This is a genomic window from Amycolatopsis sp. NPDC051716 (assembly GCF_040681595.1).
In the GTDB taxonomy this organism is placed as follows: domain Bacteria; phylum Actinomycetota; class Actinomycetes; order Mycobacteriales; family Pseudonocardiaceae; genus Amycolatopsis.
In genome coordinates, this window is the sequence record NZ_JBFAZA010000055.1 from 1 (window position 1) to 51933 (window position 51933).

The 51933-nt window shown below is 67.4% G+C and carries 46 protein-coding genes and 1 tRNA gene; 24 read left to right on the forward strand and 23 right to left on the reverse strand.

What is annotated here, in order from left to right; all coding sequences use genetic code 11:
• Positions 1-397 precede the first annotated feature (397 nt).
• Positions 398-473 (forward strand) — tRNA-OTHER (locus tag AB0M30_RS43945).
• Between the two features lie 731 nt (positions 474-1204).
• On the opposite strand, the gene AB0M30_RS43950 is transcribed toward AB0M30_RS43945, so the two are convergent.
• The 3 genes from AB0M30_RS43950 to AB0M30_RS43960 all read right to left on the reverse strand — a co-directional run bounded on the left by AB0M30_RS43950 (position 1205) and on the right by AB0M30_RS43960 (position 5753).
• Entirely contained in the window at positions 1205-2056 is an 852-nt protein-coding gene (locus tag AB0M30_RS43950) for a hypothetical protein (RefSeq protein ID WP_364597527.1), read from the reverse strand.
• An 864-nt stretch (positions 2057-2920) separates the two neighbouring features.
• Positions 2921-3706, reverse strand: coding sequence for a hypothetical protein (locus AB0M30_RS43955; protein ID WP_364597530.1), 786 nt, complete (start codon positions 3704-3706; stop codon positions 2921-2923).
• Positions 3675-5753 (reverse strand): LuxR C-terminal-related transcriptional regulator, encoded by a 2079-nt coding sequence (locus AB0M30_RS43960; protein WP_364597533.1) that lies wholly within the window; start codon positions 5751-5753, stop codon positions 3675-3677. Before AB0M30_RS43960 ends, AB0M30_RS43955 begins: the two co-directional genes overlap by 32 nt.
• Before the next feature lie 155 nt (positions 5754-5908).
• On the opposite strand from AB0M30_RS43960, the gene AB0M30_RS43965 reads away from it, so the two are divergent.
• On the forward strand, positions 5909-7084 hold the full coding sequence (locus AB0M30_RS43965) for a S1 family peptidase (RefSeq protein ID WP_364597536.1): 1176 nt from the start codon (positions 5909-5911) through the stop codon (positions 7082-7084).
• A gap of 44 nt (positions 7085-7128) precedes the next feature.
• Here the strand turns inward: AB0M30_RS43965 and AB0M30_RS43970 are convergent, their stop codons facing one another.
• Together AB0M30_RS43970 and AB0M30_RS43975 are read right to left on the reverse strand one after the other, a co-directional pair.
• On the reverse strand, positions 7129-7308 hold the full coding sequence (locus AB0M30_RS43970; protein WP_364597539.1) for a transposase: 180 nt from the start codon (positions 7306-7308) through the stop codon (positions 7129-7131).
• Positions 7268-7927, reverse strand: a complete 660-nt coding sequence (locus AB0M30_RS43975) for a transposase (RefSeq protein WP_364597542.1) — start codon at positions 7925-7927, stop codon at positions 7268-7270. The genes AB0M30_RS43970 and AB0M30_RS43975 overlap by 41 nt, the downstream gene beginning before the upstream one ends.
• Positions 7928-9231: 1304 nt before the next feature.
• Here AB0M30_RS43975 and AB0M30_RS43980 point away from each other — a divergent pair.
• Positions 9232-10101, forward strand: coding sequence for a hypothetical protein (locus tag AB0M30_RS43980; protein WP_364597545.1), 870 nt, complete (start codon positions 9232-9234; stop codon positions 10099-10101).
• Positions 10102-10935: 834 nt separating this feature from the next.
• Complete coding sequence (locus AB0M30_RS43985) at positions 10936-11091, forward strand: hypothetical protein (protein WP_143268673.1); 156 nt, start codon at positions 10936-10938, stop codon at positions 11089-11091.
• 618 nt (positions 11092-11709) lie between these two features.
• Here the strand turns inward: AB0M30_RS43985 and AB0M30_RS43990 are convergent.
• A complete protein-coding gene (locus AB0M30_RS43990; RefSeq protein WP_364597548.1) occupies positions 11710-12069 on the reverse strand; it encodes an HPF/RaiA family ribosome-associated protein in 360 nt (119 codons plus the stop codon).
• 345 nt (positions 12070-12414) lie between these two features.
• The gene (locus AB0M30_RS43995) at positions 12415-12606 is read right to left on the reverse strand and encodes a hypothetical protein (RefSeq protein ID WP_364597551.1); all 192 of its coding nucleotides are present in this window, start codon (positions 12604-12606) and stop codon (positions 12415-12417) included.
• Positions 12607-12878: 272 nt separating this feature from the next.
• Between AB0M30_RS43995 and AB0M30_RS44000 the strand changes: the two genes are divergently transcribed.
• A complete protein-coding gene (locus AB0M30_RS44000; RefSeq protein WP_364597554.1) occupies positions 12879-13976 on the forward strand; it encodes an AI-2E family transporter in 1098 nt (365 codons plus the stop codon).
• Between the two features lie 48 nt (positions 13977-14024).
• Here the strand turns inward: AB0M30_RS44000 and AB0M30_RS44005 are convergent, their stop codons facing one another.
• Entirely contained in the window at positions 14025-14360 is a 336-nt protein-coding gene (locus AB0M30_RS44005; protein ID WP_364597557.1) for a helix-turn-helix domain-containing protein, read from the reverse strand.
• A gap of 950 nt (positions 14361-15310) precedes the next feature.
• On the opposite strand from AB0M30_RS44005, the gene AB0M30_RS44010 reads away from it, so the two are divergent.
• The 4 genes from AB0M30_RS44010 to AB0M30_RS44025 all read left to right on the forward strand — a co-directional run bounded on the left by AB0M30_RS44010 (position 15311) and on the right by AB0M30_RS44025 (position 18141).
• Positions 15311-15646, forward strand: coding sequence for an STAS domain-containing protein (locus tag AB0M30_RS44010; protein ID WP_364597560.1), 336 nt, complete (start codon positions 15311-15313; stop codon positions 15644-15646).
• Complete coding sequence (locus AB0M30_RS44015) at positions 15643-16584, forward strand: sensor histidine kinase (RefSeq protein ID WP_364597563.1); 942 nt, start codon at positions 15643-15645, stop codon at positions 16582-16584. Before AB0M30_RS44010 ends, AB0M30_RS44015 begins: the two co-directional genes overlap by 4 nt.
• Before the next feature lie 343 nt (positions 16585-16927).
• The gene (locus tag AB0M30_RS44020; RefSeq protein WP_364597565.1) at positions 16928-17233 is read left to right on the forward strand and encodes a hypothetical protein; all 306 of its coding nucleotides are present in this window, start codon (positions 16928-16930) and stop codon (positions 17231-17233) included.
• Positions 17161-18141, forward strand: coding sequence for a hypothetical protein (locus AB0M30_RS44025; protein WP_364597568.1), 981 nt, complete (start codon positions 17161-17163; stop codon positions 18139-18141). Before AB0M30_RS44020 ends, AB0M30_RS44025 begins: the two co-directional genes overlap by 73 nt.
• 416 nt (positions 18142-18557) lie before the next feature.
• Here AB0M30_RS44025 and AB0M30_RS44030 read toward each other — a convergent pair whose 3' ends face one another.
• Both AB0M30_RS44030 and AB0M30_RS44035 read right to left on the reverse strand, forming a co-directional pair.
• Positions 18558-19523 carry an acyltransferase domain-containing protein gene (locus tag AB0M30_RS44030; protein ID WP_364597570.1) on the reverse strand — a complete coding sequence of 322 codons (966 nt, stop codon included), beginning with the start codon at positions 19521-19523 and terminating at the stop codon, positions 18558-18560.
• On the reverse strand, positions 19520-20107 hold the full coding sequence (locus AB0M30_RS44035) for a response regulator transcription factor (protein ID WP_364597573.1): 588 nt from the start codon (positions 20105-20107) through the stop codon (positions 19520-19522). Before AB0M30_RS44035 ends, AB0M30_RS44030 begins: the two co-directional genes overlap by 4 nt.
• A gap of 584 nt (positions 20108-20691) precedes the next feature.
• Between AB0M30_RS44035 and AB0M30_RS44040 the strand changes: the two genes are divergently transcribed.
• Positions 20692-21039: a response regulator transcription factor gene (locus AB0M30_RS44040; protein WP_364597576.1), complete on the forward strand. Its 348-nt coding sequence runs from the start codon at positions 20692-20694 to the stop codon at positions 21037-21039.
• 50 nt (positions 21040-21089) lie between these two features.
• Here AB0M30_RS44040 and AB0M30_RS44045 read toward each other — a convergent pair whose 3' ends face one another.
• From AB0M30_RS44045 to AB0M30_RS44065, 5 genes are read right to left on the reverse strand one after another with little or no spacing between them, the layout of a single operon-like run.
• Positions 21090-26747: an SDR family oxidoreductase gene (locus tag AB0M30_RS44045; protein ID WP_364597579.1), complete on the reverse strand. Its 5658-nt coding sequence runs from the start codon at positions 26745-26747 to the stop codon at positions 21090-21092.
• Positions 26744-28156 carry an acyltransferase domain-containing protein gene (locus AB0M30_RS44050; RefSeq protein WP_364597582.1) on the reverse strand — a complete coding sequence of 471 codons (1413 nt, stop codon included), beginning with the start codon at positions 28154-28156 and terminating at the stop codon, positions 26744-26746. Before AB0M30_RS44050 ends, AB0M30_RS44045 begins: the two co-directional genes overlap by 4 nt.
• Before the next feature lie 14 nt (positions 28157-28170).
• Positions 28171-29103: an alpha/beta fold hydrolase gene (locus AB0M30_RS44055; protein ID WP_364597585.1), complete on the reverse strand. Its 933-nt coding sequence runs from the start codon at positions 29101-29103 to the stop codon at positions 28171-28173.
• A gap of 9 nt (positions 29104-29112) precedes the next feature.
• Entirely contained in the window at positions 29113-30816 is a 1704-nt protein-coding gene (locus AB0M30_RS44060; RefSeq protein ID WP_364597588.1) for an alpha/beta fold hydrolase, read from the reverse strand.
• Between the two features lie 44 nt (positions 30817-30860).
• On the reverse strand, positions 30861-31670 hold the full coding sequence (locus AB0M30_RS44065) for a 3-oxoacyl-ACP reductase family protein (protein ID WP_364597591.1): 810 nt from the start codon (positions 31668-31670) through the stop codon (positions 30861-30863).
• Between the two features lie 303 nt (positions 31671-31973).
• Here AB0M30_RS44065 and AB0M30_RS44070 point away from each other — a divergent pair, with 303 nt between their 5' ends.
• Positions 31974-32180 (forward strand): DUF5988 family protein, encoded by a 207-nt coding sequence (locus AB0M30_RS44070; protein WP_364597654.1) that lies wholly within the window; start codon positions 31974-31976, stop codon positions 32178-32180.
• A gap of 291 nt (positions 32181-32471) precedes the next feature.
• Here AB0M30_RS44070 and AB0M30_RS44075 read toward each other — a convergent pair whose 3' ends face one another.
• Positions 32472-32828: a hypothetical protein gene (locus tag AB0M30_RS44075; RefSeq protein WP_364597593.1), complete on the reverse strand. Its 357-nt coding sequence runs from the start codon at positions 32826-32828 to the stop codon at positions 32472-32474.
• A 179-nt stretch (positions 32829-33007) separates the two neighbouring features.
• Here AB0M30_RS44075 and AB0M30_RS44080 point away from each other — a divergent pair, with 179 nt between their 5' ends.
• Both AB0M30_RS44080 and AB0M30_RS44085 read left to right on the forward strand, forming a co-directional pair.
• Positions 33008-33412, forward strand: a complete 405-nt coding sequence (locus AB0M30_RS44080; RefSeq protein WP_364597595.1) for an amidohydrolase family protein — start codon at positions 33008-33010, stop codon at positions 33410-33412.
• Positions 33413-33772: 360 nt separating this feature from the next.
• A complete protein-coding gene (locus AB0M30_RS44085) occupies positions 33773-35437 on the forward strand; it encodes a recombinase family protein (RefSeq protein ID WP_364597598.1) in 1665 nt (554 codons plus the stop codon).
• 184 nt (positions 35438-35621) lie between these two features.
• Here the strand turns inward: AB0M30_RS44085 and AB0M30_RS44090 are convergent, their stop codons facing one another.
• Positions 35622-35954: a hypothetical protein gene (locus tag AB0M30_RS44090; RefSeq protein ID WP_364597601.1), complete on the reverse strand. Its 333-nt coding sequence runs from the start codon at positions 35952-35954 to the stop codon at positions 35622-35624.
• Between the two features lie 873 nt (positions 35955-36827).
• On the opposite strand from AB0M30_RS44090, the gene AB0M30_RS44095 reads away from it, so the two are divergent.
• Genes AB0M30_RS44095 through AB0M30_RS44105 form a run of 3 tightly spaced genes read left to right on the forward strand, consistent with a single transcriptional unit; the run spans position 36828 to position 39738 of the window.
• The gene (locus AB0M30_RS44095) at positions 36828-37469 is read left to right on the forward strand and encodes a hypothetical protein (RefSeq protein ID WP_364597603.1); all 642 of its coding nucleotides are present in this window, start codon (positions 36828-36830) and stop codon (positions 37467-37469) included.
• A gap of 17 nt (positions 37470-37486) precedes the next feature.
• A complete protein-coding gene (locus AB0M30_RS44100; RefSeq protein ID WP_364597606.1) occupies positions 37487-39451 on the forward strand; it encodes a UvrD-helicase domain-containing protein in 1965 nt (654 codons plus the stop codon).
• A 23-nt stretch (positions 39452-39474) separates the two neighbouring features.
• Positions 39475-39738, forward strand: coding sequence for a hypothetical protein (locus AB0M30_RS44105; protein ID WP_364597609.1), 264 nt, complete (start codon positions 39475-39477; stop codon positions 39736-39738).
• A gap of 688 nt (positions 39739-40426) precedes the next feature.
• On the opposite strand, the gene AB0M30_RS44110 is transcribed toward AB0M30_RS44105, so the two are convergent.
• The 3 genes from AB0M30_RS44110 to AB0M30_RS44120 form a co-directional block, all read right to left on the reverse strand.
• Positions 40427-41254 (reverse strand): Scr1 family TA system antitoxin-like transcriptional regulator, encoded by an 828-nt coding sequence (locus AB0M30_RS44110; protein WP_364597612.1) that lies wholly within the window; start codon positions 41252-41254, stop codon positions 40427-40429.
• An 82-nt stretch (positions 41255-41336) separates the two neighbouring features.
• A complete protein-coding gene (locus AB0M30_RS44115) occupies positions 41337-41678 on the reverse strand; it encodes a MarR family transcriptional regulator (RefSeq protein WP_364597615.1) in 342 nt (113 codons plus the stop codon).
• Complete coding sequence (locus AB0M30_RS44120) at positions 41675-41929, reverse strand: hypothetical protein (protein WP_364597618.1); 255 nt, start codon at positions 41927-41929, stop codon at positions 41675-41677. Before AB0M30_RS44120 ends, AB0M30_RS44115 begins: the two co-directional genes overlap by 4 nt.
• Before the next feature lie 169 nt (positions 41930-42098).
• On the opposite strand from AB0M30_RS44120, the gene AB0M30_RS44125 reads away from it, so the two are divergent.
• Positions 42099-43580, forward strand: coding sequence for a helix-turn-helix transcriptional regulator (locus AB0M30_RS44125; RefSeq protein WP_364597621.1), 1482 nt, complete (start codon positions 42099-42101; stop codon positions 43578-43580).
• Here AB0M30_RS44125 and AB0M30_RS44130 read toward each other — a convergent pair.
• The 3 genes from AB0M30_RS44130 to AB0M30_RS44140 all read right to left on the reverse strand — a co-directional run bounded on the left by AB0M30_RS44130 (position 43569) and on the right by AB0M30_RS44140 (position 46003).
• The gene (locus AB0M30_RS44130; RefSeq protein WP_364597624.1) at positions 43569-43919 is read right to left on the reverse strand and encodes a signal peptidase I; all 351 of its coding nucleotides are present in this window, start codon (positions 43917-43919) and stop codon (positions 43569-43571) included. The genes AB0M30_RS44125 and AB0M30_RS44130 overlap by 12 nt on opposite strands.
• Positions 43916-45478: a transcriptional regulator gene (locus AB0M30_RS44135; protein ID WP_364597627.1), complete on the reverse strand. Its 1563-nt coding sequence runs from the start codon at positions 45476-45478 to the stop codon at positions 43916-43918. The genes AB0M30_RS44130 and AB0M30_RS44135 overlap by 4 nt, the downstream gene beginning before the upstream one ends.
• Positions 45479-45622: 144 nt before the next feature.
• Positions 45623-46003: an XRE family transcriptional regulator gene (locus AB0M30_RS44140; protein ID WP_364597630.1), complete on the reverse strand. Its 381-nt coding sequence runs from the start codon at positions 46001-46003 to the stop codon at positions 45623-45625.
• A 155-nt stretch (positions 46004-46158) separates the two neighbouring features.
• Between AB0M30_RS44140 and AB0M30_RS44145 the strand changes: the two genes are divergently transcribed.
• The 7 genes from AB0M30_RS44145 to AB0M30_RS44175 are packed head-to-tail and all read left to right on the forward strand — an operon-like array spanning position 46159 to position 51715.
• Positions 46159-46347, forward strand: a complete 189-nt coding sequence (locus AB0M30_RS44145) for an excisionase family DNA-binding protein (RefSeq protein ID WP_364597633.1) — start codon at positions 46159-46161, stop codon at positions 46345-46347.
• Complete coding sequence (locus AB0M30_RS44150) at positions 46344-46679, forward strand: WhiB family transcriptional regulator (RefSeq protein WP_364597636.1); 336 nt, start codon at positions 46344-46346, stop codon at positions 46677-46679. The genes AB0M30_RS44145 and AB0M30_RS44150 overlap by 4 nt, the downstream gene beginning before the upstream one ends.
• Positions 46676-47005, forward strand: a complete 330-nt coding sequence (locus tag AB0M30_RS44155) for a hypothetical protein (RefSeq protein ID WP_364597639.1) — start codon at positions 46676-46678, stop codon at positions 47003-47005. Before AB0M30_RS44150 ends, AB0M30_RS44155 begins: the two co-directional genes overlap by 4 nt.
• A complete protein-coding gene (locus AB0M30_RS44160) occupies positions 47002-47691 on the forward strand; it encodes a hypothetical protein (RefSeq protein WP_364597642.1) in 690 nt (229 codons plus the stop codon). The genes AB0M30_RS44155 and AB0M30_RS44160 overlap by 4 nt, the downstream gene beginning before the upstream one ends.
• A complete protein-coding gene (locus AB0M30_RS44165; protein ID WP_364597645.1) occupies positions 47684-49810 on the forward strand; it encodes a cell division protein FtsK in 2127 nt (708 codons plus the stop codon). Before AB0M30_RS44160 ends, AB0M30_RS44165 begins: the two co-directional genes overlap by 8 nt.
• Positions 49807-49971 (forward strand): hypothetical protein, encoded by a 165-nt coding sequence (locus AB0M30_RS44170; RefSeq protein ID WP_364597648.1) that lies wholly within the window; start codon positions 49807-49809, stop codon positions 49969-49971. The genes AB0M30_RS44165 and AB0M30_RS44170 overlap by 4 nt, the downstream gene beginning before the upstream one ends.
• Entirely contained in the window at positions 49961-51715 is a 1755-nt protein-coding gene (locus AB0M30_RS44175; protein ID WP_364597651.1) for a recombinase family protein, read from the forward strand. The genes AB0M30_RS44170 and AB0M30_RS44175 overlap by 11 nt, the downstream gene beginning before the upstream one ends.
• Positions 51716-51933: the final 218 nt, after the last annotated feature.

Genomic DNA, 51933 nt, shown 5'->3' on the forward strand with positions numbered 1-51933 from the left:
CGCAAAAACGGCCTGCATATCATTACCGCGCTGCGTGACGCCATCACCGGAAACCCTTGGCTGCCAACGAACACCGAAATGGCCTGAACAGTTACTCCCTGCGCGGGATGCGTGTTCATGTGACAGACCATAGCGCTGCACTGTGGCCGTACGCCAGTCGGCTCACGTCGGCGTCCGCCGAGGGCCACAAGTTCCTAGACCGCGCCCGAATTTGATGCCTTAACCGCCTGACTACCTATCACTGGCGGATGACGACCAACGCTAAGCTGCGACCACGCCCAAGTTATCCTCCGGCTCGTCGCCCGCGATGCCCGCCCTTCGCCTTCATACTCCCGCGAGGTCCGCTCGCAGTGCTTGAGCAACAAACTCCAAGATCCCGTAGAGTCACGAACTTCGCGCCCCTGTAGCCCAACTGGCAGAGGCAACGAATTCAAAACCCGCGTAGTGAGAGTTCGAATCTCTCCAGGGCACCACCTCTGACCTGCGAAATCAGCTCTCTGGGCTGGCTTGACTGGAACGTCGATCCAGTCTGGCATGTCCGGTTGTGTACGGCTGAAACCGGGTGGCGTGCGACCAATCGCGGTCTATTCGCGGTCTACTTTTTGGCGGATCGGACGCCCAGGACGGGACTGGCAGACGGCCGCAGGGGTGCCGGAGACGGTAGCGGGCGGCGGTGTCCTGGCCGGGGCGGAGGTGACTCTGGTCCGCTGGCGGCGCCGACGCCGGCGACCCGATGCCCGGCGTGGGCGGCGTCCCGCGCGCGGACCCAGGGAGCCGCGATGACGAGCGCGGCGCGTTCGACCGGCCGACATCGCGCTGCTGCTGGAGCGCCACGAGGGGACCGAGGACACGCCGTGGTCCTGCCCGGCGCCCAACTACAACCAACGGCTCGCCCTGATGCGGATGTGCCAGGTCAACGTGGCCTCCTGCAACGCCGTGCATGGTCGAGTCGCCCGACAGTAACGCCCGCGTGTCTACCCATCGACCAGTCGGGACAGGTCCAGTATAGGAATTTGAGCGAGGGCGGGAGTTGGTGTCCACTCCCGCCCTCAGATGAACAGGCGGCGCGTATGGCGCGAGGCGATCGCAAGCAAGTCGGCCGCGAAGTGGCGCGCGTGCAGCGGCACTGCATCGAGGCCGCTTCGACGCTACTACCGCTGCGGTCTCGGTGAGGATGCCAGAGGTCTCGCTCACCACCATTACTTTATTTTGCGGGACTATTCATCGGGGTCGGCAGATTGCCACCTCGCGTCCGACTTGAGCACGAGCTGTCACCGACGTTTTTGCGCTTGACCTGCACTGAGTGCACCATACGCACGCCGTCATTATCGAGCGCCTGCTCACTGTGCGGCGCACCCTTGAAACTATTATCGTCATACTGAGCGAGGCGACTGTCAGGAACTTCATAAACACGAATTGTGAACTGTTCTCCAAAGTCATCGTCGTCGCCGACATACACCGGCCACGCATACCAGTCGTAACCCGGGTCAGTAGCCGACACAGTCTGCCGAATTACCCAAATTCTCTCAGGATCCGCGAAAACACCGATTCGAAATCGGTATCCTGCCGCAGGCTTGCCCACACCTTCAATCCGAACACATTTACCGACGAGCGCATTTTCGGTCGGACTGGTGATATGACCACCGCGCTCGCCAGGCGTCGACATCGAAGAGGGCAGCGACGACTGGATCGACGATTGAAACCCCGCCGATCCGGTGGAACTCTCAGAAACTATGCCCAAACAGATCAAACCCAGACCGAGACCGAGCGCCGTCGTGCCAAGCCAGTAGATCCGCTTTTCCGTTGCGATCAGATACGCGAGTGAGACAAGTACGCCGACCACTCCCAACCCGATCAGAGCCTTGGGCTTGTCGCCCAGCGACGTTACACCGAGCACATAGAAGACAGCTGCCCCAGTATCGGCCAAGATCGCAATGACCGGAGGTAACGTGTGCAGAGACGACTTGATCTTGTTCGTCTTCTTGGACTCCAGTCCAAGATCGGTGTCTGGGTCGCGTGACGCAGCATCAGAGCTGGGCGATGGGGATTGAGTCATGATACTTGCAAGAGTAGAAGATACCAGGGTTCCTTCATTTACGGGTGAACTGCCAGGAGTTGATTAAAAAATGCGTCCAAGAAGCCAGTCCAGAATGAGTCGGCGTGTCGTCTTGCGCGAGCAGCGGGCCTTTCCAGAATCTCGGTATGCACGACGAGGTGCTGACCGACCAGCTGCGGGAGTCGCTCGAGCCGCTCTTCCCGGAGCACCCGCGGCATTCCGCTAACCGCAAGTGAGCCGACGACCGCGCCGACTGGAACCGCCTGCCCACCGCGTTGTTCGACGCCATCCGCGGGCGGCGGCTCGCGAATGGCACGAGACCAGCGTCTGGCAGCAGCCGCACGAACGCCTCCTCGCCCATAGCCAGCCCCAGGGAACCCCGGTGAAAGACTCCCCGTCACCGTTGTTGCCGATCAACAGGTGCCAACGTACTCGACTTACCTTCCGAGGCCGGAGTCCTGGGAGAAGGTTCTAGCCGATCGTGTGGTTTCGCAGCGAATGGGTCTCGCGGCGGATGGCTGTCCAAGCGCACGAACAAACCCCGTCCGCCAAGACATTCACGCTGCCGGCGCAGCGAGGTCGTGTGCACACGACCGGCGCCCGCGCCGCCATCCGCATGGCAACACGCCGTCGACACCGAACGGCGCCAAGTCCGCTGGCAGTTCACCACCGACGACGCATACGTCAAACTCCACCACCTATACCCCAAGAGTTGACAGCGACGATCTACAAGGTGAGCTTGGACGGCCTCGTCAGGGTCAACGGCCTTATACCCCATGGTGACGTCGATGTCGCGGTGGGTGTCAGACTCACCCGAAGCAGTTCGTCACCTTATTGGCTACGGCGAGGATGTGGATGAAGCCGTCAAGCGGGACGGTGCAGAGGTGGCGGCCAGACGGTCGGCGTGGCACCCATGCTTGCCAGCACGGCTTCGCCGCGTACTCGCTGTTCCCCACCGATGAGGACGAGCGTCCGGGCCCACTGGTAGCGGCAGCCCGCGTGTTGCAGGGCGGCGGCCGCGGCGCTCAGCCCGTCGTGGTCGCCGGCATGCAGAGCCGCCGCGCGGTCGACGATGGCGACCGCGATCGGATTACCGGCCGTCGCCGAGCGTGCGCGCTGAATCCGGCCAGCGACGTCCTCATGCCCGGACAGCACGGCCGCCTCGGCCCACAGCGCGGCGTACCACGGACGCCACAGGCCGCTGTACCACTCCTTCAGCTGATCCGGCGGCGTGTCCAGCACCTGCGCCGCAGGCCGGGCCAGGCCGCGGTGTAGCAGGAGCAAGGCGTCGAGGTACTCGCCGAAGTGCAGTTCCGACGGTGCCCGACCGGGTACCTCGACGGTGCCGACGATGTCCAGCCAGGCTGCGCGGCCGTCGTCGTTTCCACGCAGTCCGTGCACCGTCGCGACCGCATGCGGGGCCCGGCGGAGGTTGCCGGCCCGGGGCCGACCGGCCCGCTCCCATCCCTCACGGAATCGCTCGGCCAGCGTGATCGTCTCGTCCCAGTCGCCCGCGAGCGTCGTGACGACGAGCATCAGCCTGGTCGCGAGGTGCCCCTGCTCACGATAGAACGGCAGGTCCCGCAGACGTTCGGCCTGTCTTCTGGCGGCCGGCAGGTCACCGGCTGCGATGGCGCAGTTGGCGGCCATGCCCAATCCATCGAAGAGCTCCATCGCAGATGCAGCCGTCACCGGGATCGGCACCAGCAATTCGCTGCGCCGCAACGCGCCGGCCGCGGCGGCGCGGACCTGTCCCCGAGTCAGCTGCACGGCGATGAGCTGGTCCAGTGCGGCGCTCTCGATCAGCGGGTCGCCGACACGCCGGGCCAGCGTGAGAGCGCTCGACAAGTCCGACGGTGGCCGGATCGTCAGTGGCGCCGTTGAACGCCTCGGCGGTGAGCAGCCGCGCCTGCGCGACCAGGTCGTCGCCTGCCAGTGCCCAACCCTCGGCGATCAGCGCCTCCACTTCGCCGACCGCAGGCGCGGTAGCCATGAGTCCGGAGCCGCGATTGATCAACTCGGCATTCCGAGCGAGGTCACCGGCCGCACCAGCACGATCACCGCCGCGTAGCGCCGCGTCGGCTGCGGTCCGGCGCAACAGCAAAGCAGCGTTGCCGGCATGCCGCGCCTCCGCGGCACCCGCCGCACTGCGCAAAGAGTCAGCGGCGGCCAGGTCATCAGCGGCAAGTCCGGCCGCCTGCTCGTAGCGCCGCTGCGACTCGCCGGGCAGGCCCCGTGTGAAACTCAGTCCGGCCAAACCGATCGCCAACCGGTAAGCCTCCGGGCGGTATCGCGCGGTTCCCCACGCCCAGGCCAGCGCACCCCGCAGCTCGTCGGCGATCTCATCGAATGCCGCCCGCCAAGCATCGACCGGTTCTCGGGACGCCAGAGCAGCACTCTCATCCAGGCACCAACTCAGATGATGGGAGAACGCCTCGACCGACTCGCCCGCCTCCTCGAGCCGATCGACACCATATTGGCGGACGGTTTCCAGTACGCGGTAGCGAGTCTCGCCCAACCCCACGATCGCGACCAGCAAACTCTGCTCGGCCAGCCCGGCCAATATGGTCGGAACGGCGCCGGCCGGCACTGACGGCCAACCGGCCACGGTGGCCGCCGCGGCCGCGGTGAACGGGCCGGCGAAAACCGAGACCCGACGCAGCACCGCCTGAGCGGGCTCGGCCAGCAGCCCGTAACTCCAGTCCAGTGTCGAACGCAACGAACGGTGCCGGTCATCGAGGCGCGAGCCACCGGTCAGCAGGCGCAGCCGGTCGGCCAGCCCTGCTTCGAGCCCATCGAGCCCCAGCGACGGGAACCGGGCGGCGGCCAGCTCGATCGCCAACGCCATGCCGTCGAGTGCGCGACAGACAGTGGCGATACGTTTCGTGTCCTCGGACATCGGCGGGCTCCCGCCGGCCGCAGCTCGCCCGGCGAACAGCTCGACCGCGTCCCCTAGTCCGCTGTCGTCGGCCTCGACGGACAGTCCGGGCACCGCGAACACCCGTTCGAAGGGCACCAGCAACCTGGCCCGGCTGGTGGCGAGCACCACCAGCCGGGGACTGCCGGCGAGGAGCTGTTCCAGCAGGACCGCCACACCGTCCGCCAAATGCTCGCAGTTGTCCAGCACGAGCAGCGTTTCCCGCTCAGCCAGCCAGCCAAGGACATTGGACGTCGCCGAGCGGCCTTGGCTCTCCCCGAGGCCGAGCGCGTCGGCAATCGCCGGTGCGATCATCGACGCATCGGTCACCGGGACCAGGTCGACGTACCAGACGCCGTCGGCGAACCGGTCGGTCACCTGACCGGCGACGCTCAAGGCCAGCCGGGTTTTGCCGACCCCACCCGGGCCGACGGCCGTGACCATGCGGTGCGCACCGAGCGCCTCGGCCAGTGCCGCCCGTTCAGCCACGCGCCCCACGAAGGGTGTCAGCCGCGAGCGCAGCACTGCGGCGACTGTCGTGGACCTGACCGGCTGAGTCCCCAGCGCGGGCTGCGTGGTCGTTGCGACAGCCGCCAGGGCGCGGCGATCGGCCACCCGGAGCTTCCGCAGCAGAGAGGAGACATGACTCTCCACGGTGCGGGTGGAGATGAACAGCCGGGCGCCGATCTCGGCATTGGTCAGATGTTCACCGAGCGCAGCGAGTACCTCGGCCTCCCGCGCGGAGATGCCCACCTCGGCCCTTATCTCCTGATTGGCCACGTTCGGAGTGTCCCTCGTCGGCCCGGCTTCTGTCAGCCGAACGCGCGTCTCCGCACGTCAGTGGTGTTTCCGATGGTATCCGTGGCCGCCACGGAATCCCCCGGTCCGTGGCCGGCACGGATGCCCACCGGCCTGATCTGGCTCAAGGTTGGCGCTTGGCTTACTCGACGTCGAAACTGAAGGGATATTCCATGAACGTTCGAAGATGGGCAGCGGTATTCGCCGCGGCCGCGGGGGTATCGGCCGTGATGGCGGGACCGGCGAACGCGGCTGACACGCCAGGGGGTGCGATGCCCAGCATGATTGGCGCCGAACCGGCCGGGGCGGCCAGCCGTCAGGATCTGGCGAAGCTGGCGGCGACACTGGAAGAGCACTTGGGCGACCGCAGCGCCGGCTCCTATGTCGACACGGCGACGGGCAAACTCACCGTCACCGTCACCAACAGCTCCGCCGCCCAGACCGTGCGTGCGGCCGGGGCGACCGCACGCACGGTGGTTCGCAGTCGCGCGGATCTCCGGAGAGCGACCGAAGAACTTGACCGCTCTGCCCGGATCCCAGGCACCGCATGGGGGGTCGACCCGGCCGGCAACCAGGTTGTGATCTCAGTGGACGATTCCGTTAAGGGGGCCGACCTGGCCAAGCTCAAGTCCGTCGCCGCGAAGCTGGGTGCGGCGGTCAGGGTCGAACCCGTCAGCGGACAGCTCAGGCCCCTTGCCGGCCCCGACATGAAGGACGGCACAGCCATCTATACCGGCCAGGGCCGCTGCTCGCTTGGCTTCAATGTGCTCGATGCCAATGGCGGACACCACTTTCTCACCGCCGGACATTGCACCCACGCCGGCTTGACCTGGTTCGGCGATCAAGCCTTGATTAACTTTCTCGGCAGCAACAACTCGGGTAGCTCGTGGGTGTTCGGCGCCGGCGGCGACTTCGGTCTCGTGGACTACCAGGGCGTGGGTATCCGGGCTCTGGACGGAATAGCCGGCACCAACCTGAGAGTCACCGGCTGGGGAGACCCCGTCGTCGGCCAGTCAGTGCAGCGCAGTGGCAGCACATCCGGTGTGCACAGCGGCAAGGTCACGGCACTCGATGCGACCGTGAACTACCCTGAAGCGACAGTCAAAGGCCTGACCAGAACGACGGTGTGCGCCGAGCAGGGCGACAGCGGTGGTCCCTTCTACAAACTCAGTACTCCTCAGGGGGCAGCCGAGGGATTCGGGCTCACCTCCGGCGGCTCTGGTAACTGCTCCGGCGGCGGCATCACGTTCTTCCAGCCGGTCGGTCCGATCATGCAGGGATACGCCTTGCAAATGTGGGTGACCGGGCCCTAGTAGTGCTTTGTTAAGTCATGGGGCTGTTGTGCCCGGATAACGGGTCAGGCCGGCGCAAGGGCTTTTGGGTCGTAGCGCAGCTGGGTGCAGAACGCCTGAGCCAGCGCAGCGACGGTGACGTGGCGGTGCCAGCCGATCCAGCTGCGGCCTTCGAAGTGGTCGAGGCCGAGGCCGTCTTTGAGCTCACGGTAGTCGTGTTCGATGCGCCAGCGGATCTTCGCCATCCGCACCAGGTCTCGCAAACGAGTGTCGGCGGGCAGGGTGAAGAGCCAGTAATCGGTGAGTGCGGGGGCCGACGCCGGGGGTGTAAGACAAGGTCTGCGGGACCGCGTCGGCAAGAAAGGCGGTGGTGGTCGCTGTCACCGCTACAACGTAGGACAGGCCTCGTTCGGTCAGCCCGAGCCGGAATTCGGTGGCGTCGCCGTAGCCGGCGTCGGCGACCACCCGCCGATCCGGCAACCCCCATCCACCGTCGCCGGTGATCTCGTCGAGCATGTCCAGCGCCAGCCGCCACTTCTCTCGGTGCCGCACGTCATCGGGGATCTTGGACCTGCTGCGGCGGCCTCGGATCTCGGCGGCGGCCTCGGGGTCGGTGACGGTGGTGTCGTCCCAGGACTGCGGCAGGAACAGCCGCCAGTCGATCGCCGCGGACGCCCAGCCGGTCACCGCGTGCACGCTGACCCTGACCTGACAGTTCCCCGTCTTGCCCAGGGCGCCGCAATACATCCGCGCGACGCCGGGTGAATCGGCACCGTCTTCGGGAATCCGGTGCCGTCGATGACGTAGGCCTCGGGCCCGATACCCATCGGCCCAAGTAGGCGATCTGCCGACGCACGTCGACATAATCCCGATTGGAGAAGGCAACGAACTGCTGAAGCTGCTGATGATCCACCCCGAGCCGCTGCGCCATCAGCTGCATCGACTTGCGCTTACCATCCAGCTCAGCCCACGCAGATACAACTCACCCTCCGCCCGCTGATCCGCACGCGCCAACCCACCCAGCATCTCAGCGGCGAACGCCGCCAGCCGCGGACGGACCTTCTCCAACTCCTCCGGTTTCACTCCGACAGCAGATCCATCAACGCCCTGACCAGCCGCAACGACACACCTAACAAAGCACTACTGGTCATCCGTGCGCCCGCTGTCCGGGTTGCCCGCACCCATCGGTGCCGATCACGTCGCCTGACGCCTTGCCTCGGCCCGGCGAGCCCCTCATTCGGGGGATTCTTTCTGGTAGGTAGCGCAAAGCGCCTAGGCTGTCCGGACCGCCCCGGACCTCGGCGCTTCCGTCGTTCCCACGCCTCGCGTGGAGAGCACCCACGTCGAGGGAAGACGATGATTGCCGGGAATCCGAACCGCATCGCGCCGGCGACCCCCTCCGCCCACCCTGCACCGCGACGGCAAATCGCGTTCAGCGCCGGCAGCTGGCAAATCACCTACACCGGAACGGATCCACGCTCGCCACGGACCGCCCTCCTCGCCGGATCGCCCACATTCGGCCCCGAAGGCGTCCGCATTCCCATCATCACCGACGACAGCCCCTCGTCCGCGGTGCGCTGGATCGACGAAAAGGACGTCATCGCCGTCACCGCACCGCCGGTCGCGCGACCCGCCAGGTCCGCCGCACCCCCAACAGGCGAGGGACGACATCGTGCCTCGTAGCGCCGAAAGCAGCACCTTCCGGTCGGCACAAGCCGGCTCGCGCCACCAGCCGTGTCGTAGCCGCCGACGCGCTCCCACGGCACGCGCGGTTCGGCGCACTAACCCGGAATTCCCGTCACACTGCGACAAGGCAGATCAAAAGCGCGAGAGCGGATCGAATGGGACGACACTGCCCTCCCATGATCGTTCACCTCGCTCGTTTGACAGAAAATCCAAGAACGATATTTTCGCGTCGGCCTCATCCTTTTCGCACGGATACGCCCATACGGGGGCCTGAGCTATCGCCCACTTGCACGAAGGTGTAGATTGACGACTGTTGCCCCAGACCTCGGCACCGCGAAAGTTCGCCATTACGTGCGCAGACCGCGAATTCGAGGTCTTTTTGCGTGAATAATCGCGCGCCGGCTGCGCTTCTTTCCGATGATCACCGTCGACGCACCGCACCGGCGGCTCATTCCTAGTCGGTACCAGGAAAAGAGATTGTCATGCGACGCATCCGCACCGCTGCCCGGGTCCTGTTCGGGGCCACCATCGCGACCGGAGGCATGATCGCGCTGGCTCCGGTGGCGCAGGCCATCACCATCCCGGTGGCCTGCAGCGAGAACGCCCTGGTCGCGGCGGTGAACCTGGCCAACTCCACCCCCACCGCCGACACCCTCGTCCTGGCGGGTGGCTGCACCTACGGCATGACCACCAGCCACGGCGGCGCCGCGAACGCACTTCCGGTGATCACCACCCCGATCGAGATGATCGGCCCCGCCACGGTCACCAACGCCTCCCTGCTGGGCCTCGGAATGTTCCGGATCGCCGAAGTCGGCCCGACCGGCAACCTCACCCTCACCACCGGCGTCGCCTTCACCCACGGCAACGTCCTCGGCGACGGCGGCGGCATCCTCAACCGCGGCGCGGTCACCCTCACCGGAAGCACCCTGACCGGCAACACCGCCTCCGGCAACGGCGGCGGCCTCGCCAACGCCGACACCCCCACCGGCACCGCACCTGCCGCGACCTTCACCAACAGCCCGCTCTCGGGCAACACCACCCTGCTCGGCGACGGCGGCGCCATCTACAACGGACTCCGCGCCACCCTGACCGTCACCGGCGTATCCGGCAGTCCGCTGTTCATCACCGGCAACAGCGCCGGCCGGGGCGGCGGGATCTCCGCAGTCGGCTCCACCGCGACCACCCTCACCCAGACCGCCGTCACCAACAACCACGCGCTGCTGCTCCTGGGCTCGGCCGGCGGCGTCTACCGCCAAGGTGGCACCATGACCACCACCAACTCCCCCATCACCGCCAACACCCCCAACAACTGCGTCGGCAGCGTCCCCGCCGTCCCCAACTGCACCGGGTGACCACCACGCCGGCCAACCAGGTCGGCCCACCAGAAGCCCCACCGGCCCTGACCGGCCGGCGGGGCTTCCGCGACAGAGCGGCGCTCCGTCCTTTGAGGATATGAACGCACCGCTCACCCGACCCAGGTCCAGTTGGTCAACGAGGTGGGTGCCCGTTGGTCAGCAAGGCCGGAAGATCGGATTCGGCGACGTATCCGGGGAGGCGCCACAGATGCCATCGATACATGCCGATCACCGAATCGGCGCGCACGGGGCGAAGGTGCGGCAGCACGTCAGCGAGGTCAAGGTGGTCGGGCCACATTTCGGAGGACTGTCCCGACAAGTACTTCGCTGTCATCGTCGGCGTCGGTTCTAGAAGCGAACGAGGCCGGCGGACTCCATAGCCGCGGAGCCGCCATCGCCGGATTGGTCGCCATCGACACCTTGATCGCGCGATTCCGCAGTGCTGGAGCGAGTTTCGGCGCCTCGCAAACCTTCAAGATCAGTTCGGAGACCTCGCCGGACATCGCCGCAAGCGATCCCGACCGGCATGCGCTGCGCGATCGTCGGCCACCCGAATGCGGTGACGTAGCAGACCGCGATCCACCGCTCCTTCCTTCCGCGAGCCCTGCTCCGCTCTGGACAGAGCTGGAACGTCGCCGGATCCCGGTGTTCCTCCATCCGACGTCGCCGCCGCGTGCCGAGGCGATCGCTACTGGCCGAATGCCTGGAACCGTTGCGCCAGGTCGCGATGGGTCGTGTTTGGACGGCCGCGGAAGTGGGCATCAGCCAGGCCGGACAGTCCCCACCGTGACGGCCGGCTCGCTCCGGCCGCACCAGACAGAAAGAGCTGCCGTGATCATCCTCGGTGTCATCCTGCTCGTGATCGGCGTCATCGTCGGCATCCCGGTGCTGACCACGATCGGCGCGGTCTTGGCCGTCGCGGGTGTCGTGCTCGCGATCCTGGGTGGGACGGGGCGCCGCATCGGCGGCCGCGCCCACTGGTTCTGAGTCCGTGCCACTCGTGAGCGGGCGATCTCGTTCCCCGGGGAACGAGATCGCCTGCTTTCTGCTGTGCCTTCCAGCAGCCGACGTTGTCGATGGACGTCGCCGTGGCGGGGCACCAGGCGAAACTCCCCGAGTCATGCCGTAGCGGCGTACCGGCTTGCTTGACAGGCCACGGGGTGGGACGGGCCGCCCCAAGCGTCGCGCAGCGACTCGGCTCGCATCAAGGCTTCGGACCTTTTCCGCAGTGTCTCGGCGTCTTGGGCTGCGCCGCGGACGTCGGGCCGTGACGGCCGGGCTCGCCGGCACGACCACGCGAGCCGAACCACATGCTTCTCGACGAGCGCCTTGGCTCGGGTGAGCTGCCAGTTGCGAGACGCTTCGGGGTCTTGTTGGTCTTCGGTGGAGGCCCGGCCGTAGAACGCGAACTGCATGGGGTCAGGCCGCCGTGTCCGCGCCGAGCAGCAACCGCAGCAGAGCGCCGGCAGTGCCGTGTGACACTGCGGCGGGGGACGATGGCCGGAGCGTTGCCGGCGCGGCGACGTTGGGCGCAACATCATTCGGATGAGTGTCCATGGTCGAACTCAGAGCACCACGAAGATCCCGGCCGGGAACCGGCACGCCTCAGCTCGGGCCGTCCTCCGTCATGTGCCGGATGGACTCTCCGCCCTTGCGGTGGTCCGCCCGTCCGGACTGGGTTTCGAGCACGCTTTCGAGCTTGCGGAGCGCGCCGTGGCAGGCCTCGTCCACCGAGCCCGCGTGGTGGGTGACCGCGACCGTCGGCTTGCCTTCCGGCCGCGCCTCGATGACGCACCGCCGGTCCACGCTCGCCGCACCCGTCGAGACTTCGTCACTCAGGTGGACTTCCAGGCGGGTGATGTGGTCACTGAACCGCGACAGGGTCGACTGGATTTCGGCCTCGAGCCGCTGGATCAGTTCTTCGCTGCCGTGGACGTTCTTGTCCGTGCTGATCTGGATCTGCACGCGTTGTTCCCTTCGAAGGCCGGTCCGGTTCGCCGCCGAAGTTCAGCGGTCCGGTGGCGTGACTACGCTGGCCAGGACGACGGGATGGGTTTCGGTCGGCGAGGATGCGCGGGCGACGTCACTCAACCGGCGTTGTTGCGGTGAGCCTACTTGCCCGGGGCCGGGAGCGTCGGACGACACGCTGCTGCAGCCTGACACGCTCCTCGGCCGGCGCCGGATGTGCGATCCGCGCGGGCGAAGCCGCGGTGGCCGACACCGACGAACTCGCCTGCCTGCCGAGCCGGTTCGCTGGTGCATACACCGATTTGTTCCGCGGGGCAGCTGTGTTGCTTCGATGTCGCGGCGTCAGACCGTCGTGACCTTGCTCTTGTCGTAGAACTTCACTTCCCCGGTGGCCGGGAAATGGATGCCGACGCAGTAAACATGAGCGTTGCCGGAGCCGAAGCTTTTGCCTTCGTCGACAACCAAGCCGATATCTTCACGGTCGGGGACCTTCACTTGCCGCGGCGCCTGTCGTTCTTCGTTTGCGAACTGCATGTCGTCTCCTGTTCGAGGAGGCCGTGCGTGGGCGGTAGCACACTACGTGACCCTCACGCCCCGGCGGAATACGGAGGAGACCGACGCTGGTTGGCCGGGCTGCGGTGGCCCGGTTCGCGGGCCGGGTCTTGCCAGGCGTCCGTCGCGAGAACCGGTTAGCCGTGACGCCGGCCGGGAATACCCGCCCGGCGGCGGCGTGCCGTCCCGGGCACCCTGGAGCAGGCCACGTCCTTGCCGGGACGAGTAGCGACATCATGGAAAGGCCGACGCGCATGACAGCCGATCAGCCGGTGAGCCGGGAGAGGGAACCCTCCGAGGAGGTCCTGTCCGCGGTTCCCTACGGCCTCCGGGTCGCGGCCGCCGTTTGCTGGCGCGCGCTGGTCGTCGCCGGCGCCCTGACCGTCGTGGGCTTCCTGGCCGTCAAGCTGGCCTCCGTGGTGGTCCCGGTCGCCGTCGCCCTGCTGCTGGCCGGGCTGTTCTCGCCGGCCGTTTCGTGGCTGGCGGCCAGGAAAGTCCCGCGCGGCCTGGCGACCGCGATCGTGCTGGTCGTGGGCATCGCACTGGCCGGCGGCGTGGTGACGTTCGTGGTCATCACTGTCACCGTAGGCATGCCGGGACTGATCGATCAGGTCACCGCGAGCGTGACGGACCTGCACACCTGGCTGCGCACCGGGCCGTTGCACCTGAGCCAGGGCCAGCTCGACGAGATGCTCGGCAACCTGACCGCCATGCTCGGCCGGAACAAGTCGGTGATCGCCTCCGGGGCGCTCACCACGGCGGTGACCGTGGGCGAGCTGCTCGCCGAGTTCGTACTGGTGGTGTTCTGCCTGATCTTCTTCCTCGCCCAGGGGCGGGTGATCTGGGTGTTCGTGCTGCGGGCCGTGCCGGCACGCCTGCGCGATCGTGTCGACGTGGCCGGGCGCAACGGGTTCACCACCCTGGCGCACTACATCCGCGGCACGGCGGCCGTCGCGTTCGTCGACGCCGCCGGTATCGGCATCGGGCTGGTGATCATCGGGGTCCCGCTGGCGGCTCCGTTGAGCACCTTGGTCTTCCTCGGCGCGTTCGTCCCGGTCATCGGCTCGGTGATCGCCGGCGGGGTCGCCGTCCTCGTGGCGCTCGTGACCAAGGGCGCGTTGTCGGCTGTCATCGTGCTCGCCATCGTGGTCGGCGTGATGCAGGTCGAAAGCCACGTCCTGCAACCGCTGCTGCTCGGGCGGGCGGTGCGGCTGCATCCGCTGGCCGTCGTCCTCGCCCTCACCACCGGGCTCATCGTCGCGGGCATTGTCGGCGCCCTGCTCGCGGTGCCCCTGCTCGCCGTCTTCAGTTCCGGCGTGCGGAGCTTGACCGCTCGGCCGGATCCGGATTGAGCGATCGAGGTGCACCACCCACTGGGCTTCGGCGGCACACCTCGCGGCTCAGCTGTCGGCGGGTTGGGGGCTGGTGTTGCGTCGTCGGGCTTCGTGGAGCTGGTCTTCGAGGGAGATGATGCGGCAGGCGGCGTCGATGGCGGTGCCGTCGTCGACGAGATGTCGCACCCGTGCGGCGATGCGCAGCTGGTGGCGGGAGTAGCGGCGGTGCCCGCCGGCGGAGCGCTGCGGCTCGATCAGGCCGGCTTCATCGAGGCTGCGCAAGAAGTTCTGGGTGGTGCCGAGCATTTCGACGGCCCGGCCCATGGTGTAGCCGGGGTAGTGCTCGTCGTCGAACTTGTCGGCCGTTCTCGGTGTGGCCGGGTCGTATTGGTCAGGGATCATGCCACCTCCACATCACAAGGGACCCCGGGCGCCGCGCACGGCACCCGGGGTCCCAGGGGGTTGGGTTTCACCATTGTCAACCGGCGCGACCGCCGGCTTCCTGTACTCGCGTCCGGCTGGAAGGCCGATGACGCGGGGATCGCTGACTCGTAACCGAGAACCACCTGCCAATCCGATGGGACTGCGGTACCCGCGCGGCGCTACTGCCCAGCCGCTGCGGGCGATCCAATGATGTGCCCTTTCCCTTCTCTTCTGTGTTTCCTTCTTGCTGCGTACTGCTGTCGCGGTCATCACCGGCCGGAACCCTTCCGCTGATCGGCCCCAGCACGCGTAACACCGCGGGCCACTGCCCGGAACCCCTTGCCTTGATCGGTCCCGGCCACCTGGCTGGCACTGCATACTGCGATCTATCCGACTGCAGGTACTGCCTACTACCTTGCTGCGCGGACACTCGAACTCGCCCACGTCCTGCACTAGCTCATCGGGACCGTTACCTCTGACTTCGACTTCACAACCCGGTCCCGGGCCTTGCTGTCGGTCACCAGCCGAGACCTGTTCCTTGATTGGCCCCGTCCTGCCTGACCCTTGTCTCACCTCGCGGGTAGTTACGTCCTCTCCCGCGCCTGCTTGACGTTGTCTCTCTCGGTACGAGAAGAACTCTACACACACCCAAGGCCGAATGTCTAACCCGGCCACCATAGATTTACTACGCGACCCCAATGGGGGTACTCCACCTCGCGGAGTTCGCAGGTCAACGTTCGGATGGACCTTGGAGCCGACGCACTCACGCGGCTGATCGACCGGGGGATGGCCGGCCGGATCCACAGCCGCCTCGGCGCTCGACCGCAGGCCGCTCCCTCGTCCCTCGCCACGCGGGACGACCGACGGGTCGCCGCCGGCCTGTCGCGCCATCGCCGGACGGCCGTCACCGCCGCGGGTACGCTGTGTGGGTGAGCGACTCGCACATCAGTCGATTGCGGGTGGTCCCGTTACCCGATGGGCGAGGCCTGCGGGTGGTCGGCGCGGTCGACCTCAGCACGCGGGAGATCTGGGGCGACGTCCTGGAATCGGCGACAGCGAACGGCTCGCCCATCCGGCTGGATCTGTCCGAATTGTCATTCATCGACACCCGCGGCACGTCCATGTTGGTCACCGCCGCCCAAAGCCGGCCCGGCACGGCACCTCTCACGATCACCCGTCCGCCGACGGTCCTGCGCAGAGTGCTGACGGTGCTGTGCCCGGACGAGCCGATGAAGATCGTGATCGAAGAACAGGAAGCGTCATGAGCACGCCCGTCGACACTTCGGCCGAGCCGTTCATCCACCCCGCCCTGTTCTACCGGGGTGCCGACGAGTACCTCGCCGGCACCGTCCCGTTCATCCGGTCCGGACTCGCCGCGGGAGAGCCGGTCGCCGTGGCCGTGCCCGGCCCCAACCTGGCACTGCTGCGTGCCGAACTGGGCGCCGACGCCGAACACGTCCGGCTCCTGGACATGACAGCCGCCGGCCGCAACCCCGGCCGGATCATCCCCGGTGTGCTGCGTGCCTTCGCCGACACCCATGCCGAGCAGGCCGTCCGCATCATCGGCGAACCGATCTGGCCGACCCGCACCGACGACGAATACCCCGCCTGCGTCCAGCACGAGGCCCTGATCAACCACGCCTTCACCGGCCGGCACGTCACCATCCTCTGCCCTTACGACACCCAGAACCTGGCACCGGCCGTGCTGGCCGACGCCGAAGCGACCCACCCGCTGCTGATCGACGGCACCGGCCGGCGCACCAGCACCGCCTACGACCCCGAGCGGATCATCGCCGGCTACAACCGGCCGCTGCCCGAACCGGCCGACGCCGTCGAGCTCGTCGTCGACGCCACCAATCTGGCCCAGGCCCGGTTGCTCGCGAGCACCCACGCTGTGCGGGCGGGCCTGACCGACGACCGGACCGCCGACGTCGAACTGGTCGTCACCGAATTGGTGACCAACAGCATCGACCACGGCGGCGGCACCGGCCGGCTCCGGATCTGGATCGCCGACGGCCACCTCGTCTACGAGGTCCACGACCAGGGCACCATGACCGACCCGCTGGCCGGCCGGCACCCGGTCTCCCCCGGCCAGCACCGGCAGCGCGGCCTGTTGCTCGTCAACCACATGTCCGACCTGGTGCGGCTGCACACCGGCACCGGCAGCACCACCACGCGCGTCCACTTCCAGCTGTTCGGGTGATCGGTCCACGGGTGCGCGCAGCTGGTGAGCGATGTCAGCTCGCCGGCACCGTGCGCCGGAGGTCACGTCGCCGTCTCGCGTAAGGACACCCCCGGCGGGTAATCCGACGTGGCGACCTTTCGGCTGCCGGCACTACGGGTACAAGATCTCTGGGCCGGTTCGGTCCTCGAGTCGGCCGCCGGGCACCACGTCGCCGGTGTCGCCGCCCGGATGTTCGGCGCGCGGCTGCCGGCGGCCGGGCGGCGGACCGGTGAGGGGATGACCGTCCGGGCCGGACGGCGGCCGGTCGGGCTCGACCACCGAGCACTCGCCGCGGCCTTTCCCGGGCGCGACGGGCAGCGTGGTGGTCTTCCTGCACGGGCTCGTCGAGACCGAGCGCAGCTGGTTCCGCGGGAGCACCTCGGCCGGCGACTTCGGTGCGCGCCTGGCCACCGACCTGGGCGCCAGCCCCGTGTACGTGCGGTACAACTCAGTTCGCCACGTGTCCGACAACGGCGATGACCTCGTCGCCCTGCTGTCCCGGCTGGTGGCCGCCTGGCCGTCCCCGTCACCGGCTTCGTCCTCATCGGACACTCGATGGGCGGTCTCGTCGCGAGGAGCGCGATTTACCGCGCTCAAGAACAAAACCTGGCGGGGCTTCCCCGCGTGACGCGGCTGGTGTGCCTGGGCACCCCGCACAGCGGTGCACCGCTGGAACGGCGCGTCGCCCAGCTCGCGAGTCTGCTCCGCAATCGCCGCCGGCTCCCATGGCCCGATTGCTCGCGCTGCGCAGCGACGGCATCCAAGACCTCGCCCACGGATACGTTGATCTATAACCCCACCCTGAAGTTGCCGCCGACCTGCAGCTGCTGTGACCGTCGATCAAGCGAGCCGGCCGACGGGACGGGACCGGTGTGGAACAGTCGTCCGGTCCACCGGCACAGGCACGTGCGACATCGTTCACCTGGCGGGTGCCCGGCACATCACATGAACGCGCGATCCTCGGAACGGTCGGCGGCCCGTGCTTCAGTTCCGCCGCTCGGGTGGCACGTACTCGAACGTCGGGCCCGCGGTCGTCTTCCCGTCTCCGGTGGGCATCTTCATCAGAGCCAGCGCCTGTTTGCGCAGCCCGAACATCGTGCCGACCGCGCCCGCCATCCCGCCCGGGTTGCCGGTGAAGGCCTCTTCCAGCTGGAAGAGCAGCAGACAATACGTCTGGTTGAACTCCTCCTGCGCGACCCGGATCGGGCTGCCTTCCGGGTAGTCGGCGGTCCGCGGGTTGTGCCGCATCGGCAGCACGCCGCCGAGGTCGACCGCGATCTCCTCGCCGGTCGGGCCGGACTGCGGGGTGTCGCCCGTCCGGTAGCGGCGGCCCACCTTCAGCTCCTGGAACGAAACCGCAGCCGGGACGGACACGGGACACCGTCAACGCGGCAAGAACGTGCGACGGCGCCGCCCGAGGGTGCCCGCGGCGCGGCCCAGTGGCGCGAGGTCACCATCGACGTCCTCGAGCAGGTCATCGGCCGCCGCGGCCCGACGGCGTCACCAGTGCTTGCGCGCCCGTGGGTTCCGGCGTAACCCCGGAACCCGGGATCCCAGCGTCATACCACTTGCCGGCGACCACACCGCCGATGGTCGGTCGTCGCGCTCTCGACCTGCCGCGACAAGCTCCTGCCCGCCCAACTGCCGGATCTCCCTAGAGAATCTGCTCAACGGCCGCTTCCCGCTCACTTTCCTGGCGCTCGTCGCGCGAGGTCGACTGCGTCGCCGTGGCCGCATCGCTGACCGGGAAAAGAACCCGCCGAAACTCACGCCGAACCCGAGCCCCGCGGTACCGGCGTGTCACCCGTCGCGGTAAAGACGGGCCGCAGACGTGGTCGCGGCCATCGCGTGCCCCTCGTCCGGCGCCGACGTAAGCGGTCCGGCACGCCCTCGACCGGCTCGATCATCGACAGGCCGGCTTGGCGACGCGACGCCGCCGGAACGGAGACGAGTCATCCCCGGATGCGCCGCAGGTTGGCCGACCAGGTTGCCCAGTCCGTCCGATGCGGAAGTGGCGCGGTGACCGTCACGCCGGCCAGAGCGCCGGAGACCAAGTTCGTCAAGGTGGCCTTCGGTCCGCACTCCACGAACTTGCCGACTCCGTCAGCGTTCACCCGCCGTACCGCGGCGAGGAAGCTCACCGGCATGGTCAGGTGACCGGTGACGATCCGGTCGACGTCGGCGCTGTCGGTCACGTACCGGCCGATGAGCGACGAGTAGACCCGCAGCCGCGGTGCGCGACGCGGGATCGCCGTGATGCCCTTCGCGAACTCCTTCGCCGCTCCAGTGAGGATGGTGTTGTGGAAGGGGTGGGGCACCCGCAGCCGGGTGGCCGACACGCCGAAGGCCGCGGCCGCTCGGAGCAAGTGGGCCAGTTGGACGTCCGGACCGGAGACCACCACCTGCCCAGGACCGTTGTCGGCGGCCACGCCGAGGTGGCGCTCGCCCAAGGCGTCCAGCAGGGCGCGCGCACGGCGGGCGCAGCAGTCCAAGGCGACCATGCCACCCACGGGTGTCGCCGGCCGGCGCAGGGCTTCGTCACCCGTGACCACCAGGCGGACCCCGTCGTCGAGAGACCACACCCCGGCGACGGTCAGGGCGATCAGGTCGCCGAAGCTGTGCCCCAGCAGGACGTCCGGGCGAACGCCGCACCGGATCAGCAGCCGGAAGGTCACTACGGAGGCCGCGAAGAGGGCCAGATGCAAGGTCGTCGGTTCGGAATCCGCGAGCTGCTGCAACGACGGCGCGTCCGGATCCAGGAGCGTGGACGAGACCGGGGACTGCCCCCACCGGGCAGCTGACCTGTCGACCGCCGACAAGGTGTCCCCCACCACCGGGCACCGCTCGGCGAGCCGGCCGAACAGCCCGGGCACATAGCTGCCCTGACCGGGGAAAAGGAAAGCCAGGTGGGTGGTCATCGGTGGGCACCCCGTCGCCGCGCGGCCCCGTCGAGCACGGCGGCCGACCGGGCCGACGGCCGCACCGCCGTCCCACCGCCATCGTGCCCCCGGAGGGTGGCCGGACCGGCTCGCCCCCCGGTTTCCGCCCTGACCCGCCCGCACTCGGCGGGGTTGACCAGCCCCTCGGACAGCGCGGTGAACGCAGCCCGCGTCCTGCTGGTCACCCCGAGTTTCAGAAACAGGGCGTGGACGTAGTTCTTGGCTGTCTTGTCGGAGATATCCATCACCCTGGCGATCTCCCGGTTCGACAAACCTCCGGCCATCAGCGTCAGCACTCGCTGCTCCCGCGCGGTGAGCGATCGGCCGGCAGCCCGCCGCCGGGCAGCCACGGCCTCGAAGTCGTCCTCGTGACCGCCGGCGGAGAGCGCTTTCGTCAGCTCGGACAGGACGTCCTGCACTTGGGTGAGGCAGTCCACAGCCCACCCGAGCAGTTCGGGCAAGTTCTGGGCGACCGGTGCCGTCGGTTCCGGGCCGGAGCTCGTCGGTGCGATTGTCACAGTGGTCACACCCTTGACGTCGAGGTTTTCCGATGTCGCCACCATTCAATTCAAATTTCGACCGAGCCGCCATGGGAAATCTGGACGAGGCCGTTCGTGGCCGCACCCCGGCTTGAATTCACTCTCGGCCCCCTCGCACGCTCCGGACAGCACCGGAAGCAGTCCGTCAATTCGCGTCACCCTGCTTCGCGCCGCACCACCGAGATCAACTCACGTGCCGATTCACGTGCTGGTTCCCGTGCATGATTGCCAGCAGGACGATGGGTAGTCCGTACGCACTAGACCGAAGGGCCGACGCGAGATCGGTTCGTTCGGCACACGGCCGGCACGTTCACCCGGTCGACGGCCGGAAAACTACGGGAACAGTCGCCCCATCACCCTTTCGGGGCAGAATCGAGAGGCACCTTATGTGTCGGACCGCAGGTGAGCAGACTGACCAGTAGCCTCAGCCGGTGGGCCGAACGGCCCAGTCCGATCGCGACGAGGAGGAATGGGGCCTGCCGGACGACTGCGCCGGGCCGAGGTGCGGATTCTTTTCCACCACCGAACCGATGAGGGGCGACCAGTCGCCGTCTACCGGGTCACCGGTGGATTCCGGAGGAGGTTCAGGGTTCGAGGAGGGCGGGTCTGTGCACTACAAGGTTTCTGACGAAAATGAAGTTTCCCCGGGGGAATTATTCCGGCTGATACGCGTCCACCAAGAGATCACGCAGACCCTGCTGAGCCGTCTGGAAAAACTCTGCCACTCCCCTTCGGATCCCGAGTCCGCGGACGAACCGGTCCGAACCGAATGGAATTTCACCGATCGTGAGCGGCACGTGGCCGAACTGCTGGCCAAAGGGCTGACCAACCGGCAGATCGCCCGTACGCTGGGTATCTCGGAACGCACGGTGAAGAACCACTTGCACGCCATCTTCCACAAGCTCGCGGTGGGCGACCGCACCCACGCTGTGATCAAGCTGCTGCGCGGCACGTGACAAAGCCAAGAGCTTCGCGGTCCGGTCGTGCGTGACCGGACCGCGAAGCATCACTCCGGCACCCCGGCGCCGTGCATGTCGACCCGGCCCATGGCCACGCATAGCGCGTGTTCGATGCGCGCGAGCGGCGTCCCGTCGGCAGCGGTCGCGGAGAACACCCCGGTCCCGGCATCCCACCGCAGTTCGATGCCTTCCGGGTAGCGCCGGGCCAGTTCGGCGTCGCCGGCGTCGACGAACCACTCGACGAGGCCGATGTGCTGCGGCACTTCGACTTCTTGCCGGTTCTCGCCGTCGTCCACCGGACGCAGCGCACGGGTGCGCAGCAGCCCGTCCAGCAGCAGGCTCGGCATCGCCGGCCCGGCGAGCGCTTCCGGCACGCGGCCGGGGCGCCACACCGCCGCGGCACCCCGCGGCCCGGCGCGCCAGTCGTGCGTCGTGCGGAACATCCCGGACAACAGCACCCTGGATTCCGGGTGGTAGTAGGGCGATCCGACCGACCGTCCGCCTTCGGGGGCCGGCGGCGGGGGGCCCGGAGACCTCGGCGGTCCGGTGAGCACGGTCGCGCGGAAGTGTTCTCGGCCGCGGGAAAGCACCTGGCCGCCCGGCGCGATGACGTCGGAGGTCAGTCGCACCAGGACGGACGGCTGCGCCGCCGCGGACCCGGCGGGCTCCACGGCGGCGGAGACCCGGTACTCGACGGTCCGGCCGGCGCCCGCCCGGACCCAGTTCGAGAAGACGACGTCGCGCAGCGCGTGGACGGCCGAGCCGGGCAGCAGCGACTTGGCCGCCTCCACCGCGATCCCGGCGAGCACTGTGCCCGCCACCGTCACCTTGCCGTCCACGAGGTGCTCGTCCAGGTACCGCTCCCGCCGGCTGTCGAACACCACTTTCCACGAAGCCGCCCCCCGCTCCAGCGTGTCGGGTTCGCCCAGGAAGCGGGCGGAGCCCGGCACGCCGGGGACGTCGTCGGCGTAGCCGGGGAACTTCCGGGCCAGCAGTTGCCGTTCCGCGGTGCCGATGAACGACACCACGGGATCGCGTGGCCCGGGCTGCCCCAGTTCGGCGAGGAAGTGCGCAACCCCTTCGGCCCGGCTCATCGAGCTGAGCTGCCGGCTGCGTTTCAGCGCGGCGCCGGTGGCCGGATCGCCGCTGATCCCGGCGCCGTCCCACACCGTCCAGGCCACCGTGAACTCCTCGAGACCGGCCTGGTGGCCCGCGGCGCGCGCCAGGAAGTCGTTGGCGGCGGAGTAGTCGGCCTCGCCCGGCAAGCCCATGAGCCCGGCCAACGAGCCGAAGTTGCACCACAGCCGGGGCGGCGAGCCCGCGAACGCCTCCTTGAGGTGGTGGTAGCCGCGCAGCTTGACGTCCCGGACGTGGCGGAACTGCGTGAGCCGCTTGCGGGTCAGGTCGCCGGGATGGTGGGCTCCGGCCCCGTTGACCAGCAGGTCGACCCGGCCCTCGGTGTCCAGGATGGTGCGCACGGCGCGCCGCACCGCCACGGGGTCGGTGACGTCGCAGGTGAGGTGGTGCACGGCGGTCGCACGCCGTCGCATGCGTTCGAGGGTCAGCCGGCTTTCCCGGGCCCGCAGCAGCCGCTGGAACCGGCGGTTGTGCTCGCCGACGGTGACTGTGTCACCGGAGCGCCGCCCCGCGGCGATGAACTCCGCGCGCAGGCGGGGCAGGTTCTCGTCCGCCGCGGCGAGCAGGTCGGCCGGAACGTCCTGCGGGGACGACGAACCGAGCAGCCACACCCGCAGGGGCAGCCGGTCGAGCAAGCCCTCCACCGCCGCGGCGGTGATGCCGCGCGCCCCGCCCGTCGCCACCACCACGTCACCCGGCGCGAGTGGCAGATCGCCGGCTCGCGACGGGGCGGGGCGCAGCCGCGGCCCGTACCGGCCGCCGGCTTGGTGGACCACCACCGGCAAGCCACCGGGCCGGGCCAATTCCGCCTCCAGCAGGCGCCAAGTGGCGGCGGCGGGTCCGTCGGAGAGCACGACCCGGCAGGCGCAGGCGGGCAGCTCCCAGGAGACGCTGTTGACCAAGCCGGTGAACAGGCCGGTGTGAGGATCAGGAGTCCCCTGCGCCCGTTGGCCGGCCACGAGCACGCCCACCGAGCCCTCGGCGGCCAGCGCGTCCCGGTAACGGCGCACGGTCAGGAACAGCGCCTCGTGCAGGCTCGTCGCCTCGCCCGGCCGGGAAGTGTAGACGCGCACATGCCGGTACTCACGGGCCGGATCGAGCGCGGCCGCCAGCACGGCCTCCGGATCGTCGTCCGGCCGCACGACCACGGTGGTGGCGGCCGCCGCGGCCGCGGGCGCCCCGGCGGCCTCGTCGGTCAGCACGAGACAGTCCGCCGGCAGGGCGGCGGGGAGGTTCCCCAGTGGCGGCAGCGGTTCGAGCCGGGGTATGCACCGCGTGGTGACAGGTTCGAGGGTTCGCTCGGGAACGACCGGGGTCGCCGGCTCCGTCACGTCGGCGAGGTCGGTGGCGTCGGCGGGGCCGGGCGCGGGGTGCAGGGTGACGGTGGGGCCGGGGAACGGCCCGGTCACGGTGACCGGGCTCGCCGGGCGTCCGGCGAGAGCGGTCAGCAGGTCGACCGCACCGTCCGCGCCGAGGTAGGTCCGGTCGCGGACCGGTCGTCCGGTCTCGTCCCCGCCAGCGGGCCGCGGTTCGGTGGTCAGCGTGCCCAGCACCGGCCAGCCGTTCGCCCGCGCACAACGCTTGCGCGCCAGTGCGAGCAGGAAAGCCCCCTCGGCCAGTCTCCCGGCCGGCTCGCCGAGCAGCGCGGCCCACTCCGGGGTGCTGTTGCCGTTGAGCGCCAGCACGAACGCCAGGTCGACTTCGCCCGTGGCCAGGTACCGCGACGCGGTGTGCACCGCGGTCAGGGCCGAGGAGGCGCCGGTGTCGACGGTCAGCGTGGGACCGTGCAGGTCCAGGCGGTTGGCCAGCCGCGCCGGGATGATGTTGGGCCCCAGCCCGGGCAAGGTGTCCTCGTTGGTGGCCGGCCGTTCCCGGCGCACCTCGTCCAGACAGCCGCGCAACGCTTCCTTCAGCGCCGTGGGCGACACCTCGTCACCGGGGCGCGGCCGCAGGGACCCGAGGTCGTGCGCGTAACAGCGGAACGCGGTCAGCCCGGCCGCGCTGGTCGGCCCGGTGTGGGCGGCCACGACACCCGTGCGGTCCCGGACGGCCTCCCACAGCGGTCCGTGTTCCTCGGCGAACTGTGCGGTCACGGCCAGGGCCATCAGCTGGGTGCGGTCCAGGGTCTGCGCCGTGCGAGGCGCCATCCGCAGCTCGCGGGAGCCGGGCACCGGATACGGCGTGGGAAACGACGGCTCCGGGGCGGGCGCAGTGCCCGCGGCCAGTCTTGCCCGGATCTCGTCCGGTGCGGGGTTCCCGGGGAGGTGGGCGGTCCACGCGACCAGCACGATCTCGTCGGGGTCGCTCGGCGGCACCGAGCGGGGAACCGGTTGTCCGGGCCGCGGAGGGTCCTGCACCAGCAAGTGGGCGTCGGTGCCGCCGAAGCCGAACGCCGAGACCCCGACCACCCGGGGCCGGTCCTCCCGCGGGGGCAACGGCAGATCGGTCGCCGGGATGCGCACGTGCTCCCCCGGCGCGTCCGGTGCCGCCTCCGACGGCGGGCGCTGCGCCGGAACCAGCCCATGACGCAGGCCGAGCAGGGCGTGGACCAGGGAAACCGCGCCCGCGGGCCAGCCGGTGTGCCCGACCAGGGACTTATTGGAGGTGCACGCATAGCCGGTCTCGGGAGCGAGCGCCGCCAGCGTGTCCAGCTCCACCCGGTCGCCGACCGGGGTTCCGGTGCCGTGGGCGACGACCCAGTCCACCTCCTCGGCCGCGATCCCGTTGACCGCCCTGGCCCGCCGCACCGCGCGTTCCTGGCCGGCGGGGTTCGGCGCGTACACCGCCTTGCCCCGGCCGTCGGACGCCACCCCCGAGCCGCCCAGCACGGCCAGCACCTCGTCGCCGTCGCGCCGGGCCCGCCCCAGGGGCTTGAGCACCACCGCCGCCGCGCCGTCGGAGAACAGCGTGCCGTCGGCGTCCCGGTCGAACGCGTGCAGGCCGCCGCTGCGGCTCAGCCCGCGCAACGCGCTGAACATGACGGAGAACCGCGGTGTGTTGGTGAACACGCCACCGCACACCGCGATGTCACACGTGCCCGCGGCCAGTGCCTTGGCCCCGAGGTCGACGGCGTACAGGCTGGACGAGCAGGCGGTGTCCACCGTGGTGTAGGGCGAGCCCGGGGGCAGCAGCTCCGTGATGGCCGCCCGTACCACGTGGTCGGGCAGGTGTTGCCGCCCTTCGCCGGTGACGAGGGGGTAGTGCCGGCGCAGCAGCGCACGCAGGCGTTCGGAAAGCCCGGAGCGGCCGGCCCCGGCCTCCGGCCAGTGCGCGACCAACCGCCGGACGGCGACCTCGACGAAGAGGGACTCGTCGAGCTGCTGGTTGCCCTCGACAGTGTTGGCCACGAAGCACTCGACCCGGTCCTCCGGCCGGTGGCCGACCGGGCCGTAGGCCTGCGCGATGCTGTGGCGCAGCCACTGAGCCGCGAGGTTGCGGGTGCACGACTGCGCCTTGGCCTCCTCGTGCAGCCGCGGTTCGTGGATGAAGCCGCCGCGAAACGTGTACCCCCGGTCCTCCGTGTCCGTTCCGGCCGCCAGGAACGCCTCCTGGCGGAACCGTCCCCGGGGCTCGCCGAACACCGGCTTCCCGCGGCGCAGCAGGTCCCAGAACTCCTCGGGGTCGTCGGCGCCCGGCAGCACCAGTCCCATTCCCACCACCGCCACCGCCTCCGCATCCGGTCCGGCGTCCCGTGCCTCCCGAGGGGTGACGCGCGTGAGCGGCCGCGCCGGCGCGGGCTCGGCCGGCGCAGGCGAGGGGGCGTGAGGGCCGGGGCGAAGCATCGCGTGCCCGAGCGACAGGCCACCGTCGGCGAGCACGCTCTGCCCGGTGACCCAGGACGTCCGCGGGGACGCCAGCACCGTCACCAGGCGGGCCAGCTCCTCCTCGGTGCCCAGCCGGCCCAGGGGGGCGTTCGCGCCGCAGATGTCGCGCAAGGCGGCGCCGCCGGGGAACAAATCCGCCGTCGGATTGTCCAGCAGACCGGCGGAAGCCACGTTCACCCGCACCCCGTGCGGGGCGAACTCCACCGCCAGGTACCGGCTCAGTGCCTCCAGTGCCGCTTTGCTGACGCCGACCGTCGCGTAGTTGTCGACCACCATCCCGGCTCCGATGGAGGACACGTTCACCACCACCCCGCCGGTCTCCGCCAGCAGCGGCAGCGCGGCCCACGCGCAGCGGCGGGCACCGTGCACGTTGACGTCGAAGACCTTCTGCCACTCCAGGTCCGTCAGCGTGCTCGCCGGCGCCAGCACGCCCCGGGCGGCGTTGTTGACGAGCACGTCCAACCGCCCGGCGCGTTCGCGCACGGTCTCGATCATCGCCGCGACGTCGCCGGCCTTGGTCACGCTGGCCCGGATCAGGTCCCCCGAGCCACCCGCGGCGACCACTTCGTCCAGGGTGCGCCGCGCGGCTTCCGCCGAGTGGAAGTAGTTGACCAGGACGTGGGCTCCCGCGGTGGCGAACTCGAGCGCGATCGCCCGGCCCACCCCCTTGCCGCCGCCGGTGACCAGGACGACCCGGCCCGCGAACTCGGCCGCCGCGGCTTGGTGTCCGGCCGGAGCGCTCACGCGTCGCTCCCCACCGGGTGGCGGTCGTCGCGCAACCGCATGACGAGATCGACGATCGCGTCCATCGTCGGGTAGTTCGTCAGCCTTGCCCCGGAGTCCGCCGGCGGGATGCCGAAGTGCTCCAGGGTCCGGGTGAACGCCTCGGTCTGCTTGATCGAGTCGATGCCCAAGTCCGCTTCCAGGTCGGCGTCGGGTTCCAAGGCGTCGGGCGGGTAGCCGAGCAGATCGGCGTACACGGTGCGCACGGTGTCGAACACGGCGTCCCGGCCGGCGGCGGCCGGCGGCGCGCTCTCCTCCGCGGTGGACGTCTCCGCTCGCGGCGTCGGTACCGGCACTGGCACCGGCGCCGCTTCCGCGACGTCGACGGGGCCGGGCGCGGGGGCCTCCGGTCGGCCCGGCGGCGCGGGGCGCCGTGAGACGGTGGCACGTCCGTCCCGAGCCAGCGACGGCACCGCGTCCAGATCGGCCTCCAGGCCTCGCCGGTCGGTCCGCTTCCGCAGCGGGGCGACGGTCACCGCGCCGGGCACGATCGCGGCCACCAGGTCCACCAGCACCCCCTTCGGGCCCGACTCGACGAACCGCCGGGCGCCGTCGGCGTGGATTTCCCGCGCCGCGTCGAGGAATCGGACCGGCAGCACCAGGTGGCCGGAGATCACCCGGCCGACCTGACCGACGTCCTCGATGTAGCGACCGAGTATCGCCGAGTACACCGGCAGCCGCGGGACGCGTCTGGGCACATCCGCGACTCGCTCGCCGAAGTCGTCCGCCGTATCGGCCAGGAGGGGGTTGTGGAACGGGTAGGGGATGCGCAGGCGCGTCGCCGTCAACCCGAGCGCGGTGGCCACCTCGTGCACCCTCGCCAGCTCCTCGTCCGGCCCGGACACCACCACCTGGCCGGGACCGTTGTCCGCGGCGACCGCCAGGTGCCATTCGTCCAGGGCGCCGATGATGTCCTGCGCGCGCCGCGCGCCGCAGTTCAGGGCGACGAGGCCGCCTCGCGGCGCCTCGATCCGGCTCAGCGACTCGTCGCGCTGCGCCACGACGTGCGCGCCGTCTTCCAGCGTCAGCGCCCCGGCCGCGGTCAGCGCGGTCAGCTCGCCGAAACTGTGGCCCAGCAGGAGATCCGGCCGGACCCGGTAATCCTCGGTCAACAGCCGGAACGCGGTCACCGAGGAGGCGAAGATCGCCAGGTGGAGCGCGGGTGGGTCGTGTTCCACCAGCTCCTGGAGGTTCGGCGAACCGGGGTCCAGAAGCATCGGTGAGACGGGCGCGCGGCCCAGTCGCCCGGCCACCTCGTCCACGATGGACAGTGTTTCCCCGATCACCGGGTGCCGGTCCACGAGGTTGCCGAACAGTCCCGGCAGGTAGCTCCCCTGCCCCGGGAATAGGAAAGCGGTGCGAGTCGGCATCGTTGGTCTCCGTGTCATTTCGAGCGGGCGGCGCGGCGCGGCGCGGCGGACTGGTCGGGCTGGGGACCGTCACCGGGTGGCGCCGCGGGTTCCCCGTTGCGGAGGAAGGATTCGACGATGCCGGTGAACCGCTCGGCGTCTTCCAGGTGGGGGTAGTGACCCGCCGGCAGGAGCCGATAGCCGCCCCCGGGGACGAGCCGCACCGACCTGGCCTGCCAGGCCGGGGTGATCGGGTCGCCGATCCCCCAGATGGCGAGGGCGGGCAACCTCAGGCGGGAAAGATCGGGCCGGAGGTCGTACCGCTGCCCCAGCAGCGTCGTGATGTTGGTGATGACGGCGAGCGACGTGGCCGCGAACTGCGGGATCCGGCTTCGCCGGATGTGCTCCTGGTACCACAGCGCGGGAATGCGCCACGGTTGCCGCGTCGCGTAGAGCGCCCCCGCCACGGTGCTCACCAAGGCGCCGGCGGCCAGGAGCCCGGCCGCCAGGGCGACCCGTCTGACACCCGGCCTGCCCAGGAAGATCTGGATCGGGTTGGTGGCGCGCCCGAGCCCGCCGGAGCAGACCAGAACCATGCGGCCGACCCGTTCGGGCGCCTCCCGCGCCATCAGGATGGCCATCATGCCCCCGAGCGAGTGGCCCACGACGTCGAACCGGTCGAGCTCCACGGCCGCGGCGAAGCCGAGGGCGAACCGGGCGAAGCCCTGGGGCGAAACGTCCTCCAGCGGCGGCGTACGGCCGTAGCCGGGCAGATCGAGGGCGAGCACGCGGTGGCTCGCCGCCAGCCGACCGAGTACCGCGATCCAGTCGAAGGCGTCTCCGGTGTTGCCGTGCAGCAACAGCACGGGCGGCCCGTTTTCCCCGGCTTCGAGGTAGTGGGTGGCCACGCCGTCCACGTCGGCTCGGCGCTCGTGGATTCCGGCGGGCAGAGGGATTTCGGTCGGCATGATTTCCTTTCACAGGTGGATGTAGGAGCCGGGCGCCGGTGCGCCGGCCGGGTAGCGGTCGCTGCCCATCGGGGGTGGTTCGGCGCGCTCGCCCGCGCGTTCGGACAACCAGCCCACCCACGGCAGCCACCACGACTCCTTCCGCAGCTGCGCCCGGTCCAGCCACCGCGCGGGGTCGTCTGGCAGCGTGTCGGCGGACCAGTGCGACGCTTTGGGGTGCGGCGGGTTGACCACGCCGGCGACGTGCCCCCCGGACGAGAGGCAGAAGCGCACGTCACCCGCGAGCTGTCGCGCACCGCTGTAGGCCGAAGGCCAGGGGACGATGTGGTCGTTGCGGGCGGCGACGACGAACGCGTCCTGGCGTGCCCGGTCCAAGCGCAACGTGCGTCCCGCGACTTCCCAGTCACCGGAGGCGAGCTTGTTGTGCAGCGCCAGGTCGTGCACGTAGTCGTGGTGGGCCGCGGCGGTGACGTTGGTCGTGTCGTTGTTCCAGGCCAGCAGGTCGAATGGCGGCGGGCTCTCCCCCATCAGCCAATTGCGGGCGAAGTAGTGCCAATACAGGTCCTTGCCGCGGAGGAGGTCGAACAGCAACGCCAGGGTGTGCCCTTCGACGTACCCGCGTTCGGTCATGATGCGTTCGCCCGCGGCGAGGGTGTGGTCGTCGGCCAGGGCGCCCCACACCCCGATGTCGGAGAAGTCGACGTAGGTGTTGAGCAGGGTGGTGCTGCGGACGCGCCGGTCGCGGCCCGCCGCCAGCCACGCCTGCAGCATCACCACGAGGGTGCCGCCGTTGCAGGCGCCCAGCAGGTTCAGCTGCGGGGACCCGGTGATGTCGAGGGCGGCTTCACAAGCGCCCAGCAGCCCGCTGAGCATGTAGTCGGCCAGGGTGACGTCCCGCAGGTCGCGGCCGGGGTTGCGGTAGCTGATCGCGAAGACGGTGTGGCCGTGCTTGATCGCCCACTCCACCAGGCTGCGACCGGGGGAAAGGTCCAGCCCGTAGTACTTGTTGACCCACGGCGGGCTGATCAGCAGCGGGATGCGGTGGACGGCCGGGGTCTGCGGTTCGTACTGGATGAGTTCCAGCAACGGGGTACGAAGAACCACCCGGCCCGGGCTGGCGGCCAGGTCACGGCCCAGCGCGAAGGCGGAGGCGGGTACCTGACGCGGCCGCCCGTGGTTGTGCCGCACGTCCTCGGAGGCGTTGCGCATCCCTCTCAGCAGGCTTCGGCCCCGGCTTCGCACTGCGCGGCGAAGGACTTCCGGGTTGCCGAGCACCGTGTTGGTGGGCGCGACGGCTTCGCTCAGCAGCTGTACGGCCAAGTGCGCCCGGCGGTGCGGAGCGGCGGAAAGACCGGCGCTGTCGACGACTTCGTGCGCCAGCCGGTCGGAGAGCAGGTAGGCCTGTTGGAGCAGGTGGAAGTAGCGGTGTTCGGTCCACGCACGGTCCCGGAAGCGCCGGTCGTCGGTGGCGGGGAGGACGGGGTTGGCAGCGGGGTGGTCCGCACCGAAGACACCCGTGGCCGCCGCCGCGGCGGCGGTGTCGCGCGCGGCGCGGATCACCGCGCCGGCGGTCTCGGGCCAGTTGTCCAGGACGCCGCGGGCCACGGGCGTCAGCGAAGCACCGAGCCACCGAACCGCGATCAACGCTTGCCGGACGGTCGCCGGGACACCCGGACCGGGTTCTTCGCCGAGAGAACTGGAGAGTCGGGACATCGGCCTCACACCGGAACTCCTTCTGCTGGGGTAAGGAACCGGGGTCACATGCGGAGGCCGCCGTTGACGGCCCAGACCTGGCCGGTGTAGCGCGAAGCGTCCTCGCACAGGAACGCCACGACGCGGGCCACTTCGTCCGTGCCGCCCACTCGCCCCAGGGGGATGCTTGCGAGCACCCGTTCGCGGTTGCGACCGGTCAGGCTCGCGGTCATGGTCGTGTCGATCAGCCCGGGGGCCAAGGCGTTGACGGTCACGCCCGAAGCGGATTCCGTGACGGTGCCCGCCTTGGCCGCCAGCAGGGCGGCTTCCTGGGCCAGGCACATCGTCAGGCCGATCAGGCCCGCTTTGGCCGCCGCGTACGGCGCCTGCCCCACCGCGCCGGCCTGGCCGACCACGGACGACATGTTGACGACCCGGCCGGATCCGCGCTCGATCATGCCCGGGAGCACGCGCTTGGCGAGGTAGAACGGGCCGGACAGGTTGATCGCGAGCACCTGGTCCCAGTCCTTCTCCGGTACGTCGGTGGCCATGGCGGGCCGGGTGGCTCCGGCGTTGTTGACGAGGATGTCGATTCCGCCGTGCCGGGCGGAGACCTCGGCGACCAGGCGCTCGCAGTCTTCGACCGAGGAGACATCGGCACGGTGGAGGGAGTGACCGGCCCGCTGCCCGGCGATTCGATCGGCCACCGCATCGGCCTGCTCTACCGAGGTGTGGTATCCGATCGCCACGGTGGCTCCCGCGTCCGCGAGCGCCTGGCAGATCGCCGAACCGATACCCCGGACGCCACCGGTTACCAAGGCGACCTTGCCCGACAAACCGGTGCCGGAGTGGTGGTGGGTGGTGGAATGGGTCACTTGGGCTCCAGAGGATCGCTGCCTGTGGTGGAAACGGAACTGCACCCATCGTTTTCCGGCGCGGCCACCCGGGCAATGGTCCGGCCGATACATGTCTTTCGGAGCGGTCCGTTCGATCACGCCCGACCGAGACCGCCGGTCAAGCGGCCATCCCCCGGTTCGAGGCGATGAAACGGTTGAGACGCAGGGGCAAGGGGATTGCCCCTGTCCGATAACGGCGCGACCGTGGGGATCGATGGGCCCGCAGCAGACCGGAGCGCGGCTTCCGCGCCCCTGCCGGAGATCGTGAAAGGGGAATGCGATATGTCCCACCGCGTGTTGCTTTCAGGCGGTCCGGATTACGTGGCCTCCGGTGATCGCAGCCGGATCGTCGAAGAGCTGACGGACGAGGTCAAACTGTCCTGCTACGGCGGCCACGAACACTTCTCCTTCACCGGTGACTACCGGGTCGTCGACGGCGAGCGCGCGGCGGTGATGCGGTGGTGCGGACGCACGACCGTCGCCGAATGATCGACTCGACCGGCACGGCAACGCGCGTTTCCCGGCGGGCAGGCGACTGAGGACGCCGGCACCGTTTCGGACCGCCTCGAGGCGGTCCCTGCCAGCGAGTGGCAGCCGTGTACCGCCTGCCGGCGCGCCCTGCACCGCGCCACCTGGACACGCTTGCACGGCGCCTGCCCGGCGTGCGGGACGACCCGGCGGCTGGGTACCCGGGACCGGATCGCGCAGCTCGCCGTTCCCGGGACCTTCACCGAGCACCTGGCGCGCTTGCGGTCCACCGATTCCTTGTGCTTCACCGATTCACAGCCGTGCTGCGCGCGGACGCGCAAGGCACACGCGGGCACGGACGCGTCCGTGCCCGCGGCCGCGGCCGTCATCGGCACCGCGCACCTCCGGGGCCGGCGGGTCGTGCTCCTGGTGATGGATTTCGGGTTCCCCGGTGGAAGCATGGGTGTGGTCGTCGGCGAGAAAGTCGTCGCAGCCGCCGATCTTGGACGACAAGGTCGCAGGGGTGACCGGCGCCGGTCGCGGCCTCGGCGCGGCGTGCGCCATCGCGCTCGTCGAACTGGGCGCCTTGGCGGACGGCGTCGACGAGGTCATCCGCACCGTCCGCACCGAAGCGCGGCTGGGCGCCGACTGGATCAAGTTCGCCGGCACCGGCGGATTCGGCTCCGAACACGACGATCCCGAGCTGGTCACCCACTCCCGAGCCGAAGTCGACGCCCTCGTCGCCACCGCACGCGACCTCGGCAAACCCGCCGCCGTACCCCCGCCACGCTCTCGACGCTCGCGGACAACGGCATCTGGCTCGTCCCTACCCAGGTCGTCACCGTCGAATGCCTGCGACACCTCGAAGACGACCACTTCTGGGCCGACAAACCAATCCACCTCAGGGAAACGTTCCGCACCCACGCCGACCGCCTCCACCAGTGCGCTTCCCACCCTGCCGGCTCGGCGGTCCGGATCGCATTCGGCTCCGACGCCAGCGTCCTGCCCACCGCGACAACTGGCGCGAATTCCCTGCCATGGTCTCCACCGGCATCAGCCCGCTGCGCGCCCTCCGCGCCGCGACGTCCGAAGCCGCCGCGCTGCTCGCCACGCCGGACCGCGGCATCATCCGCCCCGGCGCGCTCGCCGACCTCATCGCCATGCCCGGCAACCCCTTCGACGACATCGACTGCACCGGAAACGTCGACTTCGTCGTGCAGAGCGGTCGCGTCAAGCGGCACACCAACCCCTGACGCAAGGCGACCGCGGACCACGTTCATGGGCATCAAGCTCCACCCCCGAGCCACGTACCTATCCAGGTGCAGAACCGCCCAGCATGCAGGACGCGCTCGCGTTCGTCGACGATCTCGATGGTGGCGGAACGCTTGTGCGGATCTACGGCGATGATCATTGGTGTCACGTTTTCTCCTCACCGTGCGTCGGTGTCAGGCGAGGCGGGCAGCAAACGAAACCGCCGGAGGGCAACTACTGCCACCCTGTGCTACGAATGAACGATCGATGTCACCCGGCACCGAATTCTCCCGCATGCAAGTCGCGACCTACTTTCCGAGGTGTCGCAGCCGACAGTCGCGGAGAGCGTGGCCTTCGTGCCGATGACGACCGCAGTCGACGCCACTCGCCGTCGCTCTCGCGCATCGGTGACCGTCGGTGTCATGCCGCAGCCAACGAGCATCGCCCATTTACTTGGGCAACACGGACGATACGAGCTGCAATGCGGCCATTCGAGTGCACATCGACGCCAAGCTCGTCATCAGCGCCACGCGACTGCGTTTCCCCTCGACCCGAATCCGCCTCAAGCACCGAGGTACACGATGATCAGTACCGCCCGCCGAGCTACCACGCCACACTCCGTCTCGCCGCGCCGGGCCGGCGCCCGGCTTCGCCGGCAGACCACCGGAGGTCATGGCCTGAGGTTCGCGTTCTACGGGCGGATGTCCACGGTCGAGTTCCAAGACCGGACGACGTCGTTGGGGTGGCAGCGCGAGGTCGCCGAGGAGACCATCCGAGGGCACGGCGTGATCGTGGCGGAGTACTTCGACGAAGGATGCTCACGTCGGCTGCTCTGGCGCGAACGGCCGGCCGCGGCCCAGCTGATGGCAGCCGCGGCGGGACCGAACCGTTCGTTCGACGCTGTCGTCATCGGAGAGTACGAGCGAGCGTTCTACGGAGACCAGTTCGACACCGTGCTGACCACGCTCCGGGAGCAGGGTGTCCAGCTGTGGCTTCCGGAAGCGAACGGTCCGGTGAACCTTGACGACCCGGTGCACCAGGCACTGATGCTCCTGCTCGGGTCCCAGTCGCGCCGGGAGGTGCTGCGGGCCCGGCACCGAGTGCTGGCCGCGATGGGCGTCCAGGCCCGTGTTCAAGGCAGGTTCCTCGGCGGTCGGCCACCTTACGGCTACCGCCTGGCCGATGCCGGTCCGCACCCGAACCGGGCCCACGCGAGCTGGGGCCGCCGCCTGCACCGCCTGGAACCCGATCCGGCCACCGCACCGTGGGTGCGGTGGATCTTCCAGCAACGAGCGACGGGACGCAGCGTGGCCGGGATCGCGCGGGAGCTGAACGACCGCGGCATCCCGTGTCCCTCGAGCGCTGACCGGGACCGGAATCGTCACCGGACGCGGCACGAGTGGATCGTCCGGACGGTGGTCGGGATCCTCGAGAACCCGCGGTACACCGGGCGGCAGGTGTGGAACCGGCACGGCACCAGCACAACCGGGCCGTCCCACCACGGTGTTCCCGCCCGACCGCCGGCGGCACGAGGCTGGGCCAAGTCGGACAAGGTGACACATCCGGCGCTCGTGAACGAGGCCACGTTCCTGGCGATCCAAGGCATGCGCGCAGCCCGCCCCACCCAGCACGGCCATACCAGGACGTACGTACTGGCGGGACTCGTGCAATGTCAGCTGTGCGGCCGCCGACTGGACTCGCACTGGGTCAACGGCCGCCCCGGCTACCGCTGCCGCCACGGCCACACCAGCGCCCGCGACCGCCCACCAGAACTCGCCAAGAACGTCTACGTCCGCGAAGACCACCTACTCGACGATCTCCGCGCCCGACTCCCTGAGACGGCCGATGGAGATGGTCCCGCGATTGCGAGCTATCTGAGAACGAACTGCCTGACGATCAGCTGCGGCGGTCCACACGAGAAGTCAAACCTCACCGTCCGGAACCCATACGAACCGCTGCAGCCGAACCAACCGGAGGGCAGCTGCTGCTACTCTGACCTGGCCGCGACGCGCGGCTCTATGGGGTAATTGAGTGTCCGAGACGATCTTGCTCACTATCTACACGTCTCGCGCTTACGTAGGGCGGTCTCATGCCGCTGGTCGTGCGCCGACCGGTACGGGCGACAGTCACCCGGTTTCGCTAGAGGCAAGGCCCGGCGAGTACAGCCCGATCGACTCCCGTCGGTGCGGTGGCCGAAATTCAATGGCGCTGTCAGTCCGCTGCCGTTTCGCGCCGCCGCGCTGGATTGATCAACACGGCGCCCGCAAGGCCAACTAAGCCGGCTACGCCGAGAGGGATGGTCCACGCGCGCCGACTACCTACGGCGGAGTCGCACGATCGCTGTCTGTCGATATCCCCAAGGTTGTTATTCGGGGCGAATGCTGTGCCGCAGTCAGCCTGTTGGACAGTGTGCAGGTTCACCCTGTACACGGAGTTGAAAGGATTCGGCTCGTCGTATGGCGCGTGGATTTGGATGACCATCCCGACCAGGCTGGCCAGCACGAACACGGCCGCGACGATAGCGGCGAAGGTTCTTGGCTTCATGGTGACGGCTCCTCAGCGATGTTGACCACGAGTCGCGAGATCCATGGGGAGCGTTACGCGCCCGCGCAACCGTCACCAGTTCGTAGTTCTGTCCGGATCGATTGCTCGCCTTTGGGTGCCAGTGTTGGATTGCGGCGGCCAACGGCCAAGGTGATCACTCACTCGGCAATATCAGCGCCGCACTGACCGGCGGCCAGCCAGGCCGGCCAACTGGCGCAGTTCTATCGAGGTTCAGGGCTTGACCTGCGGTTCGGACACGAGAAGAGGCCGTCGACGTGACAGTCTCTCCGCGGGTGAATTATGCGCGTCTGCAAAAATGATCATGCTAACTGTTTACACTCTTTGTGATCCACTAACGACGTGTAGACGCCGGGCAGGCAGGCCGTACACGCATCGCCATCGGTGAAATTCAGCCACAGACTAACCTTCTGATCAGTGATTCGTCACCAGATGTAACCGTTGATCAGCTCGGCGCGACCTAGCATTGTGAGCTACAGTCACGCGTCGAGGAGGGCCACCCGTGGGGTACTTGCACAAGCAGAAAAGGTACCGGCCAACGAACTGCCTCGACTTCAAACCAGCCACCACTGAAGGGAAATGCCGGTGAGCACATCTCTTCAGCTTTCGAGATCAATTTCACAACCTCTATTCGGAGGCGAGTACGACAACTTAACTGCAGACTGTGCCACCATTCGACAGGGCGACATTGTCGAGCTAACGCAGAACAAAGATGGCGCCGACGTTTTCGGAAGACACTTCGGAGTCATCGTAACGGCGAACTGCGATCTCGCGTTCGACAAGCATCGAGGACTACTTACATATGTTCCGATTATCCCGATTGAATGTTATGTTCAACACTTTACATGTCCCCGAATGCTTGAATCCGAAGAAAAATCTTCGCTCGATGAGCTTCGCAAAAAGATTTTAACAGAACGGGACGAAGTCTTCTTCGACCGCGTCTTCGACATGTTATACGCCGAACTTTACCCTGTTGAAGAAATATGCAACAAGGTTCCTTTGGGACAAGCCGCCAAGACTCGGATCCGCGCACACTCCGCAATCGTTGACACAAGAAGAAACTATACACTCGCAGACGCACCGGATCATTCCTTCAACCAAATCAAGGTCCTGGCCAAAGATCTTGACCGGATTCTGAAACCGAAGAAATCTTTTCCCGATCGCTACTCGGCCGAGATGCACAGAAGGCTGACCAAGAGCCTAGCGGGCGACGCACTATTTCTCGGAAAGATATCCACGGAGCACGACCGCGGGTACACTGCGGTTCTACGAATGATTCGCGAGCTACGACAGGATAGAGTTTCCTTGACTGCGGTATCTGAGCGCATCAAGCAGAACTTCTACACTGCTCGGAGAATGTCTCGACTGAGTACATTGTACACCCACAGACTTGTACAGCAAATGAGTCAAGTATTCACGGACATAGGCCTTCCGGTCGACTACGAGGCTTTCCGAGATAGCCTTATCGAGACGCGATTGAGTGAACTTCTCTCTTAAGATCGACGGGGCAAAAAATGTTTGCAATATTTACAGATAAGTCACTTCGAGAGTTCATCGAAGCGGGAAGAGTCAACGGCTTTAAGCCCCCTCAGGCGGACTCGCTAATTAGCGATGATCTCGCTGCAACCATCGTCGACGGCACGATTGTATTCACGCACAGGGAAGACACCGAAGAAACCCCAACAATATTCGTCAGCTTGGAGGCTTGGGAGTTCTTCGCACTCTCTGAATCCGAACACCGTCCCGGCTACTCGGAGCTAATGTTCAGGTTCTTTGAGCGCGTACACAGAGCGTCTAAGTCTTTCGCGCAGAACGATATCTCTATACCAAGAAATTGGGTGAAGTACAGCTACCGAAACCTGGTAGCATTTTTCGCTGTGCCAAAACTTCCAGGCTGGACAGCTCCCTATAGATGGATAGCCGAGAAGCTACCGTCAGGTGGCGCATGCTTCTGGCGAGTCACCGGCCAGGGTGACGAAATCCGGCTTGAAGATTTTTCTCCCGACTATGGCCTTCTCGAAATTTTGCAGCTTATATGGCGAGATACGGTTCGATCCACACTCGACCGTCTACCACCACATGAGCCTGCAGCCAACTATCTTCAGCACACAGTGGACCTCAGTCGAGAGACTTCACAACAGGTAACTCAAAAAAGGAGCTATTCAAGCTGGCTCCCTCTGCTATCCAGCAGCCAACGACAGGTACTGATCGGCACTGATTCCGGAGCCCTCAAAGTACGAGGTCAGGCGGGATCCGGAAAAACCCTCACTCTTGAGCTTCGAGCACTCAGGGAAGTGTACGCCGCATTCGACGATGGCAGGACATACAGAGTCCTGTTCTTAACTCACAGTTGGGCAATGCAGGAGCAGGTAGAAACCTCCCTGAGCGAGTTAGACGAGCGTGGTTTATGGCGCCAGTACATCGACGTGGTCCCGTTACCATTCCTTCAGGAATCAATACAGGGGTCACTGCCAGAGGGTGCACTATTACTTGGCGATGATAGCTTAGAAGGCAAGAAGAAGCAGCTAGACATAATTATTGACTCCGTCGAATCAGTGGCCAACAGCACTGGTGAAACCTACACAAATGACGTCAGCCAGCTCATCCAACTCGCTATCGACGACGACAATAGGGGTAAGTACCGAACCGCCCTCGCCTGGCAGTTAATGCGCGAATTCGTTGAAGTTATCGACGCAAACCGACTGAAGCCCGGGGTTAATTCTCTTAAGAGATACCTTCAATTAACCCGAGAAGAGTGGATGGTACCTCTTTCCAAAGAGGCAGACCGTCAATTTTCATTCGCCGTATATAGGCTTTATGTCGCACGCCTGGTCGAAGAAGGACAAATCACAACCGACCAAGCAGTGGACGACTTTCGGGCGTATCTAGAGGGCTACGCCTGGAACTTGAGAAGAAGCACCGAAGGTTACGACCTAATCATCGTAGACGAGTTTCACCTATTCAACGACACGGAGCGCTACCTCCTTCACCTCCTCACAACAGACCCAGAGATCTATCCAAAGCTCATCTTGGCCGTAGACCCTGCACAGTCCCCCTTCACCCTACTGACCGGAATCAATAGCTCTGATCTTTCAAGATTGGGTACCGAGAGATTCGGCTCAGGCCAAGCCGAGTCCATCGAACTGGCAATTATTCATCGATTTACTGCCAAAATTCACCGTTTTGTTTCCCATATCTATGATAGTCTGCCAAATCTGATTGAACTCGGCTCAGATTGGACATATAGTCTGCCAACTTCCTCAGGGTCCAGCGACGCCAACGACGGCGCGGTGCCGAAACTCTACTTTTACGGCGAGGAGGAGATAATTCCAAGATCCGTGGAGTTGGCACTGAAGGCCAACTCTCAGCTTGCAGGACAAGGCCGTGTCGCACTAATCGGATTGACCTCCGCGGACCTCGCAAAGCTGCGCGATTCGGTATGCGCCAACGAAGGTGTAAAGAAGAATTTTTCGTACTAGGCAGTCGCGACGAGGCGACGCTGTTGCAGTACACACAGCGAGCCATCGTCATCAGCGCAGCCGAGTATACCGCTGGGCTTCAATTTCATACCGTTATAGTCGTTTCCTCTTCCAATCCGGAAGAAGCCTATAAAAACACCAGCGCCAGCAGGGCAATTGTGAGCCAGTTGTACCTGGCATGCAGTCGGGCAGAACTTGAGCTGCACTGTGTGGCACTTACCGGAGATACCGAAGTGGGGAATATTTTGAGAAGCGCGGCAGATTTGGAAATTGCGACCTCCGAATAGCGCGAAGGTGGCTGCACGCTGCCGTGAAGGAATTAGCGAGCGCGGGCGATACTGATGGCACATCGGACAACAACACTCGCCGACGAGGCGCCTACCAGCCGCACAATTTCTTGCCATGGCATGTACAGATACCTCGACGAGGGTGTTGAACCTTCAGCTTTCGTGGAAGTCTCATCGCAGCCACGGGAGGATCCAACTTCGCCACACCGGACCTATCAGCGATCTTCTTGCCGTCACAGCCCACCCGGCCGTCACACTCGCGGTGACAGTACAAATGACCGCATGACCTGCGAGGATGTGGCTCGTGACGGTTGTGACGGCCGACCTGAACCCGTCACAACCGGCACAACCGGACCTCACTCGTGCACGATCAGGTCTCAGACACGCCAGCCTTTACCTCAGACGCTCCAGGAGCGTATTTGCCGACTTCTGCCTCAAAGACGGCCGATTCGATCTTGCTGAAGTGGGATTCCCCGATCACGTCGATATGTGGCGTCGCAGCGTTCGCACTGTCGGGGAATCTGGTGTCGCCGACGCTCGTCGGACAGCTCGAACACCGCGGCGCCGGAGGCTCCACAGAGCATCGTGATGATCTGCCCAGGTGCAGGGATCTCCGTCAAGCGGGTTCGGTGCCACTCTCCTGCAATCACCGGGAGGATCGTAAGCGGGTCGATGTAGATTGCCGCCGTCACCGCGTCGCCCGGATCAGCGTAGGTGCACGCAAGGCCGACGTGCTTGCCGGCTTGTCGACCGCGTGCCGCAGGAGTGTCCTTGCCGTGTCGTGGTAGCGGCTCAGCATCGTCCGGTCGGTCAGGTAGATGTTGCAGTGATGGTGCCTGAGCACCACGGCGATCGGGCCGGAGCGGTCCTCGAAGAGCGTGAAGGCGCCGATCGACCTCAGCGCGGTCTCTGTTGACGGCACGATCCGGACAGTCACGTGTTCGAGCTGCGACGCCGCGCGAAGGTGGTCGATCTGATCGTCGCGCAGGTCGTCCAAGTCGTGAAGTGCCTGGTCATCGACCAGGAAGACGTAGCGACGGGTCCCGTCGTTCAGGGCCTGCTGGCGGACTTGGCGGCTCAGCAGGTCCATGTCCCTGCGGTCGTCCTTCACCACGGCCTTGTCGAGCACTCGTTCGGCATACGCTCTCGTCTGGAGAAGCTCCGGAATGCACGACGGTGCCCACTCCACGACGCTGCTGGAAAGCTGCTCGTACGTCCACAGCAGGTGCCCTAGCTGCGTGTCAGACGAGTCGACCAGGTTCGCGTCGCCGGCGTGCGAGGCGAGCGCCATCACCCGGTCGTACTCGGCCGACTCGACACGGAGGTATCCGAGGATCCAGGCCACGGCCGTCGCTGGCGCGACTCTAATGCCCAGCTCCCACGCCGATAGCGTCGCGGCTCGAACACCGATCTTGTCGGCCAGCCTCCGCAAGCCGATTCGGCGGCGCTCACGGGCCTCTCGCAAACTGCTGCTGACGGCAACAGTCGCGGGCGGACGGATGATCGGCTTGGGCATCTTCGGGTCCTTGTTGAGGCTGTTGGTGGCAGGCGCGCGCACGTGAGCTGGGGATTGAGGACGGGCGTGGGGTCGCCTGCTGTCAAGGCGGGCTCTCGGCGGGGAGCGCAGCTCGCACCTCGGCGACCAGGGCGCCGGCTGTTGCCGCGACCGTCTTTAGCGCGCCTATGTGCTCAAGCAGCCTGTCGAGGCCCAGCGGGGTCAGGCGGAGTTCGCGGGGTTCGGCACGGCATCGGAGGTAGCCAGCCGCGCGCAGGGACTCGATGTGCAGGTCCAGATCAGCGGCGGGAAGCCCCAACGCCTGCTGGACGGCGAGTTCTGGATGCCAACTGGTGTCGGCCAGCAGGCAAGCGATGAACAGGCGGACCGGCTGGAGGAACAGCGCGTCGAGGTCCGTACGCGAAGGGGACGAGATCGGCGTCATCGTCGACTCACCGCGACGCGGGCGGAAGCGTTCACGAGTCCCCGGCAGGTCGGACATGAACGGTCGGCCGGTGCCAGGCAGGAGTGAATCAGCACTTCGTGGCCGCAGAGAGAGCGGTACCGGCCTTGCTGGAGGCGGATGCCGCGCAGGAACTCCTCGTCCGTGACCGCGTGCGTCAAGCCGTCCAGGACGCACCGGTACCAGCTGATGTAGAGCGCTGAATGCAGCGACGTGCAGCTGGTGCCTGTCACGTCCCCTCCCTTCGACCTCACGAGCTGATGAAATCAGTCAAACTGGAGTCAGATTCGACGACCAGAGCAGCGGTGCAGCAGTTGTGTGGCGCGTACGTAGCAGTAGCTACTCTGAGCTGCAATTACTGCTGCTACATTGGTCCCGGTCACGCAGAGTTGGAGGTCGGGCATGTCCGCAGGGCGACGTCGGGATGGGCTGATCTCAGCTCGCAAGGTCGCCGGTTTTACCCAGGAGGGTCTGGCGGACGTGTTGCATGTCGACCGGTCCACCGTTGCCCGCTGGGAGGCGGGCGACTACGTGCCGCTCCCCTATCTCTGGCCGAAGCTCGCGAGCGTGCTCAGTCGTTCGCGAGACGAGTTGCAGGCCCTGATCGGCCCGAGCGCTGTCACGCAGGAGTTCAGCCCGAACGAGTCCTTCGAGCCGGTGTTCACGTGGCTCGATCGGCACGCCGGGTGGCCGCTGGGGCGAGCCCGTGAGCAGGTGCACGCGAGCGCGGCCGCCTCAGCTCGGAACCGGCCGAGTCCGCCGCGAAGCGTCATCGCGGATGCCCTGGCTGACTACTACGCGCCGTCAACCAGCGACCACCGGCCGTACGCCGCGCGCTGCGGGCGGGTGAAGGTGACCACCAGCGTCCTTACGCGGCCGGCGTGGCTGGACCTCGCCTGCTCGCTGACGCCCACGGGCGAGCGAACCACCTTCGACTGTGGCGGCGCGCGGCCAACGGCGGCGGTCGACGAGCGAGCCGCAGTGCAGCGCCTCGCGGACGCAGCAGCGTCCGGTATCCGGATCACCGACGTTCCCCTGTACCGGCTGCTCGAGGTCGACCCGCAGCCCGGAGCGCTTCAGGCGAAGGTTGGGATCGCCTCGTTCGTCGAATACGCGCTTGGCGTCGACCTGCTGGAACGCGAGTTGATCGACCAGTTGTCGAACGGTCGCAGTGTGCGTCCAGGTCATATGCCACTCCGCGACCGCCAGCTGCCTGACGTGACCGCGGTGCTCGACCTACCTGGACGCCTCTGTGCGGGTGGAGTACTGGCGTTGACCGCGATCGCGCGGCCAGCGGACCCGTTCCGCGGTGATCCCGACTTCGTGCTCTTGGTTCAGAAGCGATCCGCGCAGGTCGTGAACACGGCCAACCGCCTGTCGGTGATCCCGAAGAGCTTCCACGGGCCGCTCGCGGACCGGCGAGCGGACGCCCGGATCGGCGTCACCTTGCGCCGCGAGATGGAGGAAGAGCTGTTCGGCAGGACGGACGTCGACCGGTCCGCCGGAGACCGCAGGGTTGCCGATCCCATGCACCCGACCAGGCTGTCCGCTCCGATGCGGTGGCTCACGGAGCAGTCCGGCCGGCTGCGGATGGAGTGCACCGGGTTCGGGCTCAACCTGGTCAGCGGGAACTTCGAGTTCGCCAGCCTGGTCGCGATCCAGGATGAGGGGTTCTGGCCGCGGTTCGGAGGCGACGTTGAGGCGAACTGGGAAACCGCCGGCCTACAGCAGTATTCGACGCTCGACGGCGACTTGATCACCGAACTGATCAGTGACGAAAACTGGAGCAACGAAGGACTGTTCGCGTTTCTCCAGGGCTTACGACGGCTCTCCGAGATCGGTGGTGATCGAGTGAAGATTCCCGCCGTCGAATTAGATTTCTGAGGGCCAGCGAACAGTCAGGACGACAGAATCCGCCAACGCTTCCCAAGAATGGTCAATCCCGGGACCCCACATTACGTAGTCACCCTGTCGCGTCATGATCTTGCCGCCGCCGGTGACCTCTACGCGGAACTCACCGGAGATCAACATCACCAGCGTGGTTCGCTGGTCGCCGGAAGTCCACTCGGGACGCTTGTCGCCCGCAGGGTGGTTAGCCCACTTGACTTCGACGTCCTTGGAGGCGCGGACGCCCTGCGACGAGTCGATGAAGTGGCCGACCAGCCAGCCGCGCGTGCCGGCCGCGTCGTCGTTGGCGTTGCCGGCGGTCCAACCGTCGCTCACTGGCCTATCTCCCATTCGATCGCGGGCAGTTTCACGCGCTCTCCGCCAATTTCCGCGAGGCGGCGGAGCCCTTGCGTCATGGCGAACAGTCCTTCGTTGCTCCACGCTACATCACCCAACAACTCGGTGACGAGTTCCGCATCAGTAGTCGAATACTGACGAAGAGTCGCGGATTCCCAGTTAGCTTCGACTACTCCCCCGTAGCGTGTCCAGAATTCTTCGTCGTCGATGACGATCAGGCTGGCGAACTCGTAGTTCCCGCTCACGAGGTTCAGTCCGAACCCGGTGCACTCCATGCGCAACCGGCCGGGCTCGGCGACGAGCCAGCGCATCGGCTCCGTGAGCCTGGTCGGGTGCATCGGGTCCGCGGTCAGCGTGTCGGCCACGGTGTTGTCGGCGTCCGGTCGGCCGAACAGCTCCTCTTCCATCTCTCGACGCAAGGTGGCGCCGATCTGGGTGTCTCGTCGGATGTCGGTGAGGGGTTGGTGGAAGCCCTTCGGAATGACGGCGAGCCGGCGCGTGGCGTTGAGGACGTGGCCGGAACGTTCCTGGACCAACAGCACGTAGTCCGCTTCACCGCGGTACGGGTCAGCCGGCCGCGCGATGGCCGTCAAGGCCAGGGCTCCACCTGCGCAGAGTCGCCCGCCGACGTCCAGGACGGCGCCGAGGTCTGGGAGGTAGCGATCACGCAGGGGCAGCGACGTAGTGTCGCCGGCCGCGAGCGCGTCGAGTAGCTCCCCTTCGAGCAGGTCCATCGTCAGCGCGTAGTGGACGAAGTGATCGACTCCGAACGTGCCGCCGAGATGGCGTTCATGGATGTCCGTGCTCAGCAGCCGGAAGAGCGGCGCGTTCATGAGCCGCGTGTTCATGGCCACCGTCTCGGCCAGCCGGTTAACCGCTGCATTCGTCGTGTGCTCGTCGAGCACCTCCCGCGGTTCTGGCCGGACGCGCGCGATCGTGAGCCCGTCGTGCGGCGGGCGCAGTTCGCACGCCAGATCGAGCCAATCAGCGCAGGTCAGGATGCTGGTGTTCACCGCCTGTTCGCCGCAGCTACCGGCATACAAGCCGTGGTCACCGTGGTGCCGACCGTAGTATTCGGCGAGCGCGTCGGTCACGGCGCGCTGATCAACCCATGCGCGGCGAGTGGCTCGGGCATACGCTTCGTGCGCGTCGACGTGTGCAGCTTGCTCGGCGACGGCCCGGCGCGCGGCGCCCGGGCTCCGGTAGGCGTGCTGGTCGAGCCATTCGAGAGCCGCGCCGATGTGGGGGTCCGCGGCAAGTCGTCGGTCGGCTTCCTTCGTGTCCGGCCTGGTGTGAGTGGCCGTCCCGTCGCCGATCAGCTCGGCGAAGCGGCCTCGCTCGGCGCCCGACGCCCGTTCATACGCGGTGTCGAGGACCTGCTGCATCTCCGACTGCGGGCGCAGGTCCGGCTTCTGGTGCCAAGACGCAACCGTACGCGCGCCGATTCCCAGCTTCTCGGCGAATTTCTCATTGCTCAGCCGCAACGCGGATTGCAACGCCGAAGCCGATCGTCCAGTCCAGCCACCTACCCCGCTCATTGCCGCCCCAATGCGCTCTTGTGCAGTGGATATGCAGTGGCTGCGCACTGCTTCTGCACTGGTTGTGCATGGGATCGGACGTCGTTTCGGCCTTGAATTCTAGGTATGGAAATCACCTGGTTCACCAGCCCGAATCGCCCTCCGTTAACGCTTCGGCTTTACGTGGTCCACTACAGTCGCGAGGCTCGCTTGAACCTCTTCCAGCCGGTCGGTGATCTCGGCCAGGCGCTGTTCCAGTGCGTCCAGCCGGGACCACAGCTCGTGGCCGTCGTCGGCCGGCTCGTCCGGGTGCGGCGGGGTGCGGCTTTGCAGCACGGCCAACAGGTGCTGCGGGTGCCAGCCCAGCGTCGTCGACAGGGCTTCGAGCGTGCGCGCGCTCCGGCGACGCTCGACCGTGTGGTGCTGGAGCTCGCGCACGATCGCCTGCGACACGTGCGACCGCTCGGCCAGCTCGCGTTGCCGCCAGCCGAGTTCGTTCACGCGCATGTTGATGGCCTTGGCGACTGCCGCCCAGTCCTCCGTCACGTATTCCTCCGCGCTCCGCCTCAGCGCCGAGATTAGCGGTACTTCGCGCTTTCACCACGTCGCCTGGCACTTCGCCGGCGGCGCGTCGAGCAAACGCGCCCTATGACGAGCTGAAATCAACAGCATAGTCTTGAAATCAACAGATTGGCTTTCTCATGAACTCGCGAATCACCTTTCACACCATTCGAGAAGCGGCCTGGCTACTGGGCGTGTCCCGGGGTGCGGTCAGCCAGGCAATCCGAACGCGAGAACTGCGCGCCACCCGGTGCCGTTCCGGTCTCCGCGTGTCCTCGACCGAGCTGGCCCGTCTGCTCGGGTCGCGTCAGGCCGGGGGCGCCGCATGAGCGCCGACGACCTGCAGTTGATCGGGATCGCCTGGCGGCTGGACCGGCTGCGCTGGGTTCCGAGCGAGGTCCTGACCGACGTCGTGACCAGCGAAGGAGTCTGCATGTGGCCCCCGCCGGACGACGGGCCACCCGACGCTGACAGCGACGGCGAGCTGGCCGAGCGGCTGTGCGGTGGGTGCCCTGTCCGGGACGAGTGCCTGGAGCTGGAGTTGCGGACGGCCGGGCTCGACACGGTCGGCGTCTGGGGCGGGATGACTGACGACGACCGGCGCGCCCTGCACCCAGTCTGGCTGCGGCGCGGCGAGCGGACCGATCGGGGTGCGCGATGAACGGACTCACTGTGACGCCCACGCAGATCCTCGCCGGTGTCGGCGTGCTGCTCGTGCTGTTCTGGGTCTGGCGGGCGGGTTCTCGCCGGGCGAAGGCCGCCGCCGAAGCTGCTCGGAGTGGTGCGCGGCTCGTGTCTCTGGTCGGGCGGGTGCTGTTCAACGCCGGGCTGATCGTCGCTGTTCAGTGGGTTGTGATCGCTCATCCGGGCAGCCCGTGGCTGCTGTTCGCCGTACTCGGACTGCCCGCGCTGTTCGCGTCCTACGCCCTGACCCGCGCCATGACCGTGACCACCGTCGACACCGCGAAGCGGGGTGGTCGGCGATGAACCGGGCACAACGGCTCGCGCAGGACGCGGCCGAAGCCGCTGAGGTGCGCGCCTACCAGACCGATCCCGACGTCGTGGCGCTGCGGATCGAGCGGGTACGGCGGCAGGTCGACTGGATGTGCTGGTCCGGGATCGTGCTCGGGCTGGCGTTCACGATGACCAACGTCCAAGGCTTCGCATCGGCCGGGACGCGGCCGGGGTCACTGCCGTGGCTGGCCGCGTGGGTGCTGGACCCGACCGTCTCGCTCGTTCTGCTGGCGATCCTGCGGGCCGAGCAGGTGACCGCGCGGTACCAGGTTCGGACGGGTGTTTGGGTGCGGCGGGCGAAGTGGTTCACGCTCGCGGCCACCTACGTCATGAACACCTGGACGTCGTTCGCCGCCGGGGAGGCTGCGGCGATCGTGCTGCACTCGGTGCCGCCGCTTGTTGTGTTCGTCGCCGTCGAGGCGATCACCGACCTGCGGGACAAGCTCACCGATGCCGTGCTGGTCGCGGCTGAACGGCGGCCCGTCCAGCAGGAGACCGGACGGCGGGTGCTGTTCGCCGATTACCTCGCTATCGCTCGGGAGACCTGGACGCCGGACATCGAGATCACGCCGGCGTGGGTGCGGCGGGCTACCGGCTGCTCGCGTGGCCTGTCGCCCCGGCTGGCGCGGGCGCTGCGGTCGGAGGTGGGCAATGGCTGACTCATTGCCGATCAAGGCCGATCCCGTGTTCGACGGCGAGTTGATCGACGACACTTTGCCTCAACCGCGTCGGCAGGAGCCGAAGACGAACCGCTTCGTCCGGTGGTGGCGGCACTCGCCGCGTGTGCCGTTGTGGCTGAAAAGCAAGCCGCAGGCCGTCCAGGCGGGCAAGGACGCCATCGTTAGGCTGGTGAAGTCGCCGTGGCGGTACGTCAGCGCGGTCGTTCGCGGCCTGATCGTCGGGGTGCGGTGGTGGCGTGGATGGGTGACCGTCCGGGACTACCGGACGGCGGCCGAAGAGTCGGAGAAGCTGGCCGACAAGTTCACAGAGATTCGGGCGCTGACCCTGTTCCGCTGGAAGGTAACCGGTGCTGTCCTGGTCGTTGCAGCCGTCGGGGTGGCCATCGTTGACCTGGTGTACGGCACCGATCCTCTGTGGATCGGAGGTGCAGCGGCTTCCCTCGCACTCGCGATCCTCGGGCGTAAGAAGGACGGCAGTCCTGGTCGAAAGCCGGCGCTTGCCGGGCCGCGGACCTTGACCTGGACCATGGACCCGCAGGTCCTGGTGGACGCGTTCCGCGACGCGAAGCTGATCGGCAAGGACGAGGTGCTGCGGCTCGTCGAGCGCGCGACGCGTGTCGGCGACGGGTGGGCGGTCACCGTCGACCTTCCAGCCACCCGGAAGGCGGCTGACGTGGTGAAGAACCGGGATGCACTCGCATCGGCGCTCGCTGTCGATGAGGTTCAACTGATCGTCGAACGGGTCCGCGGCAACGGTGGCCACGCCGGGCGGGTATCGCTGTGGGTGGCTGATGAAGACCCGTACGCCTCGCCGCCGTTGCGAACGCCGCTGCTCGGCGTGGCGCAGTGGGATGCGTGGCGGCCGATCCCGTTCGGTCGGGATGCGCGGGACCGGCGGATTGATCTTCCGCTGGTATGGACGTCCTTACTGGTCGGTGCCATCCCCCGGCAGGGCAAGACCTTCGCTGCCCGGCTCGCGGCGGCCGGGCTCATCCTGGACGCCTGGGTGCGGCTGTACGTGGCGGACTTCAAGGCCGGGAAGGACTGGGACGCGGCCGGCTTGGTGGCGCATCGGTTCATGTCCGGCGACGAACCCGAACACGTTCTGGCGCTTGTGGACTGGCTGATTGAGCTGGTCGGCGAGGTTCAGTCGCGGTTCCGGCGGATGCGCGACCTGGACGACCTGACGTGCCCGGAGTCGAAGGTGACGCCGGAGATGTCCCGCGACAAGGCACTGAATATGCCGATCACCGCGATCTTCATCGATGAGGTCCAGGTTCCGTTGGAGGATCGCACGCCCATTGACGTGCAAGGGAAGAAGCTCACCGCGGGCGAGTACGTCGGCGAGCTGCTGACGTGGCTCGCGAAGAAGGGACCGGCCGCCGGGATCGTGCTTGTGCTGGCGACGCAGCGGCCGGATTCGAAGACGATCCCGTCCGGGCTGCGGGCAGTTCTCGGATCGCGGTTCGCGCTGCGCGTGATGGACTGGCGCGACTCCAACATCGTGCTCGGCGAGCAGATGAACACGCGCGGGTTCGACTCCAGCCGGCTGCTGCCCTCGCACAAGGGCGTTGGAATCCTGCGGCCGGATGGCGACACGTCGGCTGGCGCCGATGTGCTGGCCATGACGGTTCGGACGTACTACATGCCGAACGAGGACTGGCGGACCATCTGCGAGCAGGGCCGGACGCTGCGCGAGACGGCCGGGACTCTCACCGGGCACGCGGCCGGGCAGGACACCATGCCGGTTCTCGACCACACGGCCGCCGTCAAGGCAATCGGTGCAGGTCACGCGGCTGAGTCGCCCGGCGAGCTGCCCGAGGTACTCGCGTCGCTCGTCGAGTACCTGAGTAACGATCTCGAACCGGACGGCCGAGACTTCGTACCGACGGCCGAGTTGCTGGACGTCCTGGAGGTCGACTCGCGGACTTTCGCGCAGCAGATGTCCGAGGTGGGATGCCGGCCGACGCGAGACCGCGTGACCGGCGAAGACGGCGATATCCGGCAGGTCCGCGGGTATCGGATGGCTGAAATTAGGAGCGCGATCAGCCGGGCAACCACGGGCGCCAGCACGGCAGACGAGGACGGGCAGCGATGAGCACCGCTCGTTCCGAAGATCCGCCGATCCGGGTTATCCTACCTGCGGGATTACCAGAGCTGACGCCCGCTGTCGCGCGTGCACTGCTGGCCGTTCTGATCGAGGTAACCGAGGTGCCGGCGCTGGACGCGCCAGCAGAGGAGGTGAACCGTGACAGCTGAAATCATCAGCGACCCGTGGGCAACGCTGGATGACATCCTGGGCCTTGAGGTCGCCGACGTGGCGGACGACGGGATCGGGGCGTTGGCGGCCTACGGCCGGTGCTCGACCGAGGACAACCAGGACCCGGAGACCTCCCGCGGCTGGCAGTTCGGGAACGCGCGCAAGTTCGTCGAGCCGCTCGGCGGGCAGATCGTGGCGGAGTTCTTCGACATCGGGCAGTCGCGGTCCGTCCCGTGGGAACGGCGAACCGAGGGCGCGCGGCTGCTCGCCGAGTTGAAGAATCCGCGTCGCGGATGGGACGCGATCGTGGTCGGCGAGGGCACACGATGCTGGTTCGGCAACCAGTTCTCGCTTATCGCGCCGAAGTTCGCCGCCTACGGGGTCGATCTGTGGGTGCCGGAACTCGGCGGGAAGTACGACGCGCGGAACCCGTCGCACAAGATGCTGATGAGCGTGCTCGGCGGGATGAGCGAGTCCGAACGCCAGCACGTTCAAGCACGCGTCCGCGCGGCAATGGACGCGCAGGTGATCAACGAAGGGCGGCACCAGGGCGGCCGGGCGCCGTACGGGTACGTCGTCGTCGACAGCGGTCCTCATCCGAACCCGCGGAAAGCTGCTGAGGGGTTCAAGCTGCGGGTGCTGGCGATCGAGGAGACGACGGCGGACGTGGTGCGGCGAATCTTCGCCGAGTACCTCGGCGGCAACGGCGATCGAGCGATCGCCAACCTGCTCAATCGGGACGGCATTCCTTGTCCCTCCGCGCATCGGCCGGACCAAAATCGGCACCGGCTCGCGGACGGCTGGCAAGGCAGCTCGGTACGAGCGATCCTCGATAACCCGCGATACACCGGTTACGCCATCTTTGGGCGCTGGACGAAGCACGAGACGTTGCTTGACCCGGAAGACGTTGCCGCGGGCCACGTGGTGCGGTTCAAGCGCGCGGCGCCAGACCGGATTGTGCGGTCACGCGAGCAGGCGCATCCTGCGATCGTCTCCGTGGAAACCTTCACGCAGGCGCAGCTTTTGCGCCGGTCGAAGTCGGCAGGTGGATTGAAGACGGCACGTAAGGCCGAGCGAGGCGCCCGAAACACCGCACGGTCATATCTGCTGCGCGGACTGATCCGATGCGGAGTCTGCGGCCGGAAGATGCAAGGAGCCACGATCCGGAAAGGCGCCTACTACCGCTGTACCTCGCGGACTATGGCGCCGGGCTCGCTGCAGCTGGCGGAGCACCCGAACACGGTGAACCTGCGCGAAGGCGTGGTAGTCGAAGCGCTCAACGGATGGCTTCACGAGCTGTTCCACCCGGACAACCGCGACCGAACGGCGGCCGCGCTACTCGGATCGGACGGGAGCAAGGCCGGCGGTGGTCCGCTCGAAGCGGCGCGGAACCGACTGGCGGACGCAGAGGCGAGGCTTCAGCGGTATCAGGCCGCCATCGCGGCCGGCGTCGAGCCCGAAGCACTCGTCGAACCGATGAACCAGGCACAGGCAGAACGAGCGGCCGCGAAAGCCCAGATCGAGAGCGTGCCAGCCGACTCGACGGTAAGTCATGCGGAGATCTACGCGAGGATCGATGCACTCGGCGACGTCTGCGGGACACTGGCCGACGCAACCACGGCTGGCATGAGCCGCCTGTACCGCGTCCTGAACCTGGAGCTACGCTACGAACCAAAAGAGCTGGCCGTCTATGCGACGACCAGCCCGGGTGTAGATAGTGCGTGTGTCCGAGGACCGAGTTGACCTATAACCCCACACTGAAGTTCGCCACCGACCTGCAGCTCGAGTGACCCGCCTCGATGCGGGAAATCTCCCACGTCTGCGTGTTCGAAGGGGGACTCGAACACATGTTCGCAGCATCCCTGCGGTAACTGTTCAGGCCATTTCGGTGTTCGTTGGCAGCCAAGGGTTTCCGGTGATGGCGTCACGCAGCGCGGTAATGATATGCAGGCCGTTTTTGC

What these genes read in the sequence shown, in the direction of transcription:
- AB0M30_RS44165 (WP_364597645.1), top strand. Translation starts at nt 47,684, where the DNA reads ATGGCTGACTCATTGCCGATCAAGGCCGATCCCGTGTTCGACGGCGAG.
- AB0M30_RS43955 (WP_364597530.1), bottom strand. Translation starts at nt 3,706, where the DNA reads ATGGCCGCCAACTGCGCCATCGCAGCCGGTGACCTGCCGGCCGCCAGA.
- AB0M30_RS44005 (WP_364597557.1), bottom strand. Translation starts at nt 14,360, where the DNA reads ATGATCCCTGACCAATACGACCCGGCCACACCGAGAACGGCCGACAAG.
- AB0M30_RS44145 (WP_364597633.1), top strand. Translation starts at nt 46,159, where the DNA reads ATGAACTCGCGAATCACCTTTCACACCATTCGAGAAGCGGCCTGGCTA.
- AB0M30_RS44095 (WP_364597603.1), top strand. Translation starts at nt 36,828, where the DNA reads ATGCTTGAATCCGAAGAAAAATCTTCGCTCGATGAGCTTCGCAAAAAG.
- AB0M30_RS43970 (WP_364597539.1), bottom strand. Translation starts at nt 7,308, where the DNA reads ATGGCGAAGATCCGCTGGCGCATCGAACACGACTACCGTGAGCTCAAA.
- AB0M30_RS44170 (WP_364597648.1), top strand. Translation starts at nt 49,807, where the DNA reads ATGAGCACCGCTCGTTCCGAAGATCCGCCGATCCGGGTTATCCTACCT.
- AB0M30_RS44025 (WP_364597568.1), top strand. Translation starts at nt 17,161, where the DNA reads ATGGGCGGTCTCGTCGCGAGGAGCGCGATTTACCGCGCTCAAGAACAA.
- AB0M30_RS44160 (WP_364597642.1), top strand. Translation starts at nt 47,002, where the DNA reads ATGAACCGGGCACAACGGCTCGCGCAGGACGCGGCCGAAGCCGCTGAG.
- AB0M30_RS44055 (WP_364597585.1), bottom strand. Translation starts at nt 29,103, where the DNA reads ATGCCGACCGAAATCCCTCTGCCCGCCGGAATCCACGAGCGCCGAGCC.
- AB0M30_RS44060 (WP_364597588.1), bottom strand. Translation starts at nt 30,816, where the DNA reads ATGTCCCGACTCTCCAGTTCTCTCGGCGAAGAACCCGGTCCGGGTGTC.
- AB0M30_RS44000 (WP_364597554.1), top strand. Translation starts at nt 12,879, where the DNA reads ATGACAGCCGATCAGCCGGTGAGCCGGGAGAGGGAACCCTCCGAGGAG.
- AB0M30_RS44035 (WP_364597573.1), bottom strand. Translation starts at nt 20,107, where the DNA reads ATGGTGGCGACATCGGAAAACCTCGACGTCAAGGGTGTGACCACTGTG.
- AB0M30_RS44015 (WP_364597563.1), top strand. Translation starts at nt 15,643, where the DNA reads ATGAGCACGCCCGTCGACACTTCGGCCGAGCCGTTCATCCACCCCGCC.
- AB0M30_RS44110 (WP_364597612.1), bottom strand. Translation starts at nt 41,254, where the DNA reads ATGCCCAAGCCGATCATCCGTCCGCCCGCGACTGTTGCCGTCAGCAGC.
- AB0M30_RS43975 (WP_364597542.1), bottom strand. Translation starts at nt 7,927, where the DNA reads ATGTCGACGTGCGTCGGCAGATCGCCTACTTGGGCCGATGGGTATCGG.
- AB0M30_RS44125 (WP_364597621.1), top strand. Translation starts at nt 42,099, where the DNA reads ATGTCCGCAGGGCGACGTCGGGATGGGCTGATCTCAGCTCGCAAGGTC.
- AB0M30_RS44115 (WP_364597615.1), bottom strand. Translation starts at nt 41,678, where the DNA reads ATGACGCCGATCTCGTCCCCTTCGCGTACGGACCTCGACGCGCTGTTC.
- AB0M30_RS44100 (WP_364597606.1), top strand. Translation starts at nt 37,487, where the DNA reads ATGTTTGCAATATTTACAGATAAGTCACTTCGAGAGTTCATCGAAGCG.
- AB0M30_RS44030 (WP_364597570.1), bottom strand. Translation starts at nt 19,523, where the DNA reads ATGACCACCCACCTGGCTTTCCTTTTCCCCGGTCAGGGCAGCTATGTG.
- AB0M30_RS44050 (WP_364597582.1), bottom strand. Translation starts at nt 28,156, where the DNA reads ATGCCGACTCGCACCGCTTTCCTATTCCCGGGGCAGGGGAGCTACCTG.
- AB0M30_RS43995 (WP_364597551.1), bottom strand. Translation starts at nt 12,606, where the DNA reads ATGCAGTTCGCAAACGAAGAACGACAGGCGCCGCGGCAAGTGAAGGTC.
- AB0M30_RS44070 (WP_364597654.1), top strand. Translation starts at nt 31,974, where the DNA reads ATGTCCCACCGCGTGTTGCTTTCAGGCGGTCCGGATTACGTGGCCTCC.
- AB0M30_RS44090 (WP_364597601.1), bottom strand. Translation starts at nt 35,954, where the DNA reads ATGAAGCCAAGAACCTTCGCCGCTATCGTCGCGGCCGTGTTCGTGCTG.
- AB0M30_RS44135 (WP_364597627.1), bottom strand. Translation starts at nt 45,478, where the DNA reads ATGAGCGGGGTAGGTGGCTGGACTGGACGATCGGCTTCGGCGTTGCAA.
- AB0M30_RS44080 (WP_364597595.1), top strand. Translation starts at nt 33,008, where the DNA reads ATGCCTGCGACACCTCGAAGACGACCACTTCTGGGCCGACAAACCAAT.
- AB0M30_RS43950 (WP_364597527.1), bottom strand. Translation starts at nt 2,056, where the DNA reads ATGACTCAATCCCCATCGCCCAGCTCTGATGCTGCGTCACGCGACCCA.
- AB0M30_RS44155 (WP_364597639.1), top strand. Translation starts at nt 46,676, where the DNA reads ATGAACGGACTCACTGTGACGCCCACGCAGATCCTCGCCGGTGTCGGC.
- AB0M30_RS43980 (WP_364597545.1), top strand. Translation starts at nt 9,232, where the DNA reads ATGCGACGCATCCGCACCGCTGCCCGGGTCCTGTTCGGGGCCACCATC.
- AB0M30_RS44085 (WP_364597598.1), top strand. Translation starts at nt 33,773, where the DNA reads ATGACGACCGCAGTCGACGCCACTCGCCGTCGCTCTCGCGCATCGGTG.
- AB0M30_RS44150 (WP_364597636.1), top strand. Translation starts at nt 46,344, where the DNA reads ATGAGCGCCGACGACCTGCAGTTGATCGGGATCGCCTGGCGGCTGGAC.